General features: G+C 38.9%; 52 protein-coding genes (1 of these 52 running past the window's edge). 27 read left to right on the forward strand and 25 right to left on the reverse strand.

Going from position 1 to position 50,328, the window contains the following annotated elements; translation table 11 throughout:
• Window positions 1-1,167: the 3' portion of a protoporphyrinogen oxidase gene (gene hemY, locus CIL03_RS14685; protein ID WP_094886631.1), read on the forward strand. The gene continues 237 nt to the left of window position 1, outside the view; the window shows 1,167 of its 1,404 coding nt (coding positions 238-1,404); the start codon falls outside the window, past its left edge; the stop codon is at window positions 1,165-1,167.
• A gap of 225 nt (window positions 1,168-1,392) precedes the next feature.
• Here hemY and pepF read toward each other — a convergent pair whose 3' ends face one another.
• Both pepF and yhfH read right to left on the reverse strand, forming a co-directional pair.
• On the reverse strand, window positions 1,393-3,207 hold the full coding sequence (pepF, locus tag CIL03_RS14690; protein WP_094886632.1) for an oligoendopeptidase F: 1,815 nt from the start codon (window positions 3,205-3,207) through the stop codon (window positions 1,393-1,395).
• Window positions 3,208-3,413: 206 nt separating this feature from the next.
• The gene (gene yhfH / locus CIL03_RS14695) at window positions 3,414-3,542 is read right to left on the reverse strand and encodes a protein YhfH (protein ID WP_094886633.1); all 129 of its coding nucleotides are present in this window, start codon (window positions 3,540-3,542) and stop codon (window positions 3,414-3,416) included.
• A 110-nt stretch (window positions 3,543-3,652) separates the two neighbouring features.
• Here yhfH and CIL03_RS14700 point away from each other — a divergent pair, with 110 nt between their 5' ends.
• The 5 genes from CIL03_RS14700 (at window position 3,653) to CIL03_RS14715 (ending at window position 8,097) form a co-directional block, all read left to right on the forward strand.
• The gene (locus CIL03_RS14700; RefSeq protein ID WP_094886634.1) at window positions 3,653-4,387 is read left to right on the forward strand and encodes an MBL fold metallo-hydrolase; all 735 of its coding nucleotides are present in this window, start codon (window positions 3,653-3,655) and stop codon (window positions 4,385-4,387) included.
• 77 nt (window positions 4,388-4,464) lie between these two features.
• Entirely contained in the window at window positions 4,465-5,460 is a 996-nt protein-coding gene (locus CIL03_RS14705) for a lipoate--protein ligase (RefSeq protein WP_094886635.1), read from the forward strand.
• 172 nt (window positions 5,461-5,632) lie between these two features.
• The gene (locus tag CIL03_RS14710; RefSeq protein WP_094886636.1) at window positions 5,633-7,171 is read left to right on the forward strand and encodes a fatty acid--CoA ligase family protein; all 1,539 of its coding nucleotides are present in this window, start codon (window positions 5,633-5,635) and stop codon (window positions 7,169-7,171) included.
• Window positions 7,172-7,269: 98 nt separating this feature from the next.
• Window positions 7,270-7,413, forward strand: a complete 144-nt coding sequence (locus tag CIL03_RS19875; RefSeq protein WP_165767967.1) for a hypothetical protein — start codon at window positions 7,270-7,272, stop codon at window positions 7,411-7,413.
• 111 nt (window positions 7,414-7,524) lie between these two features.
• A complete protein-coding gene (locus CIL03_RS14715) occupies window positions 7,525-8,097 on the forward strand; it encodes a competence protein ComK (RefSeq protein ID WP_094886637.1) in 573 nt (190 codons plus the stop codon).
• On the opposite strand, the gene CIL03_RS14720 is transcribed toward CIL03_RS14715, so the two are convergent.
• Window positions 7,994-8,389, reverse strand: coding sequence for a YhjD family protein (locus CIL03_RS14720; RefSeq protein WP_094886638.1), 396 nt, complete (start codon window positions 8,387-8,389; stop codon window positions 7,994-7,996). The two genes, CIL03_RS14715 and CIL03_RS14720, sit on opposite strands and share 104 nt — an antisense overlap.
• Window positions 8,390-8,682: 293 nt before the next feature.
• Between CIL03_RS14720 and CIL03_RS14725 the strand changes: the two genes are divergently transcribed.
• The 9 genes from CIL03_RS14725 to CIL03_RS14760 all read left to right on the forward strand — a co-directional run bounded on the left by CIL03_RS14725 (window position 8,683) and on the right by CIL03_RS14760 (window position 21,432).
• Entirely contained in the window at window positions 8,683-9,339 is a 657-nt protein-coding gene (locus CIL03_RS14725; RefSeq protein WP_094886639.1) for a TVP38/TMEM64 family protein, read from the forward strand.
• A 57-nt stretch (window positions 9,340-9,396) separates the two neighbouring features.
• Window positions 9,397-9,948, forward strand: a complete 552-nt coding sequence (lepB, locus tag CIL03_RS14730) for a signal peptidase I (protein WP_094886640.1) — start codon at window positions 9,397-9,399, stop codon at window positions 9,946-9,948.
• A 72-nt stretch (window positions 9,949-10,020) separates the two neighbouring features.
• Window positions 10,021-13,521: a helicase-exonuclease AddAB subunit AddB gene (addB, locus tag CIL03_RS14735; RefSeq protein WP_094886641.1), complete on the forward strand. Its 3,501-nt coding sequence runs from the start codon at window positions 10,021-10,023 to the stop codon at window positions 13,519-13,521.
• Window positions 13,514-17,239, forward strand: coding sequence for a helicase-exonuclease AddAB subunit AddA (gene addA, locus CIL03_RS14740; RefSeq protein ID WP_094886642.1), 3,726 nt, complete (start codon window positions 13,514-13,516; stop codon window positions 17,237-17,239). Before addB ends, addA begins: the two co-directional genes overlap by 8 nt.
• A 558-nt stretch (window positions 17,240-17,797) precedes the next feature.
• A complete protein-coding gene (locus CIL03_RS20280) occupies window positions 17,798-17,929 on the forward strand; it encodes a hypothetical protein (protein ID WP_276282956.1) in 132 nt (43 codons plus the stop codon).
• A 13-nt stretch (window positions 17,930-17,942) separates the two neighbouring features.
• Window positions 17,943-18,410 (forward strand): cytochrome c oxidase subunit II, encoded by a 468-nt coding sequence (locus tag CIL03_RS14745; RefSeq protein ID WP_094886643.1) that lies wholly within the window; start codon window positions 17,943-17,945, stop codon window positions 18,408-18,410.
• Between the two features lie 18 nt (window positions 18,411-18,428).
• Window positions 18,429-20,111: a cbb3-type cytochrome c oxidase subunit I gene (locus CIL03_RS14750; RefSeq protein WP_094886644.1), complete on the forward strand. Its 1,683-nt coding sequence runs from the start codon at window positions 18,429-18,431 to the stop codon at window positions 20,109-20,111.
• Window positions 20,112-20,238: 127 nt separating this feature from the next.
• Entirely contained in the window at window positions 20,239-20,871 is a 633-nt protein-coding gene (locus CIL03_RS14755; protein WP_094886645.1) for an SCO family protein, read from the forward strand.
• A gap of 3 nt (window positions 20,872-20,874) precedes the next feature.
• Window positions 20,875-21,432 carry a hypothetical protein gene (locus CIL03_RS14760; protein ID WP_206207709.1) on the forward strand — a complete coding sequence of 186 codons (558 nt, stop codon included), beginning with the start codon at window positions 20,875-20,877 and terminating at the stop codon, window positions 21,430-21,432.
• A gap of 70 nt (window positions 21,433-21,502) precedes the next feature.
• On the opposite strand, the gene CIL03_RS14765 is transcribed toward CIL03_RS14760, so the two are convergent.
• From CIL03_RS14765 to CIL03_RS14795, 7 genes are all read right to left on the reverse strand, one after another.
• Window positions 21,503-23,887 (reverse strand): polyprenyl synthetase family protein, encoded by a 2,385-nt coding sequence (locus tag CIL03_RS14765; protein WP_094886647.1) that lies wholly within the window; start codon window positions 23,885-23,887, stop codon window positions 21,503-21,505.
• A gap of 596 nt (window positions 23,888-24,483) precedes the next feature.
• Window positions 24,484-24,702 carry a spore germination protein gene (locus CIL03_RS14770; RefSeq protein WP_094886648.1) on the reverse strand — a complete coding sequence of 73 codons (219 nt, stop codon included), beginning with the start codon at window positions 24,700-24,702 and terminating at the stop codon, window positions 24,484-24,486.
• A gap of 68 nt (window positions 24,703-24,770) precedes the next feature.
• On the reverse strand, window positions 24,771-25,139 hold the full coding sequence (locus CIL03_RS14775) for a spore germination protein GerPE (RefSeq protein WP_094886649.1): 369 nt from the start codon (window positions 25,137-25,139) through the stop codon (window positions 24,771-24,773).
• A 17-nt stretch (window positions 25,140-25,156) separates the two neighbouring features.
• Complete coding sequence (locus CIL03_RS14780) at window positions 25,157-25,330, reverse strand: spore gernimation protein GerPD (protein WP_094886650.1); 174 nt, start codon at window positions 25,328-25,330, stop codon at window positions 25,157-25,159.
• Entirely contained in the window at window positions 25,327-25,911 is a 585-nt protein-coding gene (gerPC, locus tag CIL03_RS14785) for a spore germination protein GerPC (protein WP_165767968.1), read from the reverse strand. Before gerPC ends, CIL03_RS14780 begins: the two co-directional genes overlap by 4 nt.
• Window positions 25,912-25,983: 72 nt before the next feature.
• Window positions 25,984-26,193 (reverse strand): spore germination protein GerPB, encoded by a 210-nt coding sequence (locus CIL03_RS14790; RefSeq protein ID WP_094886652.1) that lies wholly within the window; start codon window positions 26,191-26,193, stop codon window positions 25,984-25,986.
• A gap of 238 nt (window positions 26,194-26,431) precedes the next feature.
• Window positions 26,432-26,644 carry a spore germination protein gene (locus tag CIL03_RS14795; protein WP_094886653.1) on the reverse strand — a complete coding sequence of 71 codons (213 nt, stop codon included), beginning with the start codon at window positions 26,642-26,644 and terminating at the stop codon, window positions 26,432-26,434.
• A gap of 100 nt (window positions 26,645-26,744) precedes the next feature.
• Here CIL03_RS14795 and CIL03_RS14800 point away from each other — a divergent pair, with 100 nt between their 5' ends.
• Window positions 26,745-27,923, forward strand: coding sequence for a DUF418 domain-containing protein (locus CIL03_RS14800; RefSeq protein ID WP_094886654.1), 1,179 nt, complete (start codon window positions 26,745-26,747; stop codon window positions 27,921-27,923).
• 35 nt (window positions 27,924-27,958) lie between these two features.
• Here the strand turns inward: CIL03_RS14800 and CIL03_RS14805 are convergent, their stop codons facing one another.
• On the reverse strand, window positions 27,959-29,155 hold the full coding sequence (locus tag CIL03_RS14805) for an ornithine--oxo-acid transaminase (protein ID WP_094886655.1): 1,197 nt from the start codon (window positions 29,153-29,155) through the stop codon (window positions 27,959-27,961).
• A 175-nt stretch (window positions 29,156-29,330) separates the two neighbouring features.
• On the opposite strand from CIL03_RS14805, the gene CIL03_RS14810 reads away from it, so the two are divergent.
• On the forward strand, window positions 29,331-29,684 hold the full coding sequence (locus CIL03_RS14810; protein WP_094886656.1) for a YisL family protein: 354 nt from the start codon (window positions 29,331-29,333) through the stop codon (window positions 29,682-29,684).
• A 238-nt stretch (window positions 29,685-29,922) separates the two neighbouring features.
• On the opposite strand, the gene CIL03_RS14815 is transcribed toward CIL03_RS14810, so the two are convergent.
• Window positions 29,923-30,363 (reverse strand): cell wall hydrolase, encoded by a 441-nt coding sequence (locus tag CIL03_RS14815; RefSeq protein WP_094886657.1) that lies wholly within the window; start codon window positions 30,361-30,363, stop codon window positions 29,923-29,925.
• A 525-nt stretch (window positions 30,364-30,888) separates the two neighbouring features.
• Here CIL03_RS14815 and CIL03_RS14820 point away from each other — a divergent pair.
• The gene (locus tag CIL03_RS14820) at window positions 30,889-32,388 is read left to right on the forward strand and encodes an alpha-amylase family glycosyl hydrolase (RefSeq protein WP_094886658.1); all 1,500 of its coding nucleotides are present in this window, start codon (window positions 30,889-30,891) and stop codon (window positions 32,386-32,388) included.
• A gap of 66 nt (window positions 32,389-32,454) precedes the next feature.
• Here CIL03_RS14820 and CIL03_RS14825 read toward each other — a convergent pair whose 3' ends face one another.
• From CIL03_RS14825 to CIL03_RS14845, 5 genes are all read right to left on the reverse strand, one after another.
• Window positions 32,455-33,327 (reverse strand): SDR family oxidoreductase, encoded by an 873-nt coding sequence (locus tag CIL03_RS14825; RefSeq protein ID WP_094886659.1) that lies wholly within the window; start codon window positions 33,325-33,327, stop codon window positions 32,455-32,457.
• A gap of 158 nt (window positions 33,328-33,485) precedes the next feature.
• Complete coding sequence (gene yppF / locus CIL03_RS14830; RefSeq protein ID WP_094886660.1) at window positions 33,486-33,665, reverse strand: YppF family protein; 180 nt, start codon at window positions 33,663-33,665, stop codon at window positions 33,486-33,488.
• A 67-nt stretch (window positions 33,666-33,732) separates the two neighbouring features.
• On the reverse strand, window positions 33,733-34,950 hold the full coding sequence (locus CIL03_RS14835; protein ID WP_094886661.1) for a hypothetical protein: 1,218 nt from the start codon (window positions 34,948-34,950) through the stop codon (window positions 33,733-33,735).
• A gap of 407 nt (window positions 34,951-35,357) precedes the next feature.
• Entirely contained in the window at window positions 35,358-37,592 is a 2,235-nt protein-coding gene (locus tag CIL03_RS14840) for a beta-propeller domain-containing protein (protein WP_094886662.1), read from the reverse strand.
• A 479-nt stretch (window positions 37,593-38,071) separates the two neighbouring features.
• Window positions 38,072-38,938, reverse strand: a complete 867-nt coding sequence (locus CIL03_RS14845; RefSeq protein WP_094886663.1) for a DegV family protein — start codon at window positions 38,936-38,938, stop codon at window positions 38,072-38,074.
• Between the two features lie 158 nt (window positions 38,939-39,096).
• On the opposite strand from CIL03_RS14845, the gene CIL03_RS14850 reads away from it, so the two are divergent.
• Window positions 39,097-39,939 (forward strand): YitT family protein, encoded by an 843-nt coding sequence (locus CIL03_RS14850; protein ID WP_094886664.1) that lies wholly within the window; start codon window positions 39,097-39,099, stop codon window positions 39,937-39,939.
• A 19-nt stretch (window positions 39,940-39,958) separates the two neighbouring features.
• Window positions 39,959-40,375 carry a hypothetical protein gene (locus CIL03_RS14855; protein WP_133087835.1) on the forward strand — a complete coding sequence of 139 codons (417 nt, stop codon included), beginning with the start codon at window positions 39,959-39,961 and terminating at the stop codon, window positions 40,373-40,375.
• Between the two features lie 26 nt (window positions 40,376-40,401).
• On the opposite strand, the gene CIL03_RS14860 is transcribed toward CIL03_RS14855, so the two are convergent.
• From CIL03_RS14860 to CIL03_RS14870, 3 genes are all read right to left on the reverse strand, one after another.
• Window positions 40,402-40,665 (reverse strand): NifU N-terminal domain-containing protein, encoded by a 264-nt coding sequence (locus CIL03_RS14860; RefSeq protein ID WP_094886666.1) that lies wholly within the window; start codon window positions 40,663-40,665, stop codon window positions 40,402-40,404.
• Between the two features lie 199 nt (window positions 40,666-40,864).
• On the reverse strand, window positions 40,865-41,065 hold the full coding sequence (locus tag CIL03_RS14865) for a DUF3813 family protein (protein ID WP_094886667.1): 201 nt from the start codon (window positions 41,063-41,065) through the stop codon (window positions 40,865-40,867).
• Window positions 41,066-41,334: 269 nt separating this feature from the next.
• Window positions 41,335-42,168, reverse strand: coding sequence for a Cof-type HAD-IIB family hydrolase (locus CIL03_RS14870; protein ID WP_094886668.1), 834 nt, complete (start codon window positions 42,166-42,168; stop codon window positions 41,335-41,337).
• 137 nt (window positions 42,169-42,305) lie between these two features.
• Between CIL03_RS14870 and yjfP the strand changes: the two genes are divergently transcribed.
• The 5 genes from yjfP (at window position 42,306) to moaD (ending at window position 44,865) form a co-directional block, all read left to right on the forward strand.
• Window positions 42,306-43,067 (forward strand): esterase, encoded by a 762-nt coding sequence (gene yjfP / locus CIL03_RS14875; RefSeq protein ID WP_094886669.1) that lies wholly within the window; start codon window positions 42,306-42,308, stop codon window positions 43,065-43,067.
• A 121-nt stretch (window positions 43,068-43,188) separates the two neighbouring features.
• Window positions 43,189-43,500, forward strand: a complete 312-nt coding sequence (locus CIL03_RS14880; protein WP_094886670.1) for a metal-sulfur cluster assembly factor — start codon at window positions 43,189-43,191, stop codon at window positions 43,498-43,500.
• A gap of 117 nt (window positions 43,501-43,617) precedes the next feature.
• The gene (gene mobB / locus CIL03_RS14885) at window positions 43,618-44,166 is read left to right on the forward strand and encodes a molybdopterin-guanine dinucleotide biosynthesis protein B (protein ID WP_165767969.1); all 549 of its coding nucleotides are present in this window, start codon (window positions 43,618-43,620) and stop codon (window positions 44,164-44,166) included.
• Window positions 44,166-44,639: a molybdenum cofactor biosynthesis protein MoaE gene (locus CIL03_RS14890; RefSeq protein WP_206207710.1), complete on the forward strand. Its 474-nt coding sequence runs from the start codon at window positions 44,166-44,168 to the stop codon at window positions 44,637-44,639. Before mobB ends, CIL03_RS14890 begins: the two co-directional genes overlap by 1 nt.
• On the forward strand, window positions 44,632-44,865 hold the full coding sequence (gene moaD, locus CIL03_RS14895; RefSeq protein WP_094886673.1) for a molybdopterin converting factor subunit 1: 234 nt from the start codon (window positions 44,632-44,634) through the stop codon (window positions 44,863-44,865). Before CIL03_RS14890 ends, moaD begins: the two co-directional genes overlap by 8 nt.
• Before the next feature lie 293 nt (window positions 44,866-45,158).
• Here moaD and CIL03_RS14900 read toward each other — a convergent pair whose 3' ends face one another.
• The 5 genes from CIL03_RS14900 to CIL03_RS14920 form a co-directional block, all read right to left on the reverse strand.
• A complete protein-coding gene (locus CIL03_RS14900) occupies window positions 45,159-45,461 on the reverse strand; it encodes a metal-sulfur cluster assembly factor (protein ID WP_094886674.1) in 303 nt (100 codons plus the stop codon).
• Window positions 45,462-45,489: 28 nt separating this feature from the next.
• Window positions 45,490-46,737, reverse strand: coding sequence for a hypothetical protein (locus CIL03_RS14905; protein WP_094886675.1), 1,248 nt, complete (start codon window positions 46,735-46,737; stop codon window positions 45,490-45,492).
• A 2-nt stretch (window positions 46,738-46,739) separates the two neighbouring features.
• Window positions 46,740-46,955 carry a DUF2249 domain-containing protein gene (locus tag CIL03_RS14910; RefSeq protein WP_094886676.1) on the reverse strand — a complete coding sequence of 72 codons (216 nt, stop codon included), beginning with the start codon at window positions 46,953-46,955 and terminating at the stop codon, window positions 46,740-46,742.
• Window positions 46,945-47,199 (reverse strand): DUF2249 domain-containing protein, encoded by a 255-nt coding sequence (locus CIL03_RS14915; RefSeq protein WP_094886677.1) that lies wholly within the window; start codon window positions 47,197-47,199, stop codon window positions 46,945-46,947. Before CIL03_RS14915 ends, CIL03_RS14910 begins: the two co-directional genes overlap by 11 nt.
• A gap of 346 nt (window positions 47,200-47,545) precedes the next feature.
• Window positions 47,546-48,238, reverse strand: a complete 693-nt coding sequence (locus tag CIL03_RS14920; protein WP_094886678.1) for a Crp/Fnr family transcriptional regulator — start codon at window positions 48,236-48,238, stop codon at window positions 47,546-47,548.
• A gap of 229 nt (window positions 48,239-48,467) precedes the next feature.
• On the opposite strand from CIL03_RS14920, the gene CIL03_RS14925 reads away from it, so the two are divergent.
• A complete protein-coding gene (locus CIL03_RS14925; protein ID WP_094886679.1) occupies window positions 48,468-48,707 on the forward strand; it encodes a DUF2249 domain-containing protein in 240 nt (79 codons plus the stop codon).
• A gap of 144 nt (window positions 48,708-48,851) precedes the next feature.
• Entirely contained in the window at window positions 48,852-49,982 is a 1,131-nt protein-coding gene (locus tag CIL03_RS14930) for a TIGR04053 family radical SAM/SPASM domain-containing protein (protein WP_094886680.1), read from the forward strand.
• Window positions 49,983-50,328 lie beyond the last annotated feature (346 nt).

Below are 50,328 nucleotides of genomic sequence, written 5' to 3' on the forward strand. Positions count from 1 at the left end.
TTGGGACTGAGTGATCAGCTTGTCCGTAATGGTACTGGCCAGTCCTATATTTTAGTTAATAATAAATTACATAAGATGCCTGCAGGAGCTTTTATGGGTATCCCAACACAGGTACGTCCCTTTTTGTTTTCAAGGATTTTTTCCTTACAAGGGAAACTTCGTGCAGGGTCTGATTTTGTTCTTCCAAAAGGAAAAAAGGTGAGTGACCAGTCCCTTGGCGGATTTTTCCGGCATCGTTTTGGAAATGAATTGGTGGAAAATTTGATTGAACCATTACTTTCTGGTATTTATGCCGGTGATATTGATGATATGAGCCTGATGGCAACATTCCCTAATTTTTATCAGCTTGAGCAGGAGCATCGCAGCCTGGTGAAGGGTCTGCAGAAAACAATGCCTAAGCAGAAAAAAACAAAAGGGAAAAAGCCTGGCATGTTCTTTTCGTTTAAAGATGGTTTAGAAACATTAGTTGATAAAATTGAGCAGGACCTTGATGAGGGGACAGTGGAACTGAATACCGCTGTTGACCATGTGGAGAAAAAGGATCATGGCTACCACTTGCTGCTAAGCAATGGAAAGGTAGAAAAGGCTGATGCAGTCATCATGGCTGCACCACATTACTGCCTGGCGAAAATGTTCAGCCAATATGATTTCTTTAAAGTGTTCAATGATGTACCAGCTACATCTGTAGCAAATGTTGCTATGGCCTTTGATAAATCAGCTATCAAAAGGGATATTGATGGAACAGGATTTGTCGTATCCCGAAACAGTAACTTCCGCATTACTGCATGTACCTGGACACATAAAAAATGGCCTGCCACTACGCCTGTTGGTAAAGCACTGATCCGCTGCTATGTTGGCAGACCAAGTGATCAATCTGTTGTCGACCTGACTGACGAAGAAATTAAGGAAATCGTATTAGATGATTTAAACAAAACAATGAATATCACTGCAGAACCAGAATTCAGTGTGATTTCCCGCTGGAAAAATGCAATGCCTCAATATACAGTAGGACATAAAGAGCGGATCGCCAAAGTCCGGAATAAGGCAAATGAGCAATTACCAGGAGTATTTTTAACTGGAAGTTCATTTGAAGGAATTGGTGTACCGGATTGTATTGATCAAGGTGAAAAAGCAGTTGCTGATGTTCTGGAGTTTTTAAATGATTAGATAATATGCTGGTTTCTGGCAGGGATGACCTGCTTGCAACCAGCTTTTTTACGGTGAGTGTGATTTGGGGAACGGGCAGGATCGGACGAAACGCGTTTCAGACTGGATGCTGAGCTTTGGATCAGATGCAACGCTCTCGATATACTAAGCTCGCCCTCAGTAGCTCATTAATTTAAAGAATAAAAAATGATCAGACATCCCGCCTGATCATTTCTCACTAAACTATTATTCGTAACTCTTCTCCAGTTCGTTAACAAGTGAACCTACAAACGCAACAGCTTCTTTGATTGCATCTGTTGTTGACATATCAACTCCTGCTTTTTTAATTAAATCAAGTGGCTTCAGTGTACCGCCAGATTTCAGTACATCAAGCCAGCCTTCCACAGCAGGCTTTCCTTCTGATTGAATTTTTTGTGCTATCGCAGTGGAGACGGTCAAGCCAGCAGAATACGTATACGGATATAAGCCCATATAGTAATGCTGCTGACGCATCCAGGTAAGACCTGCTCCTTCATCAATTGTGACTGTATCTCCCCAGAAGTTTTCCAGTGCTTCCTTTTTCTGTGATATTAAAATATTTGCAGTTAATGGTGTCCCTTCTTCAGCAAGTGCATAGACACGGCGCTGGAATTCTCCTTCCAGTAAATGGGTTACAAAGTTATGATAATAGGTACCAAGTAATTGTGTAATCACCCAGCGTTTCATTCGTTTATCATCCGTTTTTTCCAGTAAATGATTTGCCAGCAGCAATTCATTCAAGGTGGATGGTGCTTCCACAAAATAGGTGGAAGGCCGGGTATTCACAAGCGACTGGTTTTTGCCTGCTAAATAAAAGTGACCGGCATGCCCCAGTTCATGTGCCAAGACGAATGCTCCACGCATTGTTTCTGTCCATGTTATTAAAATATATGGATGAACACCATATGGACTTGAACAGAATGCTCCAGTTGCTTTTCCAACATTATCGGCTAAGTCCACCCAGCGGTCATTAATACCTTTTTTCATGATTTCACTGTATTCAGGACCCATTACTTCCAGTGCTTCCAGAATAGTATCCGTTGCTTCCTCATAGGTTGTGCTCGGGTTAAACTTAGGATCAAGCGGTGCTTTTAAATCACAATAACGAAGCTCATCCAGTCCAAGCTTTTCCTTTTTAAGCTTGGCATATCTTCTCATATGTGGTGCCAGTTCTTTCTGAATAACGTCTAACTGATTATGATACATTTCTGTCGTAACCTGTTGTGGCTCCAGCAGCATATCCGTAACAGAATCATAAGAACGCAGGCGTGACATTATAACCTGTTTCGTAACTTCTGTGGCATAGTTTGCAGCAAAGGTATTTTTATATTGATCCAATGTTTTAATGAAAGAATCATACGCTTCACGACGTGTCTCAGTACTTGATGAAAGCTCATAAAGATCCTCATACAACGCTGCTGACATCGGTAATTCAGCTCCATCTTCCCCTTTAATGGAATCAAACACCATATCTGAGGATTTGCTGCGCTGATAAATCATATGTGGCGCATTATGTACTTCACTTAGGGCTGCAAGCGTTTCTTCGATATCTGGTGCCAATGTATAAGGTTTTTTCTCAAGTAAATCTCCAAGCATTTTTTTATAAGTTACAAGTTTAGGTTCGTCTATTAAAAATTGATCAATAGTTTCATTGGATATTGTTAGCAGTTCTGATTCAACAAAAGAAAGCTTTGTTCCAATACCCGCCAAAGCCGAGGAAACTTTGGCCATATCCCGCTGATTATCAGGATCTGTCCCATCTGCATTTGAACGCAGTGAGGCATATGTAGCTACTCTAATAACTCTTTTCTGGTAGTTTTCCAATTCAGTTAAACAGTTTAACAGGTTGGCAGCAGTTGAGTCCAACGTTCCTTTGTATTTTGCAACTCCATTTACATCATTTTGAACCGCAGTTAATTCTGCTTCCCAAGTCGCTTCAGATTCGAATAAATCCCGCAAATCCCATGTTTGGTCTTCTGGAACTTCTGAACGGTTCCATCTTTTTGTTGCAGCAGTTGTCATAAAAAAACCCCTTCCTAAAAACTATTTCGTCACTCTAAGTAATTATAATATAAAAACAAATGGAATGATATGATTTTTCAGTTATTCTTAAAAAAAACAAAAAAACAGCTATTTCAAATAGCTGCTGGTAGAAAAAAGTATCCTGTTGCAGTACAGTGTTAATAATAGGTAAGAGTGACACTGGGCACTCTTATTATACTACTATTCTATCTTGCCGGATGGTCACATTCGTCACATAGGTTACCGTAGCAATCAGCTTTCTCGTGCATATCATGACCGCATTGGTGACATTTTTTCTTAGGCAGGTTTCTGAAAAATTCAATGACGTTGATCAATGTGTTTTCCTCCTTATAATTTAAATTATATACATTGTATTATAACAGTACGTTGGTTGTCAATACTGTGTTACAACAAATTTAAAAACTTTTTGAATGGAGTGATTTTCTTGAAAATAACGATAATTGGCTGCTGGGGAGGATATCCTGCTGCAGGTGGTGCTACTTCAGCATATTTACTTGAAAAAGAAGGGTTCTCTGTGCTTATCGATGCAGGCAGCGGTTCGTTGTCAAAATTGCAGCATTATATATCTATTGCTAAGCTTGATGCAGTAATTCTGTCACATTATCATCATGATCATGTTGCAGATATAGGTGTATTGCAGTATGCAAAGCTCGTTGAGTATTATGTGAATGGTATGGACAAGGTTTTGCCTATTTACGGTCACCGGAAAGATCTGGCTGGATTCAGTTCATTAACGCATGAATACACAAAAGGTATTGCGTATGATCCGGATCAGACATTGGAAATTGGACCGTTTGCTATTACCTTTTTAAAAACGAAGCATCCTGTAGCCTGTTACGGCATGCGGATTACCGATGGTGAAAGTGTCATTGTCTATACAGCTGATACAAGTTATCAGGAAGCGTGGATTCCATTTGCTGAAAATGCCGATCTGCTTATAACCGATTCCAATTTTTATGCCGGACAGGATGCTTCTAAAGCCGGTCATATGACAAGCATCGAGGGTGCAGCCATTGCACAAAGAGCGAATGTCAAAACATTAATACTAAGTCATTTGCCACAGTATGGCGATAATACACATTTAGTGAAGGAAGCAAAACAATATTATAAAGGTTCCATTCAGCTGGCGAAAGAAGGGCTGATTTGGGGAGTTGAATAGTGTATATATTTTGCTTGAGCAGATTGTTTGCAGTAAAATAGTAGATGAAGGAATTTTAAGAGAGGAGCGTATTTTAAATGAAATTTATTGATAATAAAGGTATTACAGATCCACAAATCAACCTCGCCATTGAGGAATATATTTTAGAAAATTTTGGTGAAAAAGATACATATTTATTATTTTATGTCAATAAACCATCAATCATTATTGGCAGAAACCAAAATACCATCGAAGAAATAAATACAGAATATGTAGACAAAAATGGAATAAAAGTTGTTCGCCGCCTGTCCGGTGGCGGTGCTGTTTACCATGATGAACAGAACTTAAATTTCAGCTTCATTACAAAGGATGACGGAAACAGCTTCCAGAATTTTGCTAAATTCACGGAACCAATGGTACAGGCCTTAAATAAATTAGGTGTACCTGCAGAGATGCAAGGGAGGAATGACCTTGCTGTAAAAGGCCGTAAAATTTCCGGGAATGCAATGTTTTCAACAAAAGGGCGCATGTTCAGTCATGGAACATTAATGCTGGACTCTGAAATTGAAAATGTTGTTTCAGCTTTGAAAGTTAGAAAGGAAAAAATTGAATCAAAGGGTATTAAATCGATCCGCAGCCGTGTCGCAAATATATCCGAATTTCTGGAAGAGAAAATCACAATGGATGAATTTAAGGAACTTATTTTGCGTCATGTATTTGAGGTAAAAGATGTGAAAGATGTCCCTCGCTATGAATTAACGGAGGAAGACTGGGAAAAAATTCACAAAATCTCTGAGGAACGTTATCAAAAATGGGAATGGAACTACGGAAAATCTCCTGCCTTTAATATTCAGGAATCCCATAAATTTCCCGCCGGACTCGTTGATGTTCGTCTGGATGTAAAAAAAGGAATCATTGAAAACTGTAAAATTTATGGTGATTTCTTTGGAATTGGAAGGGTACAGGTTATCGAGGATAAATTAACAGGTGTTCAACATGAGCGCAAAGCTATTGAAAAAGCACTGGCAGATGTTGATGTTCCTCATTATCTGGGAAAAATCGCTAAAGAAGATTTCATTAATTTAATCTATTAATTTAAGAAAAGCAGCTTTTAGTTAAGCTGTTTTTTTATGTAAATTTTTAAAAAATTAATATAAATTGTCAGCGCTTACTTGAAAAATACTATTCTGTATTCTATAATTAGTATTAATATTTGTGAAATGAATGACCATTCATTCATGTTGACTCAATCTAGGGGGGCTAAAAGTGAATTTAAGTGATCAATTATCAATAACTGCAAAGAGTTATCCGAAAAAAGCAGCCTATGTTTTTCAGGATAAAGAAACAAGCTATATGGAATTGGAGGGATCTGTCAGGAAACTTGCTTCACGTCTTGAGCAATTGGGATATAAAAAAGGGGATCATGTTGCTCTTATAGCTGGAAACAGCCCATATTATGTTATTGGTTTGTATGGGGCACTTCGGCTGGGTCTTGTTGTTATTCCAATCAACCCATTGTATACAGCTCATGAAATGACATATATTTTAAAAAATGGCGATGTAAAAGCAGTCATTACGATGGATGTTTTACTTGAAAAATTTGAAGCAATTGCAGATCAGCTGCCAGAAGTTAATCATTACATATCCTGTGAATCGGGTGCACAACTTAATTTTGAAGAACATCATCTTTCGGTGAAATTGAAATCGTTTACACGTCTAGTTGAGGAAGGCAGCATTGAATTTAATGCCCCGAAGCTTGAGGATGAAGACCTTGCGATTATTTTATATACTTCCGGGACAACCGGAAAACCAAAAGGCGCCATGCTGTCACATAAAAACTTGTATTCCAATGCAAAGGATGTTGCTGATTATTTAACGATAAATGGGGAAGACAGAGTAATTGCAGCACTGCCTATGTTTCATGTTTTCTGCTTAACTGTTGCTTTAAATGCGCCTTTAATGAATGGGGGAACCGTTTTAATTATGCCGAAATTTTCCCCGCAGGAAGTATTCCGGATTGCTGATGAATTACAGGCTACTGTTTTCGCGGGTGTACCAACAATGTATAACTACCTGTTGTATAGCGTAAAAGAAAACAAGGATGATTTTAAGACCATTCGTTTATGTATTTCCGGAGGAGCAGCCATGCCAGTTGCCTTGTTAAGAGAATTTGAAAAGGCATTTGAGGTACAGCTGTCGGAAGGGTATGGTTTGTCTGAAGCAGCTCCGGTTACCTGTTTCAACCCATTGGACCGGCCCCGGAAACCCGGTTCTATTGGAACAAGCATCGTTAATGTAGAGAATAAAGTAGTTGATGAATATGGTGAAGAGGTTGAAATTGGTGAAGTGGGAGAGCTAATCGTCCGTGGCCCGAATGTTATGCAGGGTTATTATAAAATGCCGGAGGAGACAGAAGTTGCATTAAAAGAAGGCTGGCTGTATACCGGTGATATGGCAAGAATGGACGATGAGGGATACTTCTATATTGTCGATCGTAAAAAAGATATGATTATTGTTGGTGGCTATAATGTTTATCCAAGGGAAGTGGAAGAAGTTTTATACGCGCATCCAAACGTTACCGAGGCAGCAGTAGTTGGGGTTCCAGATCCCGGCACAGGAGAAGCAGTCATGAGTTATGCTGTTGTTGATGACCCTAGTGTAACAGAAGAAAACCTGATTGAATTTTGTAAGGGGCAATTGGTAAAGTATAAAGTTCCTTCTATCATCGAATTTTTAGATGAGCTGCCCAAAAATACAACAGGAAAAATCCTCCGGAGAAACCTGAGGGAAAAAGCTGTACAATAATCTGTGAAGTTTAGATAACGATTCTAAAAGTAAGAGTACTGTATAAGTATAAATCCCGTCACAACCTGACACACTAGATAATAAAAGGTTGTGACGGGATGAAAAATAACGATAAAATGCCGGAACTTGCTACATTCACGTTCCTAAACCCTGATTTTCATGTGTCAGAGGAAGAGAATCAGCGAGAAATGTCGAATGAAAAAAGTGAAAATCGGTACAATGCAGCGGATAATGAAGAATAAAACAATATTTTACCGAAAATTTTGTATTTTATACTATCTTTTTAATTGGATATTTGATAAATTATTAAGGAAACCACTTTCTTTTCATTTAACATTGAGAGGAAGTTGTATATGTTAAATGAATATTTTATTCCATCCTATGAAATTAACCCGATGACAATCGCAGTCATTGCCCAGCAGAATAAATTTGGCGAACGCACTACTTTTGTATATGAAGATACGGAAGAATATATTGTTGATTATTCCCCGAGCAAGGTTATTGACCACGCCTGCAAGTATTTCGGATCAAGTCTGAAAGGCAGGCAGGAGGGCACCAAAGATATTTGCGGAATTACCCATAAAGCCCCGATTTCAATTGACCCGGCCAGTGGAATGTATTTTTTCCCTACCACATCTCCAACAAGTTCAAAGTGTTCCTGGATTGCCCATTCCCATATTGACAAAGTGAAAAAAGCATCAAATAGTCTGAGTGAAGTAATTTTCAAAAATGGCAAACGTTTATTATTTGATGTTTCTTACGGTTCACTGATGAATCAGGTCCAGCGTACCGCACAATTTCGTTATTTGCTCGATAATCGGATCAGTTTTTTGCGGCTGCAGCATAAGCCTGCTGAATATGTGGCAGAGCCTTCTCCAAAAGCTCCTCTACAATCCTCTGAACTTTTTTCCGAATGGAAGGATTAAAATAATTTCGTTTTTCTTCTTTCCCCTGACAAAGAAATAGAAAAGAAGAAAAAGAATCATTTTTATTTAACGTTACAACCCGTATCTTCTTACTTTCCATTACTTTACGCAATCGCCTGCGTTCCTTTGCTGCTTCAGCGGCCATTTTCCCTAAAAGCCCAATATATGGCTCTTTTATTTTAAATGCACCTTTCTTGACGTGCTGGATATCCTGGTTGATAACGACGATTGCCATGGAAAGAAAGAGAAAACGTGTAGCAATCTGTAATTCTTCTTCACTAAGATAGCGCATATAAAAATCCCCCTCATTTTCAGAACATCAGTTCTACTTATTATTATTATAGGACAAAATAATAAAAAATAACACAATAAAATTTTGGAAATGAAAAGAAAGTGGTAAAAAATTTGGTTTTACTATGCAGATTTCTTAGTTTACATTAAAATAAATATAGATAAACTGTTATATTAATAGCGGATGTTCAAAAGGTATAAGAATTCACCATTACTCTGGGTGACCTGCTTTTTCATTTTGAACCCATCTTATTAAAATAGATATTTAACTGTAAATGAGGAGATTTTAACTAAATGTATGTATTAGACATTGCGCTATCTGATTGGAGAATTATGATTGAAAATGACAGGCTGGATGATTATATTATGCAGCTGCTCAGCGATTATGAAAGTCTAGGTCCGTTGCCGGGAATACTTCTTCCGTTTATTGAGGCGTTTCTTCCATTTCTGCCATTGGTTGTATTTGTTTTCGCAAATGCTGCCGCATATGGATTGTTGGAAGGATTTCTATTATCATGGTCTGGTGCAGCACTTGGGGCAATTGTCGTTTTCACGATTATTCGCAGGCTTGGTGATAAAAAAATATTACGAGCAATAAGTAAAAATAAACAAGTGACTAAGGTTACAAACTGGCTGGAGAAGCGTGGATTCGGACCCTTATTCTTGTTAATGTGCTTTCCGTTTTCGCCGTCTGCAATTATTAATGTAGTAGCAGGTCTATCGAATGTCAGCAGACAGCAATTTATTTTGGCCGTTCTATTAGGGAAATCAGTTATGATCTTCTCAATCGCTTATGTAGGATCAAGTATATTGGAGTTTGCTCAAAAGCCGGTGAAGACAATTGTTGTTGGAGTAGGGATTGGATTATTCTGGCTAGTGGGAAAATATATTGAAAAACGGCTGCAGAAAAAATCGATGCTTAAAGAGGATACAACCACCAAAAAAGATTAAAATACTTCCATTCAGGGTATCATGATTAGTGATAACAACTCTGGAGGAAGAATGAACATGAGAAAATTAAATTATCGTAAAATTATTCCTGTATTATTTTTTGCGATAGTGTTTGCCTTGGTTTTCAGGTCTGTTTTGTTTGCGAATTATGTAGTTGATGGGGAATCGATGGAGCCCACATTGTACGATGGCAATATGATGATGGTTAATAAAGTGATTTATAATCTGGAAGAAGTAGACCGTTTTGATGTCATCGTATTTCATGCTAATAAAAAAGATGATTATGTAAAGAGAATAATTGGATTACCTGGTGACAAAATTGAATATAGAGATGACCAACTTTATGTAAATGGTGAATATGTTGAAGAGAAATTCCTTGAATCACATGCAAAAGCAAGTGATCAGGAGCCTTTCACAGAAAACTTTACATTGACACAGGTAACCGGGGAAGAAAAAGTTCCTGAAGGGAAACTGTTTGTCATGGGGGATAACCGTGCAGACAGCCTTGACAGCAGATCATTTGGATTTATCTCAACAGAACAGATCGTTGGAAAAGTCGGCATTAAATACTGGCCGCTGACGAAAGCGAGTGTAACACTCGGCAAATAACTATAATAGAGCTTCTATCTCTGATAAAATGAAGGGATAGAAGCTTTATTTTTTCATAGAAGGAGGGATAGAATGGGACTCCGATTTTTATTGGGACGTGCAGGAACAGGAAAGAGCGGCAGGTCACTTGATGAAATAAAAGAAAAGCAGGCTGAAAATCCCCTGGGTCCGTCAATATTTTATATTGTTCCAGACCAGATGACGTTTCAGCAGGAACATGCATTATTTAATGATGGTGATATAAATGGGAGTATTCGGGCACAGGTTGTAAGTTTTTCCCGTCTTGCCTGGCGTGTTCTGCAGGAAACCGGTGGCAGTACAAGACAATTCATCAGCTCTGTCGGAATTCAAATGATGCTCCGAAAAATAATCGAGGAAAAACATGGCGAATGGCACATGTTTCAAAAAGCGATGGAGAAACAAGGGTTCCTGAATCAGCTGGAAAAGATGATTACCGAATTTAAACGCTATCAAATCACTCCGGAAATACTCCAGCTGCAAATAGATCAAATAAACCAGTATGTACATAAAGAGCCAGGGGAAGAAGCTTTGGCTGCAAAACTGGGTGATCTTGTTTATGTTTATGAAAAACTCATCTTTGCTCTAAAAGATAAATATATTGACAGTGAAGATCAATTGCAGCTCCTTGCTGCAAAAATTGAGGAATCTGCATTGCTTGCGGATGCAGAAATTTACCTGGATGGTTTCCACAGCTTCACCCCACAGGAGCTTGTTGTTGTGGAGGCTTTATTGAAAAGATGCAAATGTGTCACGATCACATTAACAGTTGAAAAGCCAGTGGAAGATGATGTTTCAGAGCTTGACCTCTTCTATCAGACAAGTGAAACATACAGTACACTCCAGCAAATTGCGTATGAAAATCAGATTATGATAGATGAAACAGTAGTTTTGGATCCTGTGAATGGCAGATTTAAAGACAGACCCTATTTTGCACATTTGGAACAAAACTTTGACGTAAGACCTGCAGCGAGTTTTGAAGGGGAAGTACCTATACAAATTGCTGAGGCTGTTCATCCACGTGCGGAAGTTGAGGGTGCAGCACAGGAAATTATCCGTCTTGTCCGGGAAGAAAATTACCGATTTCAGGATATAGCAGTTTTTATAAGACAAACTGATATCTATCATGATCTGATTGATACGATATTTGATGATTATGATATTCCTGTTTTTATTGATGAGAAACGGACAATGCTCAACCACTCCCTGATCGAATTTATCCGTTCTGTTCTTGAAATTGTTGAAGGGAACTGGCGTTATGACGCTATTTTCCGTGTGCTGAAAACGGGTTTTATTCCAGCAGCAGATCCTGAGTTTCCGTTAACTTATGATGCCATTGATGAATTGGAAAATTATGTGCTTGAGTATGGTGTTCGTTCCAGAGAGCGCTGGTATTCTTCCGAAAAGGAGTGGGTTTTTCAGCGATTTCGGGGATTTGACAAGGCAGGCCAGACAGACTCTGAAAGAGAAACACAAAAGCGTATAAACCAATACAGAAAACAAGTGTCAGCAGCATTGCAATCGTTTGATGAGCAGATAAGAACTGCTTCAACAGTACGGGAGCGTTGTGAGGTTACCTATATGCTTTTGGAAAATTTAGGTGTGCCGAAAAGATTGGAACAAACACGAGAGCTGTATGATGAACTCGGAGAAATTGAGAAAGGACGCGAACAGGAACAGGTATGGAATGCAGTAATTCAGCTGTTTGATGAGATGGTGGAAATGGCTGGAGATGAGGAAATGACCCTGAAAGCATTTCGTTCCACGCTTGACGCCGGTTTTGAAACATTAAAGTTTGCTCATGTTCCTCCGAGCATGGACCACGTTATTGTAGGTACTATTGACCGTTCAAGAATCAGCGGAATTAAAAGTTCTTTTCTGCTTGGTGTAAATGAGGGTGTCTGGCCAATGAAGCCTTCTCCAGAGGGAATGATTAACGAGCAGGAACGGGAACTGCTTGCAGGACATGGGCTTCAATTAGCAGACAGCAGCAAGAGGCAGCTGCTGGATGACTGGTTTTACATGTATATTGCATTTACTGCTGCAAAGGACAGTCTATGGATAAGCTATCCTTTAAGTGATGAAGAAGGAAAAGCAAAAATGCCATCACAGCTGATTAAGCGAATTGAGGACTTGTTTCCTTTCTGTTGTGATCATATCTTATTGCAGGACCCTGATGAATTACTGGAAGCAGACCGTTTTATTACAACACCTGTAAAAACGCGGTCTGCTCTGACCGCACAGCTGGCGCGGAATCAGAAAGGCTACCCTGTAAAACCGGTCTGGTGGCATGTGCTGAACTGGTACATGGAAAATCAGCCGAAATACAGTACAACCTATATGGTTCTGCAAAGTTTACACTATCAAAATAGGCCGGTGGATCTGTCATCGGAAACAGTGGAACAGCTTTATCCAAAACAGGTGAAGGCAAGTGTTTCCAGACTGGAATCATATTATCGCTGCTCCTATCAGCATTTTGCGAAATACAGCCTCGGACTTGATGAACGAAAAACCTATAAACTGGATGCACCTGATATTGGCCAGCTTTTCCATGAAGCATTAAAAGTAATTACGGAACAGATTCAGGCAGATGGAAAGGACTTTGCACAGCTGAATAAAAAAGATACAGATGTGTATGCAAAAAAAGCGGTAACCAATTTAGCCCCGATTTTGCAGCATCAAATATTGCACAGCTCCAATCGTTATAAATATATTCAGTACAAGCTCCAGGAAGTCATTGCACGGGCAGCATTTGTGCTAAGTGAACAGGCAAGGCAAAGTGATTTTGCACCAGTCGGACTGGAGCTTGGATTTGGGGAGAAACAAACACTTCCGCCTTTGACGCTTCCACTGCCAAACGGATTCGAACTAATGCTGCGCGGACGAATCGACCGGGTGGATAAAGCATTACAGGAAGAATCCTTATTTTTAAGAATCATAGATTATAAGTCCAGTTCCAAAGGATTGAATCTTGTAGAAGTGTATTATGGATTGGCATTGCAGATGCTGACATATTTGGATGTTGTCATCTCCCATTCGGAACGCTGGCTTGGAAAAAAAGCAACACCAGCCGGAGTGCTTTATTTCCATGTGCACAACCCAATGATTTCCGGAAAGGGAAGAATGAAGGAAGAGGACATTGCAGAGGAAATTTTTAAAAAGTATAAAATGCAGGGATTGCTTTTATCGGATGCAGAAATTGTGAAATTGATGGATACATCTTTGGATTCTGGGACAAGCCAGATTATTCCGGCAGGTCTTAAAAAAGATGGCGGTTTCCGCAGCAATTCCAAAATCGCCGATAATGAAACATTTCAAAGCCTAAAATATCACATTCATCAGCTAATGACAGAAGCTGGTATTGATATGACCGCAGGAGGAGTTCATTTAAATCCATTCCAGCATAAATCGAATGTAGCCTGTACATTCTGTTCCTTCCGTTCGGTTTGTCAATTTGACCCGATACTGGAAGAAAATAATTACCGGAAGCTTACCGATTTAAAAGACGATGAAATTCTGAAAAGACTCCGTACAGAGGAGGGACAACATGGTTAATTGGACAAGAGAACAAGAGGAAGCAATCTATACAGATGGCAGTGATGTGCTTGTTGCTGCAGCTGCTGGTTCTGGGAAGACTGCTGTATTGGTTGAAAGAATTATTCAGAAGCTGCTTAAGAAAGATAACCCTGTTGATATCGATTCACTCCTGGTTGTTACATTTACAAATGCAGCCGCACAGGAAATGCGGAATCGTGTTGGTTTGGCACTTGAAAAGGCATTGGCTGAAGATCCGTCCTCTTTACATTTAAAGAAACAGCTGTCCCTGCTGCAGCGGGCGTCGATATCGACACTGCATTCCTTTTGTCTGGAAGTTGTAAAACAATATGCCTATTTACTGGATATTGATCCCAGCTTTAGGATTGCAAATGATATGGAAGCAGATCTTATTAAGCAGGAAGTAATCGATGATTTATTTGAGGAGTGGTATGGGACAACCGGTGAGGAGCAAGAGCGTTTTTTCGCAGTGGTTGACCGATTTTCCAGTGACCGCAGCGATGTGGAAGTAGAAGACCTCGTACTTACGCTTTATACATTTGCCGTACAAAATCCATGGCCGGATAATTGGCTGGATCAGCTGGCTGAAACGTATAATGTCGCTGAAGACTGGCAGGAAGAAGAGCTTGACTGGTTATCGATTATTAAAAGAGAGGTAAACAGTCAGTTTGAAGCAATTGAGCAGGAAATGACACTTGCATTAAACTTAACGAGGGAAAATGATGGTCCATACCATTATGCAGACACAATTGATTCTGACTTGTTAATGCTGAGGGAAGCACTTGCCCATCTTAATTCCTGGGATGACCTGCAATCCTATATATCCAGCAGTTCTTTTGCAAGACTTTCAGGCAAAAAAGCTGATTGTGATGAGACAAAGAAAGACAGAGTAAAGGCATTGCGTGACAGCTATAAAAAACGCTGGGACACAATGAAGAAGGGGTGGTTTAGCCGGAATTTAACCAGTCATGTGGATGATATGCGCGAACTGGCCCCGATTATTAAGCAGTTAACGGAACTGGTTAAACTATTTAAAGCCAGATTTACGGAACAAAAACGCGAGAAAGCAATCGTTGATTTTTCCGACCTGGAGCATTATTGTCTAAAGCTCTTAGTAGATGAAACATCTGCAATGGATGAACCCGTTCCTTCAAAGGTTGCCAATCAGTTTAAAGAGAAGTTCAGTGAATTGCTTGTCGATGAATATCAGGATACCAACCTCGTCCAGGAAACGATTTTAACATTAATCAGTGATCAGATTGGTCCTGGAAATATGTTCATGGTTGGTGACGTTAAACAAAGTATATACAGGTTCCGTCATGCTGAACCGTCGTTATTTATTCAAAAATATAAACGCTTTGCAAGCAAAGAACATCAGGCTAAGCGAATCGATCTTGCAAGTAATTTTCGGAGCAGGGAGCATGTGCTTATAGGAGCTAATTATATTTTCAGACAGATTCTTGATGAAGAACTTGGAGAAATCAATTATGATGCCAATGCCGAGCTGATTTACGGGAATAAAATGTATGATGACCTGCCATACACTGCTCCATATCCTGAGCTGCTAATTATTGACAGGGAGGCACAGGAGGAAGAAGCTGAGGTCAGTGCTGATGAAGAGAACTTTCAGGATTTGGAAAAAGCCCAATTGGAAGCAAGGACATATGCGGAGAAAATAAAATCCTGGATTGGTCAGAAGGAAGGTTCCCCGTTAAAAGTCGTTGATAAAGCAACCCAGACACAACGTGATATACAGTATCGGGATATTGTGATTTTACTTCGTTCCATGACATGGGCACCAACGATTGTGGATGAACTGAAAAAACAGGGGATCCCTGTATATGCAGAGCTTTCTACAGGATATTTTGAAGCAATTGAAGTAAAAATCATGATCAACCTGCTGAAGACTATCGATAATCCGAGACAGGATATTCCGCTTGCGTCTGTTCTGCGCTCACCGATTGTCGGACTAAATGAAGATGATTTGGCATCGATTCGATTAGCAGGAAAAAACCAATCGTTTTACGATGCGCTGAAGCGATTTGAAAAACAGTACACAACTGACACAGCAAAGAAAGTAACTAACTTTTTGAAGCAGCTGGAACAATTCCGTTTGGCATCCAGACAAGGAGCTCTTTCAGAATTAATCTGGGATATTTACAGGGAAACCGGCTATTATGACTTTGTTGGCGGCATGCCCGGCGGCAGGCAAAGGCAGGCAAATTTGCGTGCATTATATGATCGTGCCCGGGGGTATGAAACAACATCATTCCGGGGATTATTCCGTTTTCTCAGGTTTATTGAGCGAATGGAGGAGCGTGGGGACGATCTTGGTGCAGCAAGGGCATTAAGTGAACAGGAAGATGTTGTCCGGATTATGACGATTCATAAAAGCAAAGGACTTGAGTTTCCTGTTGTAATTTTAGGTGCGATGGATAAGGAGTTTAATTTACAGGATTTAAAACAGAAATATTTACTCCATAAGGACCTGGGATTTGCCAGCAAATATATTGACCCTCTGAAGCGGATTACGTACCCAACATTATTTTACCATGCCATCGGCCAAGAAAAATTAAGGGAGCTTCTGGCAGAAGAAATGCGCGTATTATATGTTGCATTGACAAGAGCAAAAGAAAAAATGGTCATGATTGGAAGTGTACCATCATTTGAAAAGAAACAGCAGAAGTGGCAGAAAATGATTGACCATTCCCAGTGGGTGCTGCCTGCACATTTTCGGATGGAATCCAAGACCTACCTGGACTGGGTCGGGCCAGCCCTGATTAGGCATCAGGAAAATAATGTATTACGAACAGAAGAACTAACTGATGCCGTCTTAAATGAAATTCAGATTGATCCATCCAAATGGAGTGTTTCGATTATCCATGGCAGTGAGCTTGCCAATCTCGATGAAAAGCAAGGGCAAGCTGATCTGGAATTGAAGGAAAATATTACAGGATGGCATAAAGTGGATGTGCAGGATGAGAATTTAGAGCAGCTTGTGGAAGAACGCTTATCCTATCAGTATCCTTTTGAACAGGCAGCGAAATCAAGGGCAAAACAAACGGTTACTGAAATTAAAAGACAGAGGGAACTGAAGGATGAATATAGTTCGGATCAGCTTATTCCTGCATTTCAAGCACCAATCGTAAAACGCCCAAATTTCATGCAGAAAGAAAAGACAATAACAGCAGCTGAAAAAGGTACTGCAATGCATACCGTGATGCAGCATCTGCCAATGATTAAACCATTAAGCGGTGCTGAAATCGAGGAGCACTTGGAAGCTCTGGCAGAAAAAGAGATTATAAGTCGAGAAGAAGCAGAAATAATCGATCTGGATTCGATTGAACGATTTATCAACACAGATATTGCTCAGTATATGATGGGGGTTCCGTCACTGCACAGGGAAGTCCCATTCAGTCTTTCCTTGCCTGCAAGTGAGGTTTATGCCACTTGGACAAGTGAGACAGATGAAAAAGTTTTGATACAGGGTGTGATTGACTGTATCATTCCGGCAGAGGATGGCTGGATAATTCTTGATTATAAAACAGATGCTATACCAGAGGAAGTAACAGATCAGGTAAAAGAAAAACTCATGAAAAGATATAAAACTCAAATGGAGCTTTACAGATATGCGATTGAGCATATTTGGAAGCAGCCGGTGAACAAGACATATTTATATTTCTTTGCCAGGCAGCTGGTTGTAGAGGTGCCGGTTTGAGAAGTGTAAATCAGGAAAAGATCAACTTTTTATAAGTTGGTCTTTTTTTGATGTGTTTTTGATGTGTGATGGTTGGGGCGGGTGGTGATATCTGGTTAGAGAGCTGGGGTATCCGCCCGAGAAAGGGAATATCCGTACAATGAGCGGGCTATCCGTCTGAGAATGAAAATATCGGTGCAATGAGCGGGCTATCCGTCTGAGAATGGAAATATCCGTACAATGAGCGGGCTATCCGTCTGAGAATGGAAATACCCGTACAATGAGCAGGGTATCCGTCCGAGAATGGAAATATCGGTGCAATGAGTAAGCTATCCGTCTGTGAATGCGAATATCTGTTCAATGTTCAAACTATCCTTCTGAAAATAAGAACATCCATCCAAGCCTACAAACCTCGGTATAAACCCACTCCAATAACCTATTTTCCATGAAGTTCATCATTTTGTCATGAATTCGCTTTATTCGTGACGGAAATCACACACCTATGTGATTTCCATCACTTAGAAAAAACCCCTTCAGAAATAAGATAGAAGTAAGAAATAAATAGGGAGGGAATTTCAAATGGAAGAGAAAATCACTAAGACAGATGAGCATTCACTAAAAGGTACCCTGTTTTCTTCATTAGTATTTGTCGGCGGTGGGATTGTCGCATTTATATTATTACTGTTTATTGTTTATATGACAAGAGTTTAAGGAGGGAAATAGCATGAAAATGCATCGTTCTGAAGAGATTTGGCTGATTATCAGCGTCACTGTTTTAGTTCTTTCAATGGTCGTTACCGGATATCAGACATTCGCACTGGGAATGGGGCCACCAAGTAACACTGAAACCATAGATCCCCAGAAAGTCGATGAAACAGCTCCATTTGATGAGCCCGGTGTCTATAAAGTAGGGGATAATGAATATGAGGTTGTGATGACATTGCAGATATTCTCATTCACACCAGGAGATATCGAAATACCTGCAGGAGCTGAAGTCACTTTCACAATGACATCAAAAGACGTTGTTCATGGATTTCAAATTGCCGGAACTAACGTGAATGCAATGGTAATGCCAGGACATATCCAAAAAATAACACAAACCTTCGATGAGCCTGGAGAATATTTGATTTTATGTAATGAGTACTGTGGTGCAGGACACCAAGCTATGGCTACGACTATTACGGTTAAATAAAGAAAGGAGGAAACTTAAATGGAAACAACAGTTTTAAAGGAATCATTTATAGAAAAGTCAAATAAGAAATTAGGTGCAAAACCTGAAGATGCACGTATTTCATTAACATATTTATCTTTAGCATTTATCTTATTGCTTGTAGGCGGAACTTTAGGTTTAATTCAAGGACTTAACCGTGCTGGACTATTTGAACTGCCCGCATGGCTGAACTATTATCAGGTATTGACAGCACATGGAATTTTACTTGTAGTTGCATTTACTACTCTGTTTATGACTGGCTATTTTTACGCAGGGGTTTCACACACACTTGGAGGGTTGACTTCAAAGGCAAGAAAATTTGCCTGGAGTGCACTCGCCTCATTGCTGGTTGGAACTGTAATGATCATGACCACAGTAGTGATGGGTGATGCGTCAGTAATGTACACATTTTATCCCCCAATGCAGGCTTCACCTTGGTTTTACATTGGGTTGGTATTCCTGGCTCTTGGAATATGGTTGGCTGGAACAGGCGTATTCTTGAACGCAGCAAGCTGGAAAAAAGCTAACCGCGGTCAGAAACTGCCATTGTTTTCATTCTTTGCAGTTGGAGGTTATCTTCTGCTGATCCTTGGAAGCCTTGGTATTACTGCTGAAGTATTAATGCTCATCCCTTGGGCATTTGGCTGGACAGAGACAGTTAACGTGATGCTTAGCCGAACACTCTTCTGGGCTTTCGGGCACACAGCAGTTAACGTTTGGTATTTAGTAGCCGTTTCCGCATGGTATGTTGCAATTCCGAAAATAATTGGCGGAAAAACATTCAGTGATGTATTGGCAAGAGTGGTTGTTATCTTATCCGTAATTCTTAACGTACCAGGTGGATTCCACCATCAAATTATCGACCCTGCTATAACACAAGGGGTAAAATTCATGCACGTGTTTATGAGTTTATCAATTGCACTTCCATCACTATTAACAGCATTTGCAATGTTTGCGATATTTGAACGTGCTGGAAGGAAGAAAGGTGCAACAGGACTTCTTGGCTGGTTTAAAAAACTGCCATGGAAGGATGTGCGTTTCCTTGCACCAATGATTGCAATGATTACATTTATTCCAGCTGGAGCAGGTGGAATTGCACAAACGAATAACCAATTAAACCAAACTGTTCATAACTCTCTATGGGTAGTTGGTCACTTCCACTTAACTGTAGGGGTAACGGTTGCACTGACGTTCTTTGGAATCACTTATTGGCTGATTCCATATTTAAGCAAACGTGTAATGACAGCAAGACTGAATAAATTAGGACTTATTCAAACATGGCTTTGGGCAATTGGAATGCTATTCATGTCAGGATCCATGCACTGGGTTGGACTTCTTGGTTCACCACGAAGAACATCTTTCTCAACATATGGAGACAATGCTACAGCATTAAGCTGGGATCCATACCTGATGTTCCTTGGAATTGGGGGAACACTTCTCTTCATAGGTGTAGTATTGATGGTTTATATCGCATTCCATCTTATGTTCAGGGCACCTAAAGGACATACAGAGTTTCCTGTAGCAGAAGAAGAAAAGGATGCAGCTCCAACTCCAAAATGGACAGAACGCTGGGGACTATGGATCGTGCTGGCAATCGCAGTCATTTCAATGGGATATGTTATTCCAATCGTTGACATGATCGTGAATGCACCTCCGGGATCACCTGGATTCAGAACCTGGTAAGCTATAAGCTGCCATAAGCACTTTTTTGCAGAAGCTGTACGTGATAGGAAAATAAAGGAATAGCTCATTCTGCAGGGCTATTCCTTTACCCTTAAGAGCAATTAAATTTATGTAGGAAGTGATCGTTATGATCAAAAATAAGCATAATGCCGTTGCAATTATAGTTGTTTTATTATTTGGAGTTGCTTTATTTTATGTTGGTACAGATGGCTTTCAGGCATATACTGCTGAAAGTGCAAGGACTGCGAAATTAATTGATGAAAAACCTTCTTTTCCCGAAGTTACATTGGAAGACAGTCAGGAAAGAATGTACCCCTTCTCAGAATTCGAAGGAAAATACGTAATGCTCACATTTATTTATACTTCCTGTACAGATGTATGTCTGCAATTGGAAGTGAATCTGGCAGAGGTATATGATCAGATTCCCGAAAAATATATTGGAGAAGACATCGTATTCCTAAGTGTCAGCTTTGATCCGACAAGGGATACACCCGAAGTTTTGGATAAATATAGAAGTTATTTTGAGAGTGATGGAGAAACCTGGAGGATGGCAAGAATTCCTGATCAGCAGGAATTGGATTCTTTGCTGGATGATTTTGGTGTCATTGTTATCCCGGATGGAGAGGGGAATTTCGTTCATAACTCTGCATTTTATTTAGCAGACAGAGAGGGCAAACTGATCGATGTTATGGATTATACCAAAATTGATGAAGCAGCCCAAAAAGTTACATCAATTCTTGATGCTGAAGCGGGGGAATAAATTATGAAACAGGCAATCTATGGGTTGGTGCTGTATGTTTTCTTAATGCTTCCACCTGTTGCTAATTTAGCAGAATCAGTTATGACCATTCATATGCACATGCAAATGCCCTTATTTGTAATTGCAGGTATGCTAATGACTCCATATTTAAAACAACGGTTTCCAACGTTTTTTGCTAAATGGAATCGTAATGGAGTACCCGGTATTATTCTTTTTATGATTATTATCATGTACTGGATGCTGCCGCGTACGATGGATGAGGCACTGACTATCTATGCAATTGAAATATTTAAATTTATCAGCTTGCCATTTTTGGCTGGAGTTCCGTTGCGTGACAGCTGGATCAAACTAGGAAAAATGGGTAAAAATATAATTTTTGTTACATTGAGTTTACTGTGTGGCTTTATGGGAATCTTATATATTTTTTCTCCCGAACAACTATGCAACAATTACTTGATTGTTGAACAAATAACTCTGGGCTGGGCGTTTTTATTCCTTGCATTAAGTATTATAATATATTTTATACAGCAGTTTTTCGTTGATAAAACAGAATATGAATAAAAATAAACAGGAAAAAGAAACCGTAGACTGCACAGAGAATACGGCTTCTTTTTTATTTTAATTAAAATGTTTAATAATCGCGGTTGATTATATAATTTAATAAATGCTTCAGAAAAGGACTGCTCACCGTAAGCTCCTGCAGCACTTCCATAGCAAGACAATAATGTTCCCACATCGCCTTTTTGGCACCTTCCACCCCGAGGACAGATACAAAGGTGGATTGGTTGTTCTCAATATCTTTGTTGGTGGTCTTCCCGAGTAAATCAGACTCTCCTTCAACATCAAGCAAATCATCTTTAATTTGAAAAGCAATACCAGCATGCCGTGCGAATTTCTTCAAAACTGCTATTTCTGATTCTGTTTCTCCTGCAAGGATTGCGGGCATGATGAGAGATGCTTCGAATCCTATTCCGGTTTTATAATAGCTTAACCTGTTTAATTGTTCGAATGTTAAATCTTTCCCTCTCGAGTTCAGATCCATTGCCTGTCCTTTGCACATATCTGCTGTCATTTGGGAAGAAAAGTGAATAAGACGAAGAATTTTTTCTGAATCAAATTCTTTAAGAGATGCTTGTTCAGTTGTTGCCTTTTGTGTAAGGAAGAGGCCTGTTAATTCTGCGACGGCAACGTTATATTCCTGATGCAGGGTTGGACGTCCTCTGCGAACATTTGCATTATCCTGTGATGGCAAATCATCGAAAACCAGAGATGCTGTATGCATATATTCCAATGATTTCAAAAGTGGCATAATTGCTGAACCTTCAAGTCCATATGCATGAACACCCATCATCCAGGTTATGATAGGCCTCAGGCGTTTTCCATTTCCAATTAGACTGTAATTTGCAGCATCAATGATGGGCTCATTCAGCAAATAACTATCATCACTTTTAGAGATCGGCAAGCTGTTGTTCACTTGACTGCGAACAGTTTCGACAGTCTGCGAAAATTCTTCCTTTTCCTTTCCTTCCTCTTTCAGAGTGGAAATAATATGGTCACGCAGCAGTTTATCAAAGAAATCCACATCATCTGCTTTTTCGACCATTTTTTGTATAATACGATTAAACTTTGGATTTCCAGAAGCAAATAATTTCATCACTTCATCATATCCTTGATTTCCCATACGTTTCTTAAATCGTTTTAAACTATTTATTGCTCGATTCAAAATAACTTCACGTGTCTTCTTATCAGATTGATACACATTATGGATCAAATGTGAGATGACCGTCCAGTATAATTCAAATGGATTTATAAGATCACTGCGTTTATCATGATATTTCATATAATAGGTATAAGGTGTGACTGCACCTTGTTTGAGATCATCAAACATATCTGTAAAATCATCAGCCAGCTGGTTATAAATTCCGTAATAGAATGTTCGATCGCCAAAGCCTTTATCAGGGGCTGCACTGATTACGGAACGGACGATCAATCGTGAACTTGCTGACTTTAAAATGATCGGGATGAAGAGCTCTTCATTGGTGTAGGCAGGGTTTGACAAGTCCTTTTCACGATCCACCTCTTGAGAATGAAAAAATACATAGGATTGCTCAAAGAAACTTTCAATTTTCTCTTGTTGCTGGTGTGTCTTAATGTACTCAAAGGCTTCCCGGAGTTCGGAATGAATAAAGCGAATCAGCTCTTGGTTGTCCCAAACCCCCTCGTTAAGTTCCGGCACAGATCCCGTAGTAAGCGCAGTACGTATTAAATTCGAATATTGTTTTTTCTCATGACTCGACAAAACGCTTGAATCCAGAAGGTCGTCAATAAATGGGTAGGTCAGCCCATAGGAATAGCCCAGTCTTATTGCTTCATCCAGTTTTCGGGAACGTTCCTCAGGCGAAATATTACCATCCATCTCTTCGTTTTCATGCATTAGCACCCCGGCGATGATTTTGATCAGCTTACGTTTAGCTTCGTCTGCATCTATCTCTTCAGGAATATTGGATGATACAATCTTTAGTTTGTTTACCAGCCAGATCATTGTAGATTCAATGTTTTCTTTCTGAGCCAGGCGATATAAACCAGCCATACTGAATGGCTCCAATTTGTTACTTTGGTTTGTTGTTTTGGAATGAGTCAGGTAATCTTTTAAGCTATCAACGACTTTCTGTACTCTGGTCTGAGTATGTGGATCATTCAAGTCTTTCCCCAGATCCCGCATATAAATATAGGAGATGCTTCGATTTAGATAGTTACCCAGTTTTCCAGTGTAATTCAGCCATTGGATATAATTATGATAATCATGTTTTCCGGTTTTTTTCTTTTTGCGTGAAAGAAAAGCTGGAAATGAATGATAGTGAATATGATTTTGTTTCCAGGATTGAATATCCTTTGTCAGAGTATGAACAAAGGTCTTTTCCATGAGTTCAGCAGAAAGGGTTCTAAAGTAAGCATCAGCCCTTAACTCCGCCTGCCGATAGCATGTATCGGCATTTATTATTAAATTCTCATTCATAGTATAATAACCCCTGCTTATTTTTATTGTTTTTGCATTTAATTGGAAGTGTAAGAGTTAACTATTTTTTCGTTCAACTACTTTGCCGATTGGACATAAAGATTCAGAAACTCAGTATTAAGTTTAACATATATTCATTATTATTCTTGCATTCCAACAGATATGTAATTATAGCCATTTTCGGGTGGAGCCTAGTTAGATTGTAGCATATGGAGGATGAATAAATTGTTAAATGCTGTGAGCAATTTCTATAGACTGCGAACTAACTTAATACTTAATATGATGTTGAGTTACCGCTGATGAATTGCATTAGTAATAATATACAAAGTATCTAACCGCCTCACCAGTTCGGGTGAGCGGAGGGCGGTGACTCCTGCGGGAATAGCACGTGTCCGAAGACCCCGCAGAGTGGTTTTCTCGAGGAGGCTGAGGCCGTGCCCGCGGAAAGCATCCGCCCGGGGCGATCCCGAACGGCGATTATAGCAGATACCAATTATGTCGCACTTTACATCAATTGTGGATCAGGTTGAAATATAAGAAGTGGCTTGTAGAAAAAGGAAAAAGACAGTCTGAGGATTTCAGACTATCTTTTCCACTTAAGCATTGGCTGTCTGGTTCTGATCGTTTACATCAGGGTCAAATGGATTGGTCGAACTGATTCCATTATTTGTACAGATGAAATCCCCAGTGTTTAATGATCCGGATCCGGTATTTGTTTTGGACGTGCTTTTTGGTGAGAGATAAAAAGAGTCACCAAAATTTACAACCCCGCCGCCAACACTATTTATTTTAATTGGGCCAACGATGGATGGCATACAAAACACCTCAGAGAAAAGTAACTTCATAGATTAGGTTATGAAAATAAGGCAATTGATGTGTATCGCTATGACCTTAGCTTTCGGAAATGTTTAATTCTTGAGTCAGCGTTAATTTTATCAATGCAGCCGACCTGAAACACGGAAGAGGAGCTTACCCCGATTACCTGAGAATTTTGTACGTAAATTGCATCTTTATGTTTTGTTATTTCGATTGCTGTATTGCTTTTTTGCTTCAGCCAGTTTGCTTCCCTTTTAAAAATGGGATAGTCCTGGAAGTGAAGATTTTCCTCTTTCGTAAAGATTGCTCCTTCCTTTTGTACGGCAATCCCATTTGACTTTTGATTAGTGGAAACTGTGTCGCCAATACCGAAAATGGAACTAAAAGTTACGGAATTTACATGTATATTCATGACTTCTGCTGTTCGTTTCTGCATTTCTTTAAACCTCCAGATTAAGGTGCCAATGGTACTATATTGCCAATCGTAAACGCTTCGGGAGGAGTATCGAAAAAGGAAGAGAGTGCCATTTCTTCATTATCCCCAATCAGAAATACAGATGAAGCTGCAATATTGTCGACCTTTACATGTTCGACGTTTACATCCCAGTTGTGCATTTCAATATTCATTGATCTTCTCCTTTTCTTCTATTAGTTTGGATATAATTCAACAATGATTGGTGAATTTCATGTTTAATTTGATCGCTAATATACTGTTTGGACTGCTGATCATTTGTAATGGTTGAATCCTTTAAAGCTTCCTGTTCGTAAAGAGATATACGGCCGGGGAGCTGTTTCTCAATATCCTGGATCATCATTAACTGAAAATCATCATCAATCGGATGATTATATTTTGCCGAAAAGTCCTGGATTAGGGAAGGACCGTTTTCATGTATATAACCACTTAATTCCGATATAAGCTTTTGCTTTAATGGCGGTTCCTTTTTCTGCAGAGGATTTTGGTGGACATTAAAGTCTTCAATATTGGCTAAATCGTTGGGGGATATACCTATATGAAGGGTACCATCCAGATGTTCAATTTTTAGTTGATCAAAGTTATATTCAATTTTTTCGATTGTATTTGTGTTTCTTTCCTGAAAATCATTTTCGAGTTTAAGAAGTCTTTTTTCCAGTGCTTCCATCTTTTTTTCCTGTTCTGTTATGTGCTGGTGCAAATCATAAATATAATTGGTCCATTCATTGCCATTCAATGACCTCATCCCCCTCAGAATAATGATAGGCAGGCGCCTATCAACAGTTTATGCATATAAATGGAAGATGTGCTATGGTGCTTGAGGGGAAAGTGGTATGATTGGAGAAGCACTTGAAATTGGTTCTGCAGCTTCTGCTGGCTCGGTAAAACCCCCGGTGTTATAAATATCAGATTGTGCCTGAATGCTTCCAGTACTGCCAATCTGCAGAACAGATGAATTGGTAATCGATCCCACTTTAATCATATGAATCTGGATTGACTGATGGATGGTTATATTCAATTTCGCTCACTCCATTATTAGGGGATGTTCAAAAAGTCACCAAATTATAAGCGCCGAATCTCGCACGAATGCTTGTTTTTCTGGTTCTCACGTATCAATTGCATACGTTCCGATCCTTGGAAAAGAAAAGCACTTTTCCTGCGTGCGATGATTATTCAGTGAAGCTTTGTCTAGTCCTCAAAACTTCGCCGCCTCGACCTTCTTGCTTCTAATTCGGCAACTTTTTGAACACACATTATTAGCTAATTGACTGATCCACTTTATCTGAATCATAAACATTTGTGTTGGAATTGTTTAGATGAATACGAATTCCGTCTCCCGTGTTAAAAGAGCCGCCGCCAGCATATGTTTTCGCATTGCTTTCAGGACACATGGAATACACATCACCAATATTGAAGATGCTTGATGAAGATATATTGATTACTTTAACTGCACCCACTTTTGCCGGCATTGGATTTCCTCCTTCAGGTTAGTTTATGTAAATACAAATAATTGTTGAAAATTTTTGTTTCAACTCTGAAAATCCGGAAATACAGGAAAGGACTTTTTACATGAATAAAAATGTTTCACCAATCAAACAGACAAACAGGCTTATATGGATAGATGCAGCAAGAGGTTTTGCTGTATTTGGAATATTTATTGTGAACATTGGAGCTTTTTCAGCCCCGTATTTTTTGTATGGCGGGGCAGAGCAAGCCTGGTCTTCCAGTATGGATCTTATTACACAGGCGATTATTGATATTTTTTTCCAAGCCAGTTTTTATACTCTCTTTTCATTGCTCTTCGGATTTGGCTTTCAGATCATGAAAGAACGGCTGATTGCACGTGAGGCGGATATTTATGCTTTTTTAATCAGAAGACTTTTCATATTAATTGGTTTTGGTATGATTCATGCATTTTTTATCTGGTATGGGGATATTTTATTGTCCTATGGGCTAATTGGTTTATTGCTGCTGCTATTTTTGCAGGTAAAAGAAAAAACACTAATTCTATGGGGCGTTATTTTATTAGGGGGCAGTGCAGGATTAGTAACCCTGATGCTGTATCCATTTCGAGATTATTTAGATATATATGATGGAGTTGCTATTCGTCAGGCATTCCAACACTATCAAAGCAGTGACCTGATAATGATCTGGTCGCAAAACTATAATGACTGGGTTTACAGCAATGGCGGGATCAGTTATTTACTGCTTGGAACAACATTATTGCCATTATTTTTATTCGGCATGTATGTGGCAAAAAAACGGTGGCTTCATAAGCCGATGGAAAATGAACCGCTATTAATCAGATTGTGGATCATCTCCTTCGTGCTATTTGCAGTCATAAAGGCAGGGCCATATATCTTTGGAAATCCACTATGGTTTTCCTATATTCAGGATAATATTGGAGGGGCAGCATCTGCATTATTTTATATCTTTTCGATAACACTGCTTGCTCAAAAGGAAATAGGGAAAAAACTGATCCAGCCATTTATTTGGGTCGGGCGCATGGCCCTGACGAATTATATTATGCAATCGGTAATTAGTTTTATCTTATTTTATGGAATCGGTGCAGGACTGTATGGTTCCATTAGGCCGATCACAGGGGTTGTGATTGCCATAATAGTATTCAGCATTCAGGTTCTTTTTAGCAAATGGTGGTTTTCCCGCTATTTATTCGGACCATTGGAATGGATTTGGCGGAGTTTGACTTACAGGAAAAGACAGCCTTTCCGGCAAATGGAAAAATAAAGAGATCGGCTCACCTGAGTCGATCTCTTTTGCCTTTAACCTTTTAAAACTTCTTTAATTTGATCCAAAGCCCAGTCAAGATCTTTCTTTTCGATGATAAGCGGTGGAGCAAATCGGATTACATTTTCATGTGTTTCCTTACATAAAAGACCTTTTTCTTTTAATGCTTCACAATATGGGCGGGCAGATTCTGACAGTTCAACACCAATGAACAGTCCTTTTCCACGGACTTCCTTAATGATTGGATTATTAACTTTTTTCAGTTCGCCCATCATGTAATTTCCCAGCTCCAGGGAACGTTCATCCAGTTTTTCCTCTTCCAATACCTCAAGCGAAGCAACTGAAACCGCAGATGCTAACGGATTACCTCCAAATGTGGAACCATGTGATCCTGGGTTGAATACACCTAGGATGTCTTTATTGGCAACTACACAGGAAATAGGGAAGACACCGCCGCCTAAAGCTTTACCAAGAATAAGGATATCCGGTGTTACATCCTCCCAGTCACAAGCGAACATTTTTCCAGTGCGTGCAAGTCCTGCCTGGATTTCATCAGCAATATATAAAACGTTATTTTCTTTACATAGGTCATAGGCTTCTTTTAAGAAACCTTCAGGTGGAATAACGATACCTGCTTCACCTTGAATTGGTTCAAATAAGAAACCGGCAGTGTTTTCGTTAATTGCAGCTTTTAATGCTTCAATATCACCATAAGGAATCAGTTTAATTCCTGGAAGCATTGGTCCAAACCCTCGCTTATATTCCGCTTCCGATGACAGCGATACGGCAGTCATAGTTCTACCATGAAAATTCCCTTCACATGCAATAATCTCCGCCTTGCCTTCAGCAACACCTTTTACATCATATGCCCAGCGTCTTGCAGTTTTTATTGCTGTTTCAACAGCCTCAGCACCTGTGTTCATTGGCAATGCCATTTCTTTATTGGTAAGCTTGCAAATCTTTTCATACCATGGACCAAGCTGATCATTGTGGAAAGCTCGTGATGTCAATGTTACTTTATCCGCTTGTTTTTTTAATGCATCAATAATTTTTGGATGACGATGGCCTTGGTTTACTGCGGAATATGCACTAAGCATGTCCATATAACGATTGCCTTCCGGGTCCTCTACCCAGACGCCTTCAGCTTTTGCAATTACAACAGGAAGCGGGTGATAATTTTTTGCTCCGTAAACTTGAGTCTGATCAATAATTTCCTGACTTGTTTGTACCATACTAACCCTCCAGTAATTCATGAATTCAATACATATTTGAAAATCTAATTTTAGTATAACAGTTTTTACTGGTTTTTACTTTCATTTAACAGCTTGAGAATGTAATAAATGAATTTTTGCCTCGTCCATGATATGATACGATTATTAAGTAAATATTTATATTGGAGGACATCGCATGACACATATGCATATTACCGGATGGGCATTGGCACTTATTCTATTTATTGTCGCCCTTATCATGTACAACCAGGGGAAAGGGAAACCTGCGAAAATCGTACACATGATTCTGCGTCTTGATTATTTATTTATTCTGTATAGTGGTGGAGATCTGATTGCTAATTATTTTGGCGGAAGCTCATTTTTACCGGAAGCAATTGTTAAAGGAATAGCCGGTATCTGGGTAATTGCCGCAATTGAAATGATTCTAGTGAAAACAAGTAAAGGAAAACCAGCAAAAAGCTTTTGGATTCAATTTATAATTGCATTTCTGATTACATTAATCCTCGGATTCTGGCGTTTGCCGATGTAAGTAGAAGATCATACTACAAAGAAGACTGACTCACAAAATATAAGCAGTTCCGATAACGTGGAGAAAATCCAAAATCACAGGTCAAATAACATAGAAATTAGCAACATAAATAACAACTTAATCAGCACACAAAAAGCTTGAGGGAAATAAAAACTCAAGCTTTTTGATTTGAAGAATATATAGCTTATTTAATGACATGTTAGTTGAAGAACAGGTAACAACTGTTACCAAGATTTTTTTAATACCTGTAAGCACTTTCACATGTATTAGCCTGTGGCTCATAATAACAGTGCAGTTTATATTGCCCTGCAAATGGCTGACCATACCATGTAGGTGGACATTCACCAAAGGGATTAAAATACCAAAGAGAATACTTAGAAGGATGTTGTCCCCAATACTTTACTACTTTTCGTGCCAATTTTTTCTCTACATCTCTTGCTGGTCTATAAAATAAACTACCTTTTTGTACTGCTTCAAAAGAGTAATTTCCACCCTGAACTTGAAAAATGACATCCCGTATGGATCTTACATCCCTAAAATCTAAACAATCAGCTACTGCCCGATTTACAATGACATTCCCAACCATAAGCATCCCCAGTTGTCCTTCACCCACAGCCTCTGCCCGTACCATCCTTGCAATTAAACCAATGTCACTTTCGGTATAGGCTACTCTTGTCACTTTTCATCACCCCTACCAAGAATTGTATTAAAAACAGCCTGCAAATATGTCAAGTGGTTACATTTCATTAGGGGAATTAGTAAAGCCCATCAGTACCTCATACCGTTAGTATCATATACTTTTTACAAGGACCTTCTAATTTATCATTGAAATTAGTATCCAAATTTACAGGATGACAGCAGGTATTGTAAGATGCTATTTTGAGTGCTGTTTTATGCATTTCTTCTTCATAAAGGTTGATGTACTAACGAAAAAGGGCATACCAATAACTGTGCTAATTCATAAGCTAAATACATTGGAGTGAATCTCCTGCGAAGGAATGTTCGAACTAAAACTACCACAACACACGCTAGTTCGAACCTTCTCAAGTCGTGTGGGGCGCAGTCTGTACGTCGCTAAACGGATGCTTACGATTTTGTTCATATTTGAACCTTTTTTAACAATTTAATAAAAATTATTGACTATTAAAATACAGGGGTAATAATAGAACATGGACCTTAATACATGTTGGAGGAAAATATACATATGAAAAAGACGGCATTTTTGCTGGCATTGATTTTATTTTTTGCATTTACTGTAAATTCAAAGCCAATCTCAGCGCAAGTTGACAGACAGATACAAGATGAGATTATTTATAATATACTGGTTGATCGGTTTAACAACGGAGATTTCAACAGGGATGATCAGATAAGAATCGATGATCCCAATGCATATCAGGGTGGTGATCTTCAAGGGATTATTTTAAAGTTGGATTCTCTTATCGAAATAGGCGTCACCACACTTTCCCTATCTCCGATTATGGCAAATGCCGAAGACGGCTACCATGGATACTGGATAGAGGATTTTAACAGTATTGATGAGCAATTTGGAACAATGGAGGACTTACAGCTTCTGATTGAAGAAGCACATGATAGAAATATGAAGGTTGTTTTGGAATTTGTTCCCAACTTTATTTCGTCAACCCACCCAATTGCTTCAGATCCTGAAAAAGAAGATTGGATACTTGAGCGAAATAATGTATCAACAGACTGGGGAGAAGAGGCAGTAGCGTTAAATCAGGAAAATCCCGAAGTACAAGAATTTTTAATAGAAGCAGCTGAATTTTGGATGAATGAAACAGAGATTGATGGATTTAAACTGCATGCCGTGGAACAGTCCTCGTTGGATTTCCTTGAGAAGTTTACAACAAAAATAAAAGATCAAAACCCTGAATTTTACTTGATCGGTGATGTATTAAATGAAGATGCAGATACGGAAGAAATTATAAACAATACTGCAATTGATATTGTTGATAATCCTTCACTATATCAATCGATGTCTGATACTTTTTCGGAACTGGGACAGCCTGTTTCCGATTTGTATGATGAATTTCAGGAAAATGCGACAGATTCCGATTTGCTCTATATGGACAATAAGTACACTGATCGGTTCACACAAAAATTTTCAGAGAATGGAAGAAATTCACTGACCGCGTGGACATTGGCATTAACCTATATGTATACAACACCAGGAGTTCCGTCTATTTTACAGGGATCTGAATTACCAATGTATGGCGATGCCTCTCAAGCACAGAAATTAATGCAATTTAATAGTGGGGACGCCGAATTAACAGAATTTCACAACCGTATCTCCTCATTGCGTTCAGAGTTCCCTACGCTAGTTTATGGTGATTTCGAAATTGTTGGTTCAAGTGGGGCGATGAGTGTATTTAAAAGAACTTACGATGGTAACACGATGTATATTGCAATAAACAATGATGATAAAGCCCAATCGGTAGCAGTTGATGGAATTGAGTCAGGAATGCAGCTGCGGGGCTATCTTGGTGATAACCTTGTACGTGAGAATGATAAGGGCGAATATAAAATCGGTCTCGCACGTGAAACAGCAGAGGTTTACGTTATTCAGTCTGATGCAGGATTTAACTGGGGGTTTATCGGCTTTGTCGGAGGAATCTTTTTATTATTTGTATTTGTTGTAATTTATTTAAGCCGCAAGCAAAAAAAGAGAGAAGCGAAAAATGGATAACTAATTGAAAAAGCTCAGTCAGGAACTGAGCTTTTTCATATACTGTATGTGACTGGCTCTGTGGTATTATCCCGAAACAATGATTCCGCCATTTACGTGAATCATCTGGCCGGAGACGTAGCTTGAATCATCACTGGCTAAATAAACATATGCTGGTGCCAGTTCCTGTGGCTGGCCAGGCCGTTTCATTGGTGTATTGCCGCCAAAGGAATCCACCTTTTCTTCAGTGAAGGATGCTGGTATTAATGGTGTCCAGATTGGCCCCGGAGCAACACCATTCACCCGGATCCCCTGATCAGCCAAGGCCCCAGATAAGGATCTTGTGAAGGAAGTAATTGCACCCTTGGTTGCGGAATAATCAATTAAATCAACACTACCCTGATATGAGGTGATCGAGGACGTATTAATAATTGAACTTCCTTCTTTTAAGCTTGGTAAAGCTGCTTTTGTCAGGTAGAACATGCCAAATACATTGGTGCGGAATGTTCTCTCAAGCTGTTCGCTGGAAATATCCAGAAAACTTTCCTGTGGATGCTGTTCAGCTGCGTTGTTTATGAGAATATCAATTTTTTTATATTTGTCCAATACTTCAGTCACGGCAGCCTCACAAAAAGTTTGATTTCCAATATCACCATTAATTAATAAACATTTCTGTCCTGCTTGCTCTACCAATCGTTTTGTTTCATTCGCGTCCTCATGTTCATCAAGATAAATAATGGCAAGGTCAGCACCTTCTTTGGCAAAATGGACACTGACTGCCCGTCCAATTCCACTGTCTCCACCCGAGATTAATGCAACTTTGCCTTCCAGCTTGCTGCTTGCCCGGTAATTTTCACGAATGTATTCGGGTTCAGGATGCATTTTTGACTCAAGTCCTGGCTGTCTATCCTGTTTTTGTGCGGGAGGTGTTTGTTTTCCGTTGTGTTCTTCCATCCCCATTAAAATCTCCTCCTTGAAGGTATTTCTGCTAATAACCTTCCCTATAATCATTTTTTTCAATCATCGTGTATTCGAAGCAAGAAAAAAAGCCCCTAAGAGGACTTTTTATTTCAAACTACTAAACAAGGAACCAGCTATCCATCCGAGATTGAGGATATTTATTCATGTGCTGATACAGCACCTTGCTTATGCAGATAGGAGTAGATTTGATGATAATCTTTTATATCAATTTCACCGGTAATATATTGCTTCTGATAGTAATCGAGTAAATCATTAACGGATGTTTGTGAGGCCTTTCGTTCTATTTTGAAATCAACTGCTATTTTTCCTATAGGCATGGAATTCCTCCTTCATCTAATTTAGTTAGTACAACCTTTTCTAAAATATATGAAGATGGGAGCCAGTTCATTCGATATTTTTTCTCGTATATGAAATCCATAAAACAACCAGGCCGATCAGCAGAAGTAAACTTGCAGCAAGCAGGTTTTGTGTATAAAAGGGAGTGGATGGCAGGTTGATCCATTCCGCTAATGCCTGGTAGAACAAGAGTAATTCATTCAAGATAAACCCAATAAAAAAGATAATAAAACCATTTCTTGTGTGACGTATCGGCTGCAGGATGCCTATCATCTGATATTGCGTTAGAATAAAGATACTGATAAATCCGAGCAATGTAAAATGCAAGTAGCCAATGATGACACTTCTTGTTTCATAAATGAGATGGGAAAGAGAAGGGAAAATCAATCCCAGTTCCATTGTGCTTTTACCAAACAGCAGTGCGAGTGCAATCCAAATACAGGCAACAGTCAGTTTGGAAAATGATGTCCCTATTTTTTGCCAGACCTGCTTTACTGCCAGCAAGATACATACAACACCTGCCCATTGGCCAATACTTCCAATTACAGCAACTGCTTCTGACAAACCACCTAAGTCTGCCCAAAGAACAGACAGGAAATAGCCAGGGATTAATGCTATGAAATAAAGCCAGAATCCAATATGTAGCAGAGAACTGCGAAATTGTATTTTGTTGGAATATAATAGAAAAATAAATAATCCAAATAAGAATAAAGTCAGCCAGCCATTATATTGAAAATGCAAGTAAAAATAAATTGCCATGTCGAATAAATATGAATCTTTCATTCCATTTGCTGAAATATATGCCAATGCGTAAGGGCCTATGGAAGAAAAAACTAATGAAATAAGTGCGCCTTTGATAAATAAATTCGCAGTTCTTTTTTCTGCATGTTGTTTTTTTATGTAACGGTAAATGAAAGACACCGTCCAATATTCAACGAAAATATGTAATGTGGACATGACGATCGAAACTACAGCATAACCCTGATAAATAAAAGCTGCAAACATAAGAAGCGAAACAACAAACACCGCACATGTTACTGCAATTGCTTCTTTTTTTCGATTGATTTTTGGCCAGCAGATAAATAAAAAGATGATAAATGCACCTAAAAACGCCCACCCCAGGATAGCCAGATGTGAATGAGCATGTAAAATATTTGAATATGGTACAGACATGCCGGGATAGAATGGGAATGCTCTCATTAAGACACCGGATAGAGCTGTAAGCATGAAGAAAAAGAATGTGAAATGAACAAATATTCTAGGCATGAAAAATCCTCCCATACATGCGTTCAAAAAAAGAGGACAGCTAACTCTACCGGCCAAATTACACAGAAGGAAAATCGTCAAGACTTTTTGAACAGTAGAATGTGAATCCACCTGTCTTTATCATAGGGAAAATAGAGCCAAAGTTGCAATGTATTAAGGGAAATGTCAAAAAAATATTATAAAGGTTTGTCGGAAATCGCACAAAGTTTTAGAATGGATGATAGAGGTGAGATGATAAAAGCGGGCTGGGAACGAATCAATGACTTAATAAATCCAAATAAGAACGCACTTGGGAATATAGATTGATCATAAACATGATGGATAAATGGAGGTCGTATGAAATCATTCAGAGTATAATCATAAAAGCGGCTTTGAGGATAGCTCCTTAGGCCGCTTTTACTCGTTTACTATTGTATATTTTGTTCAGGCAATGAAACTGATTTTATACCATTTTTATCGTTTAAATCATATACTTTCATCTGATCATACGAAATAGTATAAATCACATCATCCACTGAAACAATCCGTTTCACTTCAGATTTCCATTCTGGATATTCGATATTGCTTTGCTGATGGGTAATGGTATCCTTTAGCTTGATTCCTTCTTCAGGTGTAATAGAGTACAGAAGGGCACCCTCAAATAGAAACTTTTGATCTTCATAGGTGATATCTCCCTTCTGTATTTTCTTTGTTTCAAAGAGTGCAGCAGGGAAACCAAATAGGTTTTCAGTTGGATGCTGATACAATGCCTTATGATTATGATTTAATTCAGAGTAGGAATGTCCCTGGCCGATAACTTCACTGAATTTCTCTATTGGATTGGCAGGATCACTTACATCAAACAGAGATATTTTTAATCCATCCATCTGCACGAGTGGTTCGGATCCATGTTCATTATCAGCTAATTTTGTATTTTGCCCAAAACCAATCAAATGATTTTCATCAATCGGGTGCAGGTAATTACTGAATCCTGGTATCTTTAATTCTCCCAGTACAGTTGGATTTGCGGGATCTTTTAAGTCAATAACAAAAAGTGGATCTACCTGTTTAAAAGTCACCATATAGGCAACATCTTCCATGAAGCGGACACTGTAGATTCGTTCACCCTCAGCAAGTCCTTCAACAGCCCCCAAAGGATTTAAGTTTGCATCAAATGTATATAAATTGTTCGTTGAAGGCTCATCGTTACTCCACATATCGCCCTTTGTTGTTGCAACCCGGAAGGTATCATTGCGCTCATCCATCGCAAATTGGTTAATCAATGTTCCATTCACCATTGTTTGGGCCTGATAGCTGATATCTCCTTCGTCAATTTTAAACTGCATGATTTTTGTATTGGCAGCAGGTCTTGCAATCATAATATCAGCAGATTCGTTATTGCCAGCAGTTCTTTTGTTCTTTTCATATTGGTTTACAGCGATATAGATATGATTTTCTGACATATACATTTGATTGGATGCACCCAGATAGCTTTGTATATTTGCTTCTTTTTCCAGATCATCTAAGCTGATTGATGCCAGCTGCAAGAAGTTATTCTCTTCACTGTCAGGAAAAAAATACATATCATCAAATGAAACAGCTTTTGCCTCATCTTCACCAGCACTATCCTTTATATGGGGTCTTATTTCTTCCTCAGGTGTTTCAAGAATCTGATAAGGAGGATGTTCATTTGTAATTAGGTATAAATAGTCATCCATTTTTCTCGATGCAGTTAAATTTCCTTCTATTGTTACTTCCCTGACTTTTTCAGGGTTGCTTTTATCTGTTACATCATAGATGAAAACAGCAGTCTGATTTCGTTGGGGAGGGTATATAGCAATTTCGCTATTCTCTTCTGCGTCCCCGGATTTTTTGATTACTTCTTTTCTGATTGGCTCGTGATTGTAACCAATAGTTATTAAATAGTTATTGTGAAGATACAGCTCGCCAGGATTGAAATTGTTTTCCTTGATAATGCTGACAAACCCGCTATCATGTTCTTTCGTTGATGCTATGATAATATCTGTATCACGTGCAAAGTATATAAATTCTCCATCATTTTTTACGTTGTCCCCTTCGTCAACTCCCGCCACTTGGATATTTGTTTCCGAGGTTGTTGAAGTTTGACTTTCCCCGCTTACAGCCATATCTGCTGATTCATTGCTCGCTTCCATAGTAACGCTTTCTTCGGTGAAAAGCCTGCCTTCATTGGGCTGCATTCTTTCTTCAAGAAGGGATACAAGCTGGTCTTTATTTTCAATATTCGGTACGTCTTCAACAACAGTAAATTTATGGGTAAGCGAATCAGATAATTCCTTTTCCTCAGCTGTTAGTACCTGATTTGAAATAGTTATATGGTAATCTTCACCGATGGTGTAACCGTCTTTCGGATGTTTTAATGTTAGAATCGTATTTGAATCATTCCATTCCATGGCAATAGATACATGTTCATTATTGGCATCCGTGATGGTTATCGTTTCTTCTGTGAATGTATCCGGATTCATTTGCTCGGAAAAATGAACTGTCCAGTCTTTAAATGTCTGTGCATGGCTTGAAGCCGTTGGAATCTCTGCAGTTATTCCATTAGCAGGAAGTAAAGTAAAAGCCAATGCAGTTAAACCAATGATACCGACAGCAGCAATCCAGACAATTTTATTTTTCATTATGACACCCCTCGTATATGAAAATTTTTCCTTTAAATAATTAGACGAGAGTAAAAGGAATCGGTTACATGTATCATGAATTGTTTTTTGAAAGTGGGATGGATCGGCCTTGAATTAGCCTTAAAGTTGAGAGAAAAGGACGAGAAGTTGAGAGACAACCTTGTTATAAAAGAACATCATTCAACTTCGACTCAATGTCTCTCAACCCTGGCCTCCTGTCTTTCAACCTTGCCCCAATGTCTCTCGACTTCGACACAATATCTCTCAACCATGAAATTAAAGGAATAATATAAGAAGAAATTGCACATAAGGGTTGAAACTTCAAGGAATGTGGAATATCGTTATAGAATGTGTTCTTGAAAAAAAGCTTGACCCATTCAGAGTCAAGCTTTTTCGGCAGTTAAGAAAGTATAAATCCTTTCTTGCTGCATAAGTGCAACTAAGGTATTCGCCGTAAGGCTTGGCAAATGCCAAGTTTTCTAAGAGTTCATATTTGGTTTGTTTGAGAAAAAGAGTGCGATGGTTCCTGGGCCGGCATGGGCGCCAATAACAGCTCCAACCATTTCGATAAGGACAGATTCGGCACCGAATTTTTCTTTGATCATGGAAGCTAGCTGCTCGGCCCTTTGCAAATCATCACCATGACTGATTCCGATGGTCTGGTTTTTAAAGTCGGCACCACGGTGCTCCATAACATCAATCATGCGCTGCAGGACCTTTTTCGAGCCTCTGATTTTTTCAAGTGGAATTAATTTTCCGTCATCCACATGAAGAAGCGGCTTTATTTTTAATAATGACCCAACGAAGGCAGCTGTTTTACTTACTCGGCCGCCGCGATACAGGTATTCGAGATCATCAACTGTAAAAATATGTTCCATATGTTCAGCCTGGTATGTAGTCGACTCAATAATTTCTTCTGCAGAAGCGCCATCTTTTGCCAGTTTTGCAGCATGAAGGATAACAAGGCCATAGCCAATCGAAGCACATTTTGTATCAATGACATGTAAAGTTGCATCCGGATATTCTTCCTTCACTTCCTGCTCCATCATCTTAGCTGTCTGATAGGTCCCGGATAATTCAGATGAAAAAGCGAAATATAATAATGGCTGGTTTTCTTTGGCATACGATGTAAAAATTGATTTAAACGTTTGGGGAGATACTTGAGAAGTTTTTGTCATTTTTCCTTCTCTCATCGCATCATAGACGGTTTTTGGTTCTATTTCTATGCCATCTTTAAATTCTTTTTCATCTAAATGAACAGTTAATGGTACCATTTCAATGTTATATTCGTTATAATGTTTCTTTGACAAATCACACGCAGAATCAGCAAGTATTTTAATCGTCATTTTATCACCTTCATTCATTTTATTGAGGTTTAATTCGAAAATCTTTTAGCATGCTTGTATTACCTTTAGTTTATAGCTAGTGTGAAAGATAGTCAAAGTATATTTCTAATATTTTAGAAAATGAAATAATGACAACAATTGAAGCAAGGAGGCGGCCAATGTTTATATTTGAAGCGAGACGTATTATCGTGGTTATTTTTGGAGCATTGTTAAATGCTATTTCGCTGAACTTTTTCCTGATCGGCGCAAATGTTTATGCAAGTGGATTTACCGGTGCTGCACAGCTGATTTCAAGTGTGTTTAATGATTTTATTGGAATAGGGGTCAGTACAGGTATTTTGCTATTCCTGCTCAACATACCGGTTCTGCTTCTGGGATGGTTTAAGGTAGGTAGAGGTTTTACGGTATATAGTATTATATCAGTAATTGCCACCACAATTTTTCTAGAAGTAATTCCGATAATTTCAGTATCCGATGATATAATACTGAATGCAGTGTTTGGTGGTCTTATAAGCGGTGTCGGTGTAGGGGTGACGCTGAAGTTAGGGGCTTCAACAGGTGGTATGGATATTGTTGCAATGGTATTATCACGATTGAATGATAAGCCGCTTGGCACTTATTTTCTATCATTAAACGCAGTAATCATTGCATTTGCAGGTATTTTATATGAACCGGAAAATGCTCTTTATACATTATTGACATTATACGTTACAACAAGGGTAATTGATGCAATTCATACACGTCATGAGAAAGTCACTGCAATGATCGTTACAAGGAAAGCCGACGAACTGCAGGAAGCAATTCACAAAACAATGGTTCGCGGTATTACAATTATCCCAGCAAAAGGGGCTTATACAAAGGAAGATAAGAACATGATGTATTTAGTAGTAACGAGATATGAACTATACGATTTAGAGCGCATCATAGGAGAAGTTGATCCAAATGCATTTGCGAACATTGTTGAGACAGCAGGGATATTTGGATTCTTTAGAAAAGATTAATGAAACGAGGGTAAATGGAATGAAATATCTCATTATGATAGTAACTGCACTGATGCTAGTCGCCTGCTCCGAATCTGCTGAGGACGAAATGATAAATAATGACACGGAAGAAAGTGACTCAGTCAGTTTTAGAAATGTAGATGTTAAGACAGATGACAACCAGGTTCATTTGACAGGTCAGGTTAGTGCAGCAGAAGGAGAATTCTATTATACAGCTGAACAGGGAGAAGAAAAGCTGATTGAAGAAAATCATGTGGAAGTTGAGGAAGGAACACATGGCTGGAGTGAATTTTCACTAGAAATCACTTTGCCGGATGGAACGGCAGAAAAGGAAGAGGCTCCTGTTGTTACACTATATGGAAAAAATAAGACTGGAAAAGTAATCAACCCAAACTATGTTCCAATTGATTTAAACATGAAAAAAGAGGCAAGCTGACTAGCTTGCCTCTATCTATGTATTTTTCAGTAGCCGTATTTCTCAAATACTTCGGTTACCTTTGGTGAAAGTTCATCCCATTCCACATCAAAATTTTTATTTACTGTTATAAAGTTTTGGTATCCAAATACGTTTGCCACTCCGTCAAGGTTCATTAATTCATTTAAAATTTCATGCTCACTTGTGTCACCAGGCATAACGGAAATACTGTTCGTACCTTCAAAAATAAGCTTGTCCGTTGTGAATTTCAATGCATTTGGATTTGGTGTAGCTTCTACACGAACACTCATCTTAACCCCTCCTAATCATACTTACCTATATATTAGCAGAAATGAAGACATTAAAAAAGAAAAATACTAATTACAAGACAGTTATCACATTAATTGTTAAAAATAAACTGCCCCCACAGAGTGAGGGCAGGGGTTTGCTGTAGTAAATCCGCTTCATCATAAAAATGAATTGGATATTACTGTGTGCAAGATGCGGAAGTTAGCTTAACTGATTACGCTGTTTCAATTGCTGCTCAAGCTGCTGCAGCTGTTGTTTTTCTTCAGGGGATGCGTCATTATATGCTGCCTGAATTGCATTTTGTGCAGCCTGCTGATCGGTTGGGCTGGCATTTGCATTACCTTGACCATTCATGAAATTCGTGACAGCATCTTTAGCTTGTTGAAATAAATTATTCTCCAACTAAAACCCTCCTAAAGTATGGTTGTACGTACCTTGTTGCTTTCGCTCAGCTTCTGAGTATCTGGATCTGTAAGGAAACCGTTCGTCGTGTTTTTTGACTGAATCAACGCCTTGTTGAACAAATCGCTTGGATTTACTGCCTTTTCCCACGATGACTCCTCCTTAATTTTATGCTCGAATTGTAACAGCAAAACAAAAAGTGAACGCTTTATACGTTCACTTATAGTATGGTTCATCACTGAATATATATAGAAGGTAATATTCGGGAATTATACTGATTTAGCTTTCAGATTTAAGTACTCTTCCAGAAAAATACCGATACCATCTTGTTCATTTGTTTGTGCAACATGCTTTGCTATTGTTTTTAATTCATCGATAGCATTTCCCATAGCAACTCCGACCCCGGCATAATCAATCATTTCCAAGTCATTATCCTCATCACCAAAAGCAATAATCCGCTCTTGGGGAATATTAAAATAATGGGCAACTTTTTGTAAGCCAACAGCTTTATTCATGCCTTTTTTAACAATTTCAATGATATTCCATGGTGCGCCCCATTTGCGGTGCTCAATTAATTCAGCATGATAATCATCCAAGTGGCTTCTCAGCTGCACGATATGTTCTTCTTTTGGGTGGATAAGAACAGATGTAGGATCCTCTTGCAATTTATTTCTGAGATTACCGATTGTAAAAGGCGGATCACCCTGTGTGGCCTGAAAAATATCGATGATTTTTTCATCATATTGATCGAGATAAACATCATCCATAACTTCAGCTAAAATGTTATTAACATCCAGGTCATAGCAGGCATCAATAATTTTATGAGCCGTTCGGATAGGCATCGGATTATGAAGCGCATCCCATCTATTATCTGTTGGATGATGTATCAGCGCCCCGTTAAAATTAACCATTGGTGTATCAAGCCCAAGTTCATGATAATAATTAATGCTGGCACGATGCGGTCTGCCAGTAGCAATGACAACTACATGTCCGCCATCGATTGCACTTTGTACTGTTTGCATTGTTCGTGGACTGATTTCTTTTTTATCTGTCAAGAGTGTACCGTCGAGATCCAAAGCAATTAAATGTTTTTTGTTTTCCATTCATTTCACCTCATCTGACATTAGTTTATAAGTGAAAACAATATATGTAAAGTAAATTATTGTTTTACTTTGTTTGCAAAGGGGATGAAAAAAATATTAATATAAATATAACTAGAACATTATAAGGGGATATCTAGATGATAGGAATTTATGAGAAAGAGATTAAAACAATACCGAGTCTCGTGGTTGTTGATGAAGATAAAGAAAAAGAAGCTTTGCCTGTTATCACATATTTTCATGGATTTACCAGTGCAAAAGAACATAATCTGTCATTGGCTTTTCTGCTGGCACAAAAAGGGTTCCGGGTTATTTTGCCGGACAGTGAATACCATGGAGTACGTGAACAGGAAATATCTGCACTGAAAAAACAGATTTCGTTTTGGGATATTGTGATGCAAAATGTAAAAGAGCTAAAGGATATAAAAGACTATGTTGATGAAGAAGGCCTGCTTTTAGATGAACGTTTTGGGGTTGCAGGTACAAGCATGGGAGGTATCACTACATCTGCAGCATTGACACAGTATCCTTGGATTACAACGGCAGCTGTATTGATGGGCTCACCAAAAATCACAACCTATGCCAAGACGCTTGTAAACAGCTTTAAGCGAATGGGGAACCTTCCAGTGACAGATGACATGATTGATCACCTGTATGAACAGCTTGAAAACTATGATCTGTCTAAACAGGTGGAAAAATTAAATGATCGTCCACTTTTATTCTGGCATGGTGAAAATGATGCGGTTGTACCATTCGATCATTCCTATACATTTTATGAGGAAGCTGCTAAAAGCTATAAGAATGTGGATAACATTCATTTTATTAAAGAAGCTAACAGGGACCATAAGGTAAGCAGACATGCTGTTCTGGAAACAGTAAAATGGTTTGATGAGCATTTATAAAATTTTTGTGAAAAAACGTCCAATTCCGGTCATAAACAGCCCAAATGTGTGAGCTATATCATTTAATTATACTTGGAAATATGTTTAAATATAGGTATGAACAATGCGAGGAGGAAAATACATGGATGAAGCTTTAAAAGAAAATATGATGGGCGCTCTTGAAAATGTAATTGATCCTGAGTTAGGTATTGATATTGTAAATCTTGGTTTAATATATGATGTTTATTTAGATGAAGAAGGTCTTTGTACAGTTACAATGACACTTACAGCAATGGGCTGCCCACTCTCGGCACATATCGAATCTGATGTAAGAAGAGCACTATCAGATATTCCAGAAATTAAGGAAATTAAAGTGGATATCGTCTGGAACCCGCCATGGGGGAAAGAAAAAATGTCACGTTACGCGAAAATTGCTCTTGGGATTCCAGATTGATTAGAAAAATAGAGGCTGATTCATTCCAGATGGGTCAGCCTTTTTTTGGTATTGGTCTTAGAAAAACGTATGGGAAAGCTTGGCGATGAGCCAAGTTTTCTAATAATGAGGGATAAAATGCAAAACAAATGGGATTTCCCAATATTCCAGATCGTTGGTTATAAAAAGTCAGGAAAAACTACGGTAATGCAGGAGATCATTCGTTATTTCTCTTCTATGGGACTGCAGGTTGGAACACTGAAGCATCATGGACATGGGGGAGAACCAGAGCAGGTTAAAGAAACAGACAGCTATAAGCATTTGAAGTCTGGTGCTGCCATAAGTTCGGTAAAAGGGAAAAATCAGTTTCAAATTACAGTAAATCACGCAACTGCTGAACTGGATGAACTTATTCAATTTTATACATTACTTCCTCTTGATATTTTATTGATAGAAGGATATAAACGGGCTGAGTATCCGAAAATTGTTTTGATCAGGAATAAAGAGGATTTACAGCTTCTGGGCAACCTTTCAAATATTATTGCTGTAGGTGCAAGGGATACTGCGCTTATAAAAAGTTTGAATTATTTTACGTTTCAACTGGAAGAATTAAATAATTTCTTGCCTGGACTTATGGAATATATTACAGTGAAGTTAGAAGTGTTTGAAAAGGGGACCAGGAAATAATGGAAAAGGATTTTTGGATTACGGATCAGCCAATTGAAATAAATGATGTCGTAGAGAAAGTGGTACGGCCAGAAGCTGGCGCAATCAATACGTTTATTGGGACGGTCCGTGAATTTACAAAGGGAAAAAGAACGTTATATTTGGAATATCAGGCATACGCTGCAATGGCCGAAAAAAAACTAGAAGAAATTGGACAAGAGATCTCGGAGAAGTGGGGAGATGCAAAAACTGCAATTGCCCATCGCACTGGGCGCCTGGATATTTCTGATATAGCTGTTGTCATTGCGGTGTCCACCCCGCATCGCAAGGATTCCTTTGAGGCAAGCCGTTACGCGATTGAGCGAATCAAGGAGATTGTACCAATCTGGAAAAAAGAACATTGGGAAGACGGAACACTCTGGATAGGCGATCAAAAGGAAACAAAGTCATATGAAGAGAATAGACCAGCAAAGGAGGAAATAATAAATGATTGATGTATTATTTTTTGCTGAATTGCAGGAAACCGTTGGCCAGGAAAAAGTTTCTCTGCAGGTTGAAGGGATTACTGTAAAGGACCTAAAAACAAAGTGGCTGGCAGAATATGAGCTGGATAACATTGAAAGCGCTATGGTTGCAATAAATGAAGAATATGCTGAAGAAGATGCAGTTATTGCAAGTGGCGATGTTGTTGCATTTATCCCACCTGTTAGTGGTGGGTAAGCATTATAATGGATTGCGGTTACAGGGAGTGGCTTCTGTAACCGCGTTTTTTGGCGTTTGTGTCGCTGGGTTAGGGGGAGTGTTTCTGGTTGAGATGGGGGATATCCGTCCGAGGCAGGAAATATCCGTTTAATGAGCAAGATATCCGTCTGAGACGTGGAATATCCGTTCAACGAGCAGGATATCCGTGCGAGCCGGAGAATATCCGTTCAACGGGAAAGATATCTGTCTGAGATCGAGAATTTCGATTCATCAACCAATACCTACAAAAGCTCACTCACACTCCAGTCCGTTTACCCAAATCCAAGCATTTCTTTTGCTTTATCACTCATCTTTCCGGGATTCCAGGCTGGATCCCAGACCAGATCGACATGCACATTTCCAACACCTTCCAATTGGCCAACCCGGTATTTTACACCATTCATGATACTGTCATGCATGGGGCAGCCCGGTGTGGTAAGGGTCATTTTAATTTCCACGTTATCCTCATAATCGACACCAATTCCATAAACGAGTCCCAGATCCATAATGTTAATTCCAAGTTCAGGATCTATTACCTCAAATAAAGCTGCACCGACTTTTCTTTCCAGAGACATTGCAAAAAACTCCTTTCTGACTGTGGGTTTATACAAATAAAACACGAATAATGGAAGCGGCATAAACGAGTGATGTCAATGCAAGCAGGCCCTGAAAAATAAATACCATCAAGCCAACCTGTATAAGACCACCGATTACTAAACCAATTACACTGATAATCAGGAATACAAATAAGACCACACTTAATTTTTCGTCAATCATTTCTTTTAATGTAGGTACTTTTTCCTTACCTATTTTTTCGGAGTATTTATGCGTCCACCACAGAAATGGAACAATTTTATACAAATAGCCCATAATACTGAAGATAATCCAGCCCATAACATATAAAAATATTAGCCAGCTCCATATAATTGGGTTTTCTGCACCAATTAAATGAATCACCAGTGCAAAGAAGTGAATAGCCAGTCCATTCGCAATAGCCAGCAATGAAAAAGTAAATGGTTTATCCAGCTTTTTCTTTATACGTTTGGCCAAAATTTCCTTAATATCAAGTACAAAAAAGCCAAAACCTAAAAACAGGAGTATCCAGCCAAGTGTTTCGAGATAAACAAAACCAAACCAAAATGAGCCAATTAAAAAAACTAATCCTATGACATAGGTTAAAAATGCTGATTTAGCCCATTTCATGCTGAATCCGTGAGACAAGCTGAACATTGGCACTAATTTATAGGAAAAGCCAAAGATTAATAAAGTGAACCAGCCAGCAACCCCTAATACCATATGGGAATATAATATCGATGAATGTGATACGATTCCGCCATATGAAATATTCCAAGCAAGTAAAAATCCTGCAATAATCGTCAGGAAAAAGCTTGTTATGGCACCAAGTACAAAGTAGGTCATCATATTTTTGGTTTGCTGTTTACGGATGGTATTCACCATTTGAATAATAAATAAAATGATACCTATAATGGCAAGGATTCCACCATATATCGCTTTTGCAGGCTGAAACCCAAGCATCACCGCAAATAATGTCACACCGGCAGCTGTCAGAATGAACTGTAGAAACCCGAACTTTTGACTCCAAATCGGGGTTAAAAATGCAACAGGAACAAGCTGATACATTGCTCCCATTGCTATCATTACTGCAAATCCAAGCAGCAAAAAATGAGCACCCATCCAGATATCCGGAAGCCGAAATTGCCCTGCCAGCAATAAATCACTGTTGAAAAACAAAATCACCTGTGCAACAACAAGTGCGATCAAAGCATAAATAATAAATGCCAGTGGAAGTTTGATATTTGTGTCAGATTTCATGCTCATTCCAGGCATCATAATTAATCACCAGTCTTTGTGATAGATATTTTAAAACTGCCATCCTCCTGAGGTTCTGTTTCATGGAGATAGCCGCGTTCGTTTAATTCTTCATATAGAAACATTGGTCTGCGGTCATTGATGATTGCCAGAGATTCGCCGCTATTCATTTTATCCAATGCTTTTAATGTCCGCATCATTGGCTGAGGAGGCTCCAGACCGCGATTATCAATTATCATTTTCTTTTCCCCCTGTTTTGGTATAAGTGACTTTCCAATGTTTCTTTTCGATTTTCTCAGCTTCGTATTCAAAGCCTTTTCTTTTTAAAACTTTATGCAGAGGAACCGGATTAAAGGGTGCATGCAAAATAAATGCCTGCCCATCCTCCACTTGCTTCACTGTCCCCATTATTTTATCGAAAGGCTCTTTCTTCAATCGCAAATCTTCTCGTACATCCAGTTCGATTATTGCTTTCGTATCCAATTGAATCACCTCTTTTGTTTTTTCTATCTATATGATAATGATTTTCAATTAGATTTGTAGTGACTTGTGTCACATATTAAGAGCAGAGTAAAAACATGATTTGAGGGGTGGCCATTATTGAAGATCGCTTGAGTAAGAATTTTATATTTATGTAAATGGCTGCTGGTCATCACCGACAAGTGAATTCCTGCAGTAAGATTATTCAGGATTTTGCTGTGGAGAGCAATTCCGGATATGATTTTTATCATAGTTGAGATGAAATAGAGTATAGAAATAGAACAAGACAGCAGGTACCTACTGTCTGCTGTCTCGTTCTATTGAGAAAACTAAAAATTATTTAGCTCTTTTAAAATAATTCCTCTTCCAGCCCATCTGTATCAAGCAAAATAAATCCTGATTTATCCGCTTGTACTAAGTTCTTCTTTTTAAGCTGTGTTAATGTACGGCTGACTGTTTCCCGGCTTGAGCCGATCATATTGGCTAATTCCCGGTTCGTAAATTGGGTGGTTATCCGGACTCGGCTTTCACTTGTTTCCTTACCGTAATTTTTGGCCAGACGCAGCAGCAGCATAATAATCTGTTCGTATGTATTATGGAGAATTTTCTCTTCTAAGCGTCTTTGCAAATCAACTATGATATCACCAAGGACCTTGAACAGCTTTACACAAATTTCCGGATGTGTAATAAGGAAATTTTCAAATAAATGAATCGGAATATATATTAAAACAGCATCCTCCAGCACCTCCGAATGTGCAGGGTAGTCATCCTGTCTGAAGAAACCCTGGTGTGGAAACATGTCTCCCGGCTGCAAAACATTTACAATCTGTTCTTTGCCATGGAAGTCGGTTTTATATATTTTGATTTTGCCCTGATGGATAAAATAGACATTCGTTAATGGATCTCCTTGCATGAAAACATGAGATCCATGCCGGTATATTCGATTTTTTGCCAGTTCAATAATAGGCTCCATCTCGAAATCTGTCAGGTCTTTAAAAATAGGAAATTTCTGCAGGAGTTCTTGTACTGATTCTGAATTCATTAAAACACCCCTTCCTTGCTTATATATCTATCTTTACTTCATTTTATATGTTCTTACATATCCATTTTACCACGTTAATTAAGATGTTTTTAAATTAATTGTGACTATTTTATGATACTGTGATAAAAATCATAGTTAAATGGTGCTTTTTCTCACTTACAGACCCAGCATTTCTATTTATGATAAGGATGTACAAAAATAGTGAACGATTAACTGGGAGGTTAACGATATGAATGATATTAAATTTGCAACAAAATTACATGCACCAGATATAGAACCAAGACACAGACATCCACGTATTTTTGAAGTGTTCGATGAACTGAAATCCGGAGAATTTATGGAGCTGTCCAACGATCATAATCCAAAACCACTGCAATATCAATTTATGATCGAAAGAGAAGGGACTTTTTCCTGGGAGTATCTTGAAGAAGGTCCGACACTATGGCGTGTAGCCATCGGGAAAAAATAAGAATTATTCATAGATCCTTGAATTTTTGTTCAAGGATCTATTTGTGTCCTTTTTTTGAAAATCTTAAATAAGTGAAAAACATCACATCACCAATGAAAATATAGTACTACAATTTAGTCAGACTTTGACTACAGGAGGGTTACCATGTTCACAAGAGATTATAACGAAAACCCGTTTATTGTTATTTGGGAATTGACACGTGCTTGCCAATTAAAATGCCTGCATTGCAGAGCAGAGGCACAGTATCATAGAAACCCATTGGAATTAACCTTTGAAGAAGGCAAGAAGCTAATTGATGATATATATGAAATGGATAATCCAATGCTTGTTTTTACCGGTGGGGATCCATTGGAACGTCCGGATGTTTTTGATATAGCGGAATATGCGGTTAAAAAAGGTGTGCGTGTTTCAATGACCCCATCTGCGACACCGAATGTAACAAAAGAGGCGATGCAAAAAGCAAAAAATGTTGGATTGGCAAGATGGGCATTCAGTGTAGATGGGCATAGTGCGGAAGTGCATGATCATTTCCGTGGCACAAATGGGTCATTTGATTTAACGATGAATGCAATCAGCTATTTACACGAACTCAAAATGCCGCTTCAAATTAATACAGTTATTTCTAGATATAATTATGAATACCTTGATGAAATGGCAGAAATGGTGGAAAAACTTGGTGTTGTGTTATGGAGTGTATTTTTCCTTGTTCCAACCGGACGCGGAAAAGAATCAGATATGATTTCACCAGCAGAGCATGAAAAGGTTCTGCGCTGGCTCTATAAGCTGTCAAAAAGAGTGCCATATGATATAAAAACTACAGCAGCACAGCACTATCGCCGTGTTGTTATCCAAAGCAAAATGCGCGAACATAAGGGAATGAGTGACAAGGAGCAAATCTTTTACGAGGATGCACTTAATCAAGGAAAGACAGGTCAAATTGATGGACTGGGCCGGGCACCAAAAGGTGTAAATGATGGAAATGGATTTGTGTTTATTTCCCATACAGGGGATGTGTATCCAAGCGGGCTGCTGCCAATTAAAGCGGGAAATGTCCGCCAGACACCATTGGCGACCATATACCGAGAATCAGAAGTATTCCAGAATCTGAGAAATCCTGATAAATACAAAGGAAAATGCGGAGTCTGCGAATTCCGCCATGTTTGCGGAGGCTCCAGATCAAGAGCATATAACGTTACAGGTGATTATATGGAGAGCGAACCATATTGTGTTTATATTCCAAGGGCAATGCGGCAGAAGAAAAAAGCGAAAGCGTAAGTGGGAAGTGCAGAGAATGATTAATCCTTGCATGTAAGTGAATAACACAGAATTGAAAAGGGCTTGGTAAACTATAACCGAAATAGCTATTTTATTATTCGATAGAAATGCAGGTGGCAGAAGTCTTCTTGGCAGTTTGCAGTATGCTTCTATGAGCTCAAAAAATTATCTCTTTTGGTTAGAAAAAAAGCCTGAATCCGATAGATTCAGGCTTTTGGATGTGTGCCAGGCATGCACACATTCTTTAGGGTTGAAGTCCCGAGCCACGAAGGCAGTAGTAGTGGTTAGCTTAAGACAAGGGTGTCTGGGGCGACCCAGAATCTGAAGGAAGTCGGCGGCAAATCTC

The organism is Virgibacillus indicus, assembly GCF_002266285.1.
Lineage (GTDB): Bacteria > Bacillota > Bacilli > Bacillales > Amphibacillaceae > Virgibacillus_K > Virgibacillus_K indicus.

What these genes read in the sequence shown, in the direction of transcription:
- CIL03_RS14795 (WP_094886653.1), bottom strand. Translation starts at nt 26,644, where the DNA reads ATGCCGGCAAAAGTGGGTGCAGTTAAAGTAATCAATATATCTTCATCA.
- CIL03_RS14745 (WP_094886643.1), top strand. Translation starts at nt 17,943, where the DNA reads ATGAAAATGCATCGTTCTGAAGAGATTTGGCTGATTATCAGCGTCACT.
- lepB (WP_094886640.1), top strand. Translation starts at nt 9,397, where the DNA reads ATGAGAAAATTAAATTATCGTAAAATTATTCCTGTATTATTTTTTGCG.
- CIL03_RS14860 (WP_094886666.1), bottom strand. Translation starts at nt 40,665, where the DNA reads ATGAGTGTTCGTGTAGAAGCTACACCAAATCCAAATGCATTGAAATTC.
- CIL03_RS14720 (WP_094886638.1), bottom strand. Translation starts at nt 8,389, where the DNA reads ATGCGCTATCTTAGTGAAGAAGAATTACAGATTGCTACACGTTTTCTC.
- CIL03_RS14755 (WP_094886645.1), top strand. Translation starts at nt 20,239, where the DNA reads ATGATCAAAAATAAGCATAATGCCGTTGCAATTATAGTTGTTTTATTA.
- CIL03_RS14845 (WP_094886663.1), bottom strand. Translation starts at nt 38,938, where the DNA reads ATGACGATTAAAATACTTGCTGATTCTGCGTGTGATTTGTCAAAGAAA.
- CIL03_RS14925 (WP_094886679.1), top strand. Translation starts at nt 48,468, where the DNA reads ATGAATGATATTAAATTTGCAACAAAATTACATGCACCAGATATAGAA.
- CIL03_RS14890 (WP_206207710.1), top strand. Translation starts at nt 44,166, where the DNA reads ATGGAAAAGGATTTTTGGATTACGGATCAGCCAATTGAAATAAATGAT.
- yjfP (WP_094886669.1), top strand. Translation starts at nt 42,306, where the DNA reads ATGATAGGAATTTATGAGAAAGAGATTAAAACAATACCGAGTCTCGTG.
- CIL03_RS14900 (WP_094886674.1), bottom strand. Translation starts at nt 45,461, where the DNA reads ATGTCTCTGGAAAGAAAAGTCGGTGCAGCTTTATTTGAGGTAATAGAT.
- addB (WP_094886641.1), top strand. Translation starts at nt 10,021, where the DNA reads ATGGGACTCCGATTTTTATTGGGACGTGCAGGAACAGGAAAGAGCGGC.
- CIL03_RS14880 (WP_094886670.1), top strand. Translation starts at nt 43,189, where the DNA reads ATGGATGAAGCTTTAAAAGAAAATATGATGGGCGCTCTTGAAAATGTA.
- CIL03_RS14765 (WP_094886647.1), bottom strand. Translation starts at nt 23,887, where the DNA reads ATGAATGAGAATTTAATAATAAATGCCGATACATGCTATCGGCAGGCG.
- CIL03_RS20280 (WP_276282956.1), top strand. Translation starts at nt 17,798, where the DNA reads ATGGAAGAGAAAATCACTAAGACAGATGAGCATTCACTAAAAGGTACC.
- pepF (WP_094886632.1), bottom strand. Translation starts at nt 3,207, where the DNA reads ATGACAACTGCTGCAACAAAAAGATGGAACCGTTCAGAAGTTCCAGAA.
- CIL03_RS14850 (WP_094886664.1), top strand. Translation starts at nt 39,097, where the DNA reads ATGTTTATATTTGAAGCGAGACGTATTATCGTGGTTATTTTTGGAGCA.
- CIL03_RS14770 (WP_094886648.1), bottom strand. Translation starts at nt 24,702, where the DNA reads ATGCCATCCATCGTTGGCCCAATTAAAATAAATAGTGTTGGCGGCGGG.
- yppF (WP_094886660.1), bottom strand. Translation starts at nt 33,665, where the DNA reads ATGCCTATAGGAAAAATAGCAGTTGATTTCAAAATAGAACGAAAGGCC.
- CIL03_RS14800 (WP_094886654.1), top strand. Translation starts at nt 26,745, where the DNA reads ATGAATAAAAATGTTTCACCAATCAAACAGACAAACAGGCTTATATGG.
- CIL03_RS14840 (WP_094886662.1), bottom strand. Translation starts at nt 37,592, where the DNA reads ATGAAAAATAAAATTGTCTGGATTGCTGCTGTCGGTATCATTGGTTTA.
- CIL03_RS14820 (WP_094886658.1), top strand. Translation starts at nt 30,889, where the DNA reads ATGAAAAAGACGGCATTTTTGCTGGCATTGATTTTATTTTTTGCATTT.
- CIL03_RS14825 (WP_094886659.1), bottom strand. Translation starts at nt 33,327, where the DNA reads ATGGGGATGGAAGAACACAACGGAAAACAAACACCTCCCGCACAAAAA.
- CIL03_RS14930 (WP_094886680.1), top strand. Translation starts at nt 48,852, where the DNA reads ATGTTCACAAGAGATTATAACGAAAACCCGTTTATTGTTATTTGGGAA.
- CIL03_RS19875 (WP_165767967.1), top strand. Translation starts at nt 7,270, where the DNA reads ATGAAAAATAACGATAAAATGCCGGAACTTGCTACATTCACGTTCCTA.
- CIL03_RS14910 (WP_094886676.1), bottom strand. Translation starts at nt 46,955, where the DNA reads ATGATAATTGATAATCGCGGTCTGGAGCCTCCTCAGCCAATGATGCGG.
- CIL03_RS14905 (WP_094886675.1), bottom strand. Translation starts at nt 46,737, where the DNA reads ATGATGCCTGGAATGAGCATGAAATCTGACACAAATATCAAACTTCCA.
- CIL03_RS14715 (WP_094886637.1), top strand. Translation starts at nt 7,525, where the DNA reads ATGTTAAATGAATATTTTATTCCATCCTATGAAATTAACCCGATGACA.
- CIL03_RS14705 (WP_094886635.1), top strand. Translation starts at nt 4,465, where the DNA reads ATGAAATTTATTGATAATAAAGGTATTACAGATCCACAAATCAACCTC.
- CIL03_RS14835 (WP_094886661.1), bottom strand. Translation starts at nt 34,950, where the DNA reads ATGCCTAGAATATTTGTTCATTTCACATTCTTTTTCTTCATGCTTACA.
- CIL03_RS14760 (WP_206207709.1), top strand. Translation starts at nt 20,875, where the DNA reads ATGAAACAGGCAATCTATGGGTTGGTGCTGTATGTTTTCTTAATGCTT.
- CIL03_RS14920 (WP_094886678.1), bottom strand. Translation starts at nt 48,238, where the DNA reads ATGAATTCAGAATCAGTACAAGAACTCCTGCAGAAATTTCCTATTTTT.
- CIL03_RS14810 (WP_094886656.1), top strand. Translation starts at nt 29,331, where the DNA reads ATGACACATATGCATATTACCGGATGGGCATTGGCACTTATTCTATTT.
- moaD (WP_094886673.1), top strand. Translation starts at nt 44,632, where the DNA reads ATGATTGATGTATTATTTTTTGCTGAATTGCAGGAAACCGTTGGCCAG.
- CIL03_RS14725 (WP_094886639.1), top strand. Translation starts at nt 8,683, where the DNA reads ATGTATGTATTAGACATTGCGCTATCTGATTGGAGAATTATGATTGAA.
- CIL03_RS14750 (WP_094886644.1), top strand. Translation starts at nt 18,429, where the DNA reads ATGGAAACAACAGTTTTAAAGGAATCATTTATAGAAAAGTCAAATAAG.
- CIL03_RS14775 (WP_094886649.1), bottom strand. Translation starts at nt 25,139, where the DNA reads ATGCAGAAACGAACAGCAGAAGTCATGAATATACATGTAAATTCCGTA.
- mobB (WP_165767969.1), top strand. Translation starts at nt 43,618, where the DNA reads ATGCAAAACAAATGGGATTTCCCAATATTCCAGATCGTTGGTTATAAA.
- CIL03_RS14805 (WP_094886655.1), bottom strand. Translation starts at nt 29,155, where the DNA reads ATGGTACAAACAAGTCAGGAAATTATTGATCAGACTCAAGTTTACGGA.
- CIL03_RS14780 (WP_094886650.1), bottom strand. Translation starts at nt 25,330, where the DNA reads ATGAATATTGAAATGCACAACTGGGATGTAAACGTCGAACATGTAAAG.
- CIL03_RS14870 (WP_094886668.1), bottom strand. Translation starts at nt 42,168, where the DNA reads ATGGAAAACAAAAAACATTTAATTGCTTTGGATCTCGACGGTACACTC.
- addA (WP_094886642.1), top strand. Translation starts at nt 13,514, where the DNA reads ATGGTTAATTGGACAAGAGAACAAGAGGAAGCAATCTATACAGATGGC.
- CIL03_RS14855 (WP_133087835.1), top strand. Translation starts at nt 39,959, where the DNA reads ATGAAATATCTCATTATGATAGTAACTGCACTGATGCTAGTCGCCTGC.